Origin of the sequence: Rhodoplanes sp. (assembly GCF_013377085.1) — a bacterium.
Lineage (GTDB): Bacteria > Pseudomonadota > Alphaproteobacteria > Rhizobiales > Xanthobacteraceae > Rhodoplanes.
The window spans coordinates 340753-396896 of sequence record NZ_JACAAX010000001.1; the positions used below are offsets into that span (position 1 = coordinate 340753).

General features: G+C 69.4%; 52 protein-coding genes (2 of these 52 only partly in view). 29 read left to right on the forward strand and 23 right to left on the reverse strand.

The features are described 5' to 3' along the window. On the forward strand, positions 1–217 hold the 3' portion of the coding sequence (locus HXX10_RS01460) for an SUF system Fe-S cluster assembly protein (protein ID WP_296519558.1). The gene continues 191 nt to the left of window position 1, outside the view; 217 of the gene's 408 nt are visible here — the last part of the coding sequence; the start codon falls outside the window, past its left edge; its stop codon occupies positions 215–217. A gap of 62 nt (positions 218–279) precedes the next feature. After that, positions 280–663 carry an iron-sulfur cluster assembly accessory protein gene (locus HXX10_RS01465; RefSeq protein WP_296519559.1) on the forward strand — a complete coding sequence of 128 codons (384 nt, stop codon included), beginning with the start codon at positions 280–282 and terminating at the stop codon, positions 661–663. 236 nt (positions 664–899) lie between these two features. Here HXX10_RS01465 and HXX10_RS01470 read toward each other — a convergent pair whose 3' ends face one another. Both HXX10_RS01470 and HXX10_RS01475 read right to left on the reverse strand, forming a co-directional pair. Continuing rightward, a complete protein-coding gene (locus HXX10_RS01470; RefSeq protein WP_296519560.1) occupies positions 900–1967 on the reverse strand; it encodes a diguanylate cyclase in 1068 nt (355 codons plus the stop codon). Between the two features lie 254 nt (positions 1968–2221). Beyond that, on the reverse strand, positions 2222–3763 hold the full coding sequence (locus tag HXX10_RS01475; protein WP_296519561.1) for a DEAD/DEAH box helicase: 1542 nt from the start codon (positions 3761–3763) through the stop codon (positions 2222–2224). A 425-nt stretch (positions 3764–4188) separates the two neighbouring features. On the opposite strand from HXX10_RS01475, the gene HXX10_RS01480 reads away from it, so the two are divergent. Together HXX10_RS01480 and HXX10_RS01485 are read left to right on the forward strand one after the other, a co-directional pair. Further along, the gene (locus HXX10_RS01480; protein ID WP_296519562.1) at positions 4189–5355 is read left to right on the forward strand and encodes a 4-hydroxybenzoate 3-monooxygenase; all 1167 of its coding nucleotides are present in this window, start codon (positions 4189–4191) and stop codon (positions 5353–5355) included. Positions 5356–5710: 355 nt separating this feature from the next. After that, positions 5711–6598 carry a tetratricopeptide repeat protein gene (locus tag HXX10_RS01485; RefSeq protein ID WP_296519563.1) on the forward strand — a complete coding sequence of 296 codons (888 nt, stop codon included), beginning with the start codon at positions 5711–5713 and terminating at the stop codon, positions 6596–6598. A 246-nt stretch (positions 6599–6844) separates the two neighbouring features. Here HXX10_RS01485 and HXX10_RS01490 read toward each other — a convergent pair whose 3' ends face one another. After that, a complete protein-coding gene (locus tag HXX10_RS01490) occupies positions 6845–7789 on the reverse strand; it encodes a UDP-glucuronic acid decarboxylase family protein (protein WP_296519564.1) in 945 nt (314 codons plus the stop codon). 100 nt (positions 7790–7889) lie between these two features. After that, entirely contained in the window at positions 7890–9332 is a 1443-nt protein-coding gene (locus HXX10_RS01495) for a peptide MFS transporter (protein ID WP_296519565.1), read from the reverse strand. Between the two features lie 139 nt (positions 9333–9471). Between HXX10_RS01495 and HXX10_RS01500 the strand changes: the two genes are divergently transcribed. Continuing rightward, positions 9472–9984, forward strand: a complete 513-nt coding sequence (locus HXX10_RS01500; RefSeq protein ID WP_296519566.1) for an isoprenylcysteine carboxylmethyltransferase family protein — start codon at positions 9472–9474, stop codon at positions 9982–9984. Here the strand turns inward: HXX10_RS01500 and HXX10_RS01505 are convergent. From HXX10_RS01505 to flgF, 5 genes are all read right to left on the reverse strand, one after another. Beyond that, positions 9981–10943, reverse strand: coding sequence for an NAD-dependent epimerase/dehydratase family protein (locus tag HXX10_RS01505; RefSeq protein WP_296519567.1), 963 nt, complete (start codon positions 10941–10943; stop codon positions 9981–9983). The genes HXX10_RS01500 and HXX10_RS01505 overlap by 4 nt on opposite strands. A gap of 429 nt (positions 10944–11372) precedes the next feature. Next, positions 11373–12137 (reverse strand): flagellar basal body L-ring protein FlgH, encoded by a 765-nt coding sequence (flgH, locus tag HXX10_RS01510; protein WP_296519568.1) that lies wholly within the window; start codon positions 12135–12137, stop codon positions 11373–11375. A gap of 6 nt (positions 12138–12143) precedes the next feature. Then, entirely contained in the window at positions 12144–13211 is a 1068-nt protein-coding gene (flgA, locus tag HXX10_RS01515) for a flagellar basal body P-ring formation chaperone FlgA (protein WP_296519569.1), read from the reverse strand. Between the two features lie 11 nt (positions 13212–13222). Beyond that, positions 13223–14014: a flagellar basal-body rod protein FlgG gene (gene flgG, locus HXX10_RS01520; protein WP_296519570.1), complete on the reverse strand. Its 792-nt coding sequence runs from the start codon at positions 14012–14014 to the stop codon at positions 13223–13225. A gap of 22 nt (positions 14015–14036) precedes the next feature. After that, complete coding sequence (gene flgF, locus HXX10_RS01525; RefSeq protein ID WP_296519571.1) at positions 14037–14807, reverse strand: flagellar basal-body rod protein FlgF; 771 nt, start codon at positions 14805–14807, stop codon at positions 14037–14039. Between the two features lie 347 nt (positions 14808–15154). Here flgF and fliL point away from each other — a divergent pair, with 347 nt between their 5' ends. From fliL to HXX10_RS01545, 4 genes are read left to right on the forward strand one after another with little or no spacing between them, the layout of a single operon-like run. Next, the gene (gene fliL / locus HXX10_RS01530) at positions 15155–15673 is read left to right on the forward strand and encodes a flagellar basal body-associated protein FliL (RefSeq protein WP_296519572.1); all 519 of its coding nucleotides are present in this window, start codon (positions 15155–15157) and stop codon (positions 15671–15673) included. A gap of 18 nt (positions 15674–15691) precedes the next feature. Then, the gene (fliM, locus tag HXX10_RS01535; protein WP_296519573.1) at positions 15692–16891 is read left to right on the forward strand and encodes a flagellar motor switch protein FliM; all 1200 of its coding nucleotides are present in this window, start codon (positions 15692–15694) and stop codon (positions 16889–16891) included. After that, positions 16888–17391, forward strand: a complete 504-nt coding sequence (locus tag HXX10_RS01540; RefSeq protein WP_296519574.1) for a DUF6468 domain-containing protein — start codon at positions 16888–16890, stop codon at positions 17389–17391. The genes fliM and HXX10_RS01540 overlap by 4 nt, the downstream gene beginning before the upstream one ends. Next, positions 17388–18218, forward strand: a complete 831-nt coding sequence (locus tag HXX10_RS01545; RefSeq protein WP_296519575.1) for a flagellar protein FlbB — start codon at positions 17388–17390, stop codon at positions 18216–18218. Before HXX10_RS01540 ends, HXX10_RS01545 begins: the two co-directional genes overlap by 4 nt. Positions 18219–18328: 110 nt before the next feature. Here HXX10_RS01545 and HXX10_RS01550 read toward each other — a convergent pair whose 3' ends face one another. Beyond that, on the reverse strand, positions 18329–19309 hold the full coding sequence (locus HXX10_RS01550) for a LysR family transcriptional regulator (protein WP_296519576.1): 981 nt from the start codon (positions 19307–19309) through the stop codon (positions 18329–18331). A gap of 77 nt (positions 19310–19386) precedes the next feature. On the opposite strand from HXX10_RS01550, the gene HXX10_RS01555 reads away from it, so the two are divergent. Both HXX10_RS01555 and HXX10_RS01560 read left to right on the forward strand, forming a co-directional pair. Continuing rightward, the gene (locus HXX10_RS01555; protein ID WP_296519699.1) at positions 19387–20130 is read left to right on the forward strand and encodes a sulfite exporter TauE/SafE family protein; all 744 of its coding nucleotides are present in this window, start codon (positions 19387–19389) and stop codon (positions 20128–20130) included. 89 nt (positions 20131–20219) lie between these two features. Beyond that, on the forward strand, positions 20220–20585 hold the full coding sequence (locus HXX10_RS01560; protein ID WP_296519577.1) for a DUF805 domain-containing protein: 366 nt from the start codon (positions 20220–20222) through the stop codon (positions 20583–20585). 197 nt (positions 20586–20782) lie between these two features. On the opposite strand, the gene HXX10_RS01565 is transcribed toward HXX10_RS01560, so the two are convergent. Genes HXX10_RS01565 through HXX10_RS01585 form a run of 5 tightly spaced genes read right to left on the reverse strand, consistent with a single transcriptional unit; the run spans position 20783 to position 25895 of the window. After that, positions 20783–21574, reverse strand: a complete 792-nt coding sequence (locus HXX10_RS01565) for an ABC transporter ATP-binding protein (RefSeq protein ID WP_296519578.1) — start codon at positions 21572–21574, stop codon at positions 20783–20785. Beyond that, on the reverse strand, positions 21571–22353 hold the full coding sequence (locus tag HXX10_RS01570) for an ABC transporter permease (RefSeq protein WP_296519579.1): 783 nt from the start codon (positions 22351–22353) through the stop codon (positions 21571–21573). The genes HXX10_RS01565 and HXX10_RS01570 overlap by 4 nt, the downstream gene beginning before the upstream one ends. Positions 22354–22383: 30 nt before the next feature. Further along, the gene (locus tag HXX10_RS01575; protein WP_296519580.1) at positions 22384–23766 is read right to left on the reverse strand and encodes a dihydroorotase family protein; all 1383 of its coding nucleotides are present in this window, start codon (positions 23764–23766) and stop codon (positions 22384–22386) included. A 36-nt stretch (positions 23767–23802) separates the two neighbouring features. Next, positions 23803–24897 (reverse strand): GTP-binding protein, encoded by a 1095-nt coding sequence (locus tag HXX10_RS01580; protein ID WP_296519581.1) that lies wholly within the window; start codon positions 24895–24897, stop codon positions 23803–23805. An 11-nt stretch (positions 24898–24908) separates the two neighbouring features. Then, positions 24909–25895, reverse strand: coding sequence for an ABC transporter substrate-binding protein (locus HXX10_RS01585; RefSeq protein WP_296519582.1), 987 nt, complete (start codon positions 25893–25895; stop codon positions 24909–24911). A 115-nt stretch (positions 25896–26010) separates the two neighbouring features. On the opposite strand from HXX10_RS01585, the gene HXX10_RS01590 reads away from it, so the two are divergent. Further along, a complete protein-coding gene (locus tag HXX10_RS01590; protein WP_296519583.1) occupies positions 26011–26784 on the forward strand; it encodes an IclR family transcriptional regulator in 774 nt (257 codons plus the stop codon). 356 nt (positions 26785–27140) lie between these two features. On the opposite strand, the gene HXX10_RS01595 is transcribed toward HXX10_RS01590, so the two are convergent. After that, on the reverse strand, positions 27141–28739 hold the full coding sequence (locus HXX10_RS01595; RefSeq protein WP_296519584.1) for a UbiD family decarboxylase: 1599 nt from the start codon (positions 28737–28739) through the stop codon (positions 27141–27143). Positions 28740–28982: 243 nt separating this feature from the next. Between HXX10_RS01595 and HXX10_RS01600 the strand changes: the two genes are divergently transcribed. The 3 genes from HXX10_RS01600 (at position 28983) to HXX10_RS01610 (ending at position 32101) form a co-directional block, all read left to right on the forward strand. Continuing rightward, the gene (locus HXX10_RS01600) at positions 28983–29987 is read left to right on the forward strand and encodes a zinc-binding dehydrogenase (RefSeq protein WP_296519585.1); all 1005 of its coding nucleotides are present in this window, start codon (positions 28983–28985) and stop codon (positions 29985–29987) included. Further along, the gene (locus HXX10_RS01605) at positions 29984–30415 is read left to right on the forward strand and encodes a PaaI family thioesterase (RefSeq protein WP_296519586.1); all 432 of its coding nucleotides are present in this window, start codon (positions 29984–29986) and stop codon (positions 30413–30415) included. The genes HXX10_RS01600 and HXX10_RS01605 overlap by 4 nt, the downstream gene beginning before the upstream one ends. Positions 30416–30583: 168 nt before the next feature. Further along, positions 30584–32101 carry a class I adenylate-forming enzyme family protein gene (locus HXX10_RS01610; RefSeq protein WP_296519587.1) on the forward strand — a complete coding sequence of 506 codons (1518 nt, stop codon included), beginning with the start codon at positions 30584–30586 and terminating at the stop codon, positions 32099–32101. A 364-nt stretch (positions 32102–32465) separates the two neighbouring features. Here the strand turns inward: HXX10_RS01610 and HXX10_RS01615 are convergent, their stop codons facing one another. The 4 genes from HXX10_RS01615 to HXX10_RS01630 all read right to left on the reverse strand — a co-directional run bounded on the left by HXX10_RS01615 (position 32466) and on the right by HXX10_RS01630 (position 36263). Beyond that, positions 32466–33449 carry a tripartite tricarboxylate transporter substrate binding protein gene (locus HXX10_RS01615; protein ID WP_296519588.1) on the reverse strand — a complete coding sequence of 328 codons (984 nt, stop codon included), beginning with the start codon at positions 33447–33449 and terminating at the stop codon, positions 32466–32468. A 170-nt stretch (positions 33450–33619) separates the two neighbouring features. Beyond that, complete coding sequence (locus HXX10_RS01620) at positions 33620–34417, reverse strand: ABC transporter permease (protein ID WP_296519589.1); 798 nt, start codon at positions 34415–34417, stop codon at positions 33620–33622. Beyond that, a complete protein-coding gene (locus HXX10_RS01625; RefSeq protein WP_296519590.1) occupies positions 34414–35394 on the reverse strand; it encodes an ABC transporter substrate-binding protein in 981 nt (326 codons plus the stop codon). The genes HXX10_RS01620 and HXX10_RS01625 overlap by 4 nt, the downstream gene beginning before the upstream one ends. Positions 35395–35429: 35 nt before the next feature. Then, positions 35430–36263 (reverse strand): ABC transporter ATP-binding protein, encoded by an 834-nt coding sequence (locus HXX10_RS01630; RefSeq protein ID WP_296519591.1) that lies wholly within the window; start codon positions 36261–36263, stop codon positions 35430–35432. A gap of 220 nt (positions 36264–36483) precedes the next feature. Between HXX10_RS01630 and HXX10_RS01635 the strand changes: the two genes are divergently transcribed. Both HXX10_RS01635 and HXX10_RS01640 read left to right on the forward strand, forming a co-directional pair. After that, positions 36484–37398 carry a VOC family protein gene (locus tag HXX10_RS01635; protein WP_296519592.1) on the forward strand — a complete coding sequence of 305 codons (915 nt, stop codon included), beginning with the start codon at positions 36484–36486 and terminating at the stop codon, positions 37396–37398. A 226-nt stretch (positions 37399–37624) separates the two neighbouring features. Then, positions 37625–41605, forward strand: a complete 3981-nt coding sequence (locus HXX10_RS01640) for a tetratricopeptide repeat protein (RefSeq protein ID WP_296519593.1) — start codon at positions 37625–37627, stop codon at positions 41603–41605. Positions 41606–41803: 198 nt separating this feature from the next. Here HXX10_RS01640 and fliP read toward each other — a convergent pair whose 3' ends face one another. Both fliP and HXX10_RS01650 read right to left on the reverse strand, forming a co-directional pair. Further along, complete coding sequence (gene fliP, locus HXX10_RS01645; protein ID WP_296519701.1) at positions 41804–42514, reverse strand: flagellar type III secretion system pore protein FliP; 711 nt, start codon at positions 42512–42514, stop codon at positions 41804–41806. 62 nt (positions 42515–42576) lie between these two features. Beyond that, a complete protein-coding gene (locus HXX10_RS01650) occupies positions 42577–43761 on the reverse strand; it encodes a flagellar biosynthetic protein FliO (protein ID WP_296519595.1) in 1185 nt (394 codons plus the stop codon). A 269-nt stretch (positions 43762–44030) separates the two neighbouring features. Here HXX10_RS01650 and flgB point away from each other — a divergent pair, with 269 nt between their 5' ends. From flgB to HXX10_RS01695, 9 genes are all read left to right on the forward strand, one after another. After that, positions 44031–44417 carry a flagellar basal body rod protein FlgB gene (gene flgB / locus HXX10_RS01655; protein WP_296519596.1) on the forward strand — a complete coding sequence of 129 codons (387 nt, stop codon included), beginning with the start codon at positions 44031–44033 and terminating at the stop codon, positions 44415–44417. 16 nt (positions 44418–44433) lie between these two features. Continuing rightward, on the forward strand, positions 44434–44844 hold the full coding sequence (flgC, locus tag HXX10_RS01660; RefSeq protein ID WP_296519598.1) for a flagellar basal body rod protein FlgC: 411 nt from the start codon (positions 44434–44436) through the stop codon (positions 44842–44844). A gap of 17 nt (positions 44845–44861) precedes the next feature. Beyond that, positions 44862–45185 (forward strand): flagellar hook-basal body complex protein FliE, encoded by a 324-nt coding sequence (locus HXX10_RS01665; RefSeq protein WP_296519600.1) that lies wholly within the window; start codon positions 44862–44864, stop codon positions 45183–45185. Between the two features lie 66 nt (positions 45186–45251). Then, a complete protein-coding gene (fliQ, locus tag HXX10_RS01670; RefSeq protein ID WP_296519603.1) occupies positions 45252–45515 on the forward strand; it encodes a flagellar biosynthesis protein FliQ in 264 nt (87 codons plus the stop codon). 21 nt (positions 45516–45536) lie between these two features. After that, complete coding sequence (fliR, locus tag HXX10_RS01675) at positions 45537–46307, forward strand: flagellar biosynthetic protein FliR (RefSeq protein WP_296519604.1); 771 nt, start codon at positions 45537–45539, stop codon at positions 46305–46307. Between the two features lie 15 nt (positions 46308–46322). Further along, positions 46323–47390 carry a flagellar biosynthesis protein FlhB gene (flhB, locus tag HXX10_RS01680; RefSeq protein WP_296519606.1) on the forward strand — a complete coding sequence of 356 codons (1068 nt, stop codon included), beginning with the start codon at positions 46323–46325 and terminating at the stop codon, positions 47388–47390. A gap of 169 nt (positions 47391–47559) precedes the next feature. Further along, complete coding sequence (cckA, locus tag HXX10_RS01685; protein WP_296519608.1) at positions 47560–50121, forward strand: cell cycle histidine kinase CckA; 2562 nt, start codon at positions 47560–47562, stop codon at positions 50119–50121. 169 nt (positions 50122–50290) lie between these two features. Next, positions 50291–50545, forward strand: coding sequence for a hypothetical protein (locus tag HXX10_RS01690; protein ID WP_296519610.1), 255 nt, complete (start codon positions 50291–50293; stop codon positions 50543–50545). A gap of 76 nt (positions 50546–50621) precedes the next feature. Further along, a complete protein-coding gene (locus tag HXX10_RS01695; RefSeq protein ID WP_296519612.1) occupies positions 50622–51383 on the forward strand; it encodes a GntR family transcriptional regulator in 762 nt (253 codons plus the stop codon). Positions 51384–51542: 159 nt separating this feature from the next. Here the strand turns inward: HXX10_RS01695 and HXX10_RS01700 are convergent, their stop codons facing one another. Then, positions 51543–51977, reverse strand: coding sequence for a nuclear transport factor 2 family protein (locus tag HXX10_RS01700; protein ID WP_296519614.1), 435 nt, complete (start codon positions 51975–51977; stop codon positions 51543–51545). Between the two features lie 270 nt (positions 51978–52247). Here HXX10_RS01700 and HXX10_RS01705 point away from each other — a divergent pair, with 270 nt between their 5' ends. From HXX10_RS01705 to HXX10_RS01715, 3 genes are all read left to right on the forward strand, one after another. Next, positions 52248–53438 carry an ABC transporter substrate-binding protein gene (locus HXX10_RS01705; protein WP_296519616.1) on the forward strand — a complete coding sequence of 397 codons (1191 nt, stop codon included), beginning with the start codon at positions 52248–52250 and terminating at the stop codon, positions 53436–53438. A gap of 161 nt (positions 53439–53599) precedes the next feature. Then, positions 53600–54469, forward strand: coding sequence for a branched-chain amino acid ABC transporter permease (locus HXX10_RS01710; protein ID WP_296519702.1), 870 nt, complete (start codon positions 53600–53602; stop codon positions 54467–54469). Between the two features lie 98 nt (positions 54470–54567). Further along, on the forward strand, positions 54568–56144 hold the 5' portion of the coding sequence (locus tag HXX10_RS01715) for a branched-chain amino acid ABC transporter ATP-binding protein/permease (RefSeq protein ID WP_296519703.1). It continues 880 nt past the right edge of the window; only the first 1577 of its 2457 coding nucleotides appear in the window; its start codon is at positions 54568–54570; its stop codon lies beyond the right edge, outside the window.

Below are 56144 nucleotides of genomic sequence, written 5' to 3' on the forward strand. Positions count from 1 at the left end.
CTACAAGATCGAGATCGGCGACGACCGGGCGATCGCGGTCGACATGACGCTGACGACGCCCAACTGTCCGTCGGCCCAGGAGCTGCCGATCATGGTGGAGAACGCGGTGGCGAGCGTGTCCGGCGTCGGGCCGGTGTCGGTCGAGATCGTCTGGGAGCCGCCGTGGGATCCGAGCCGGATGTCCGACGAGGCGCGGGTCGTCCTGAACATTTGGTAGGCGCCGGCGCGCGCCGTCCGGCTCGCCGGACGAGCCGCGGTATCCGGCAGTGGAGGTGAGCGATGGCGAATGCGCGACCGAGGCCGCAGGTGATCCGCCTGACGGATGCCGCCGCGGCCCGCATCAAGGACATCATGGCGCGGGCCGACAGGCCGATCGCCGGGGTGCGGATCGGCGTCAAGAACGGCGGCTGCGCCGGCATGTCCTACACGATGGAATACGCCGCCGCGGTGGCGCCGACCGACGAGGTGGTCGAGGACAAGGGCGTGCGCCTCCTGGTCGATCCCAAGGCGGTGCTGTTCCTGCTCGGCACCGAGATGGACTTCAGGACCGCGAAGCTCTCCGCGGGCTTCGTGTTCAGCAATCCGAACGAGATTTCGGCCTGCGGCTGCGGCGAGTCGGTATCGATCAAGCCGGCGGCCGTCGACGAGGTCGCGGCCGGGTAGGGGCGGGCGGGTGCTTCTTCGTCCCTTGCGACGAGGAAGAACACGTTTCACGCGCCGTCATTCCGGGACGCGCGCCTTTGCGCGCGGGCCCGGAATCCATACTCCCGGTGCTGATTGTCATCGAGAGGCAGGGGTTAGGGTTCCGGGTTCGGGGCGTTGCGCCGCCCCGGAACGACCAGTGTCGTGCAGGGTCGTCGATCACGAGAGCCGTGCCGGGTCGACGGCGCGACAATCCTTCACGCGATCTGCATCTCCACCACGGGCGAGACCTCGGGATCGACCTCGCAGATCACGTGGTTGCGGCCGGCGTGCTTGGCGGCATAGAGGCAGGTGTCGGCGCGCTCGATGAAGCTCTGGATGGTGTCGCCCGAATGCAGGGTGGCGACGCCGCACGAGATGGTGACGCGGCCGAGCATCTCGCGGGTCGAGCGCTTCATCAGCTCCTTGCCCATCACGGCGCGGCGGATGTAGTCGGCGACCGTGATGGCGGCGCGCAGCGTGGTGTCGGGGAGGATCACGGCGAACTCCTCGCCGCCGTAGCGTGCCGCGAGGTCCTGGCCCTTGACGTTCTGCTTCACCGAGAGCGCGACGAGGCGCAGCACCTGATCGCCGGTGAGGTGGCCGTAGGTGTCGTTGAATCGCTTGAAGTGGTCGATGTCGGTGAGGATCATCGACAGCGGCTCGTTGCGCAGCTTGGCCTGCTCGACCATGCGGGCGAGCACGTCGTCGAAGCACTTGCGGTTGGCGAGCGTGGTGAGCGGATCCGTCAGGCTCTCGCTGCGCACCTCGTCGAGATTCTGCTGCAGCTTGGCGATCTCGTCCTTGGAGGCGGTGAGGCGGAGCTCCAGCTCCTTGTTGCTGGTCTCCATCGCCTTGACGGTGCGGATCAGCCCGCCGAGAATCTCGTGCACGGCGGCGTCGTCCTCGGCGTGGCCGAGCTGGTCGCTCGCGTCGGCGAGGCTCTCGGTGTGCCGGCTCGCCGAGCCGACGGCGGCATCGAGCACCGCCATGATCTGATCGATCTTGATGACCACCTCGCCGCCGATCGAGTCGATCCGCTCGCCGAGCCGGGCCGGGGCGAAGAACTGAGCGTGGAGGCGGTCGATGTCCTCGGTCGACAGGGTGCCGAGGCGCGACAGGCGGTCGTTGATGGCCGCGTTGAGGGACGGGTTGTAGCCGGTCGCGTAGTGGTACCAGATCTCGTAATTGCGCGGCACAGCCGACTGGCGGAGCGCCTTGATCTGGTCGAGCGCGACCTTGGCGAAGGGAACGGTTCGCTCGTAATCGTTCGGCATGTCGGTCATCCGCTCACTCCGTCAGCAAGGGAGAGCGACGGTCGGCCGAGCGTCGGCGCCTTCGACCCGTCGTGGAAAGTCTAGGTCGGGCGGCTAAATTTGACGTAAACGACTGGTGACAAAGCAATGCGACAATGCGCGGCCAGAGGCTGCGCAAAGTCGATTGTCGGACTCGAAAAATAACCGGTTCTGGTGCCTGACGGTAATTTCGATCTAGCCCGACATGCGACTGCCCGGGCGGTCCGCCCGGGCGCGCGTCGACCTCAGGCTTTCACCCGCACGGGCCGGAGCAGGAAGGCGGGCAGATAGGACTCGATGTCGTCCGGTGCCTCGTCGCGCGGCGTCCGGCGGCGCACCGCCTCGATCGGGGTCACGTTACCGGGTTTCGTGCGCGGCGCGCCGTGCGCCGGCTTCGCGGTCCGGTCGCGCTGGCCGTCGCGGCCTTGCCGCTCGCCGCCCTGACGCTCGCCGCCCTGACGCTCGCCGCCCTGACGCTCGCGACCGTGGTGCTCGCCCTCGGCGGCGGTGCGCTCGGAATGACGTTCACCGCCCTGGCGTTCGCCGCCCTGGCGTTCGCCACTGTGCCGGTCGCGGCCCTGTCCCTCGCGGCCGCGACGTGGCATGCGGGCACCCATGCGGACCGGCTCGCGCGGCCCATCGTCCTCGGCCGGATCGTCGGCGTGCGGCGCGCCCTGCCATTCGATGGTGCGGCCGATCAGCTTCTCGATCGCGACGACCGACTTCTGCTCGGCGCTGGTGACGATCGTGATGGCGGTGCCGCTGCGGCCCGCCCGGCCGGTGCGGCCGATGCGATGCACGTAATCGTCCGGGTGATGCGGAACGTCGAAGTTGAAGATGTGGCTGACGTCCGGAATGTCGAGGCCGCGGGCCGCGACGTCAGACGCCACCAGGATCGCAATCTCGCCCTTGCGGAACTGGTCGAGCGCGGCGGTGCGGGCCGATTGGTCCATGTCGCCGTGCAGGGCGATGGCGGAGAACTTGTGTCGCAGCAGCGAGCGGTGCAGCGTCGCCACGTCGCGTTTGCGGTTGCAGAACACGATCGCGTTCTTGAGGCCGTCGGCCTGGCGGATCAGCCGGCGCAGCACCTCACGCTTGTCGTGCGGCTCGCGTCCCGCCTTCACCAGGCTCTGGGTGATCGCATCGACCGTGGTGGCCGGACGCGACACCTCGACCTTCACCGGGTTGTGCAGGAACTGCTCGGTGATGCGCCGGATCTCCGCCGGCATCGTCGCCGTGAAGAAAAGCGTCTGGCGCGTGAAGGGCACGAGCTTGCAGATGCGCTCGATGTCCGGGATGAAGCCCATGTCGAGCATGCGATCGGCTTCGTCGATCACCAAGAGCTCGACGCCGGTGAGCAGCAGCCCACCGCGCTCGGTGTGATCGAGCAGGCGACCCGGCGTCGCGATCAGCACGTCGACGCCGCGGGTGAGCTTGGTATCCTGATTGCCGAACGAGACGCCGCCGATCAGCAGCGCGACGTTCAGCTTGTGATTCTTGCCGTACTTGATGAAGCTCTCTTCGACCTGGGCGGCGAGCTCGCGGGTCGGCTCGAGGATCAGGGTGCGCGGCATCCGGGCGCGCGCACGGCCCGTTTCGAGCTTGGTGAGCATCGGCAGCACGAAAGCCGCCGTCTTGCCGGTCCCCGTCTGGGCAATACCGAGGACGTCGCGGCGTGCGAGAACGTGCGGGATGGCCTGTTCCTGGATCGGCGTCGGAGCGGTGTAACCGGCAGAAGTAACCGCTGCGAGGACTTTTTCGGACAAGCCGAGTTGGTCAAAAGACATGGACCCTCAAAGATAAACGCCCCGAACTCCCAGCCGCGCCGGTGTGTCGTCGACGTCGGATATGCGGGATGGGCGGTCGAACATAGGGCGAACCGACTGGCGACAACATAGGCGGACGGGTTGCAAAGTCAATGCTTCGCGCCGCGATAAGTTAAGTAAACGCCGTAAATTCCTGTCGTTTCTTCGTCACAAGCCGCGCCGGCGGCGGGTTGCCGGCCGCCTCGGCGCGCCTCCGCCCCACCTTGCTGCCGGACCGTCCGGCGCGACCAGACGATCGCGCATCGGCGCGGCGGTCAGCCCGTGCTGCGGCCGTGCTGCGCCGCAGAATGTTCCAGACTTTCCCGGCCGACGGTCTTCTCTCGGGGCCCTCGGGCCGCCTACAGGGTGCTGCAGACAAACAAGAAACATTCCGGGAGGTTCTTCTCGTGCGCACTCAGGTCGGCATTGTCGGCGCGGGCCCTGCGGGCCTCATGCTCTCGCTGTTGCTGCAGCGGGAGGGCATTTCGTCCGTGGTGCTGGAGTCCCGCAGCCGCGCCTATGTCGAGCAGCGGGTGCGGGCGGGACTGCTGGAGCAGTGGGCCAGAGATCTGCTGATCGAGATCGGCGCCGGCGAGCGCCTCCAGCGCGAGGGCCTCGTGCATGACGGCATCCGATTGAGCTGCGGCGGCGCCCTGCATCATATCGACTTCCGCCGTCTGGTCGGCCGCATCGTGACGATCTACGATCAGAAGGAGGTCGTGAAGGATCTGATCGCGCTGCTGCTCGATCGCGGCGGGCAGATCCTGTTCGAGGCCGAGGCGACGGCGCTCGACGGGCTCGGCGGCTCATCATCTGTGATCGCCTTCCGGCACGGCGGCGAGACGCGCGCACTCGCTTGCGACGTGGTGGCGGGTTGCGACGGCTTCCACGGCATCTCGCGTCCGGCCATCCCGGACGGCGTTCTCACCGTCTACGAGCGCGGCTATCCGTTCGGCTGGCTCGGCATTCTGTCGGAATCGCCGCCGGCCTCGGACGAGCTGATCTATGCGTATCACGAGCGCGGCTTCGCGCTGTTCTCGATGCGCGCGCCGTCGCTGTCGCGTCTCTATCTGCAGTGCGACCCGGACGAGGATCCGGCGCGCTGGCCGGATGCGAGGATCTTCGACGAGCTGCGGGCGCGCCTCGGCGGGTCGTGCGCCCTCGCCGAGGGCAGGGTGCTGCAGAAAAGCGTCACGCCGATGCGCAGCGTGGTGGTCGAGCCGATGCAGCACGGTCGGCTGTTCCTGGCCGGCGACTCCGCCCACATCCAGCCGCCGACCGGCGCCAAGGGCATGAACCTCGCCTTCGCCGACGTCGTCTTTCTCTCCCGCGCGCTGGCGCTGCATTACCGCCACGGCCGTACCGATGCGCTCGACGCCTATTCGCGCACCTGCCTCGACCGGGTCTGGAAGGCGCAGCGCTTCTCCTGGTTCATGACCCAGCTCCTGCATCGCTTCCCGGACGAGACTGCGTTCGACCGCCGCCGCCAGCTCGCCGACATCGCGTATCTGGCCGGCTCGGTCGCCGCCTCGACGGCGCTCGCCGAGAACTATTCGGGCCTGCCGCTGGAGTGACGGCTGCGTGACGAAAACCGACTTGCGACGTCTCGCTCGGGTGGGGACTTTGCCGATGCGCTCGGTCGTTCCGGGGCGGCCCGCAGGGCCGAGCCCGGAACCCATGACCCCTGTCCGTCGAAGGCAATCGGCACCGGGGGTATGGATTCCGGGCCCGCGCGCTGACACGCGCGTCCCGGAATGACGGGCATGATCAGCCGTCCCACGCCGATCACGCCGCAGGCGCCCGCATGGTTGACGAAGCCTTGCGGCGCAGGCGCATGAGATCGATCTAATCAGACTCGATTTGGCACGGCGCCGCGAGGGCTTCCATTACCGATCTGGTATAGTCTGTTCGGGTGTGGAGTTCTCTGGCATGATCACCGTCCCCCGCATCCGGCGCATCGACATCGCGATCCTGCTCGGTCTGATCGGCATCGCTTTGTGGGCGCAGCCGGTGCGCTCCGAGTCGTTCTCCGAGAAGCTCACGCGCCAGCTCAACAGCAATGCGCAGCGCGAGACCTTGAAGGCGCTCGAGCGCGGACTCGTGGTCGATGAAGCGGCCATCAAGACCACGCTGCCGGAGGGCGCCGACCGACGCGTCGTGCTGAGGACACGCGCCGCCGTTTACGAGAAGGTGGCGGACTTCGAGCGGGCCGAAGCCGATTTCACCACGGCGCTCTCGTTGGCGCCGTCCGATCCGGCCCTCTATCTCGATCGCGGCTATTTCTATCTGCGCCGCCAGCGCTACGGCGACGCGATGACCGACTTCATGGCGGGCGCCCGCATGGAGCCCCGCAAGACCGCCTATCCGTATGCGATCGGGCGCGTCTATGCCGCGATGGGCGAGCACGAGCGCGCCATCGGAAGCTACACGGACGCGGTGCGGATCGATCCGCAGGACGCCCGCGCCCTGCTGGCCCGCGCCGAGGCGAAGATCAATCTGGAGCGCTTCGACGAGGCGAAGGTCGACTACAACCGGGCGCTCCGCTCGGCGCTGCGCGGGCCGACCGACCGCTTCTACGCCTATCTGGGCCGCGGCTATGCGGCGATGGTGCTGCAGGACTATGACGCCGCCGTCGCCGATTTCGACAGTGCGCTGGAGATCGACGACAAGGCCTTCAACGCCATCGTCTGGCGGGCCTATGCCAACGAGAGGCGTGGCCGCACCGATCTCGCCATCGTCGATTACGAACGTGCCGTAGCCTACGATCCGGCCGACCAGGCGATCCGCACCAACCTGCAGCGGCTGCGGTCGAAGTGATCAGAAATTGTCTCCGACGATCATATCGATTCCACGACTTGCCGCTTGCGGCGAGAGGTCGGAGTGCGAGCATGAGCGAGGATTTCGGGTGAGGGGGGTATCGGATCAATATCCCGTGGTCATTCCGGGGCGCGGGCTGCAAGCCCGCGAGCCCGGAATCCATAACCCCTGTCAGCGTTTATGGATTCCGGGCTCGCCGCTGCGCGGCGCCCCGGAATGACGAGCGGCGGATCATTCCGCCCCCGCTCACACTCCCAGGACCGTCTTGAAATACGCGATGGTCGGCTTCAGGCCGTCCTCGAGCGAGATGGTCGGGGCCCAGCCGAGTTTTTGTCCGGCCAGCGTGATGTCGGGGCAGCGCTGCTTGGGATCGTCGGAGGGCAGCGGCCGGAAGATCAGCTTCGAGCGGCTGCCGGTGAGCTTCATCACCAGCTCGGCCAGCTCCAGCATGGTGAACTCGCCCGGATTGCCGATGTTCACCGGCCCGACGAAATCGGCCGGCGTCTCCATCATCCGCAGCAAACCCTCGATCAGGTCGTCGACATAGCAGAACGAGCGCGTCTGCTGGCCGTCGCCGTAGATGGTGATCTCCTCGCCCTTGAGCGCCTGGACGATGAAGTTCGACACCACCCGGCCGTCGTTCGGATGCATGCGCGGCCCGTAGGTGTTGAAGATGCGCACCACCTTGATCTCGAGCCCGTGCTGGCGGTGGTAGTCGAACATCAGCGTCTCGGCGCAGCGCTTGCCCTCGTCGTAGCAGCTCCGGATGCCGATCGGATTGACCCGGCCCCAATAGTCCTCGCGCTGCGGATGGATCTCCGGGTCGCCGTAGACCTCGGAGGTCGAGGCCTGCAGCACGCGCGCCTTCACCCGCTTGGCCAGCCCCAGCATGTTGATGGCGCCGTGCACGCTGGTCTTGGTGGTCTGCACCGGATCGAACTGGTAGTGCACCGGGCTCGCCGGGCAGGCCAGGTTGAAGATGCGGTCGACCTCCACGTAGAGCGGAAACGTCACGTCGTGGCGCTGCAGCTCGAAGTTCGGCCGGCCGAGCAGATGCGCCACGTTGCGGCGTGTGCCGGTGTAGAAATTGTCGATGCACAGCACCTCGTGCCCCGCCGCGACCAGCCGGTCGCACAGATGCGAGCCGAGGAAGCCGGCGCCGCCCGTCACCAGAACCGAAATGTCGTCCATGGGCCGCCTTCTCCGGGGGCGTTGTCGGATTACCGGGAGTGCTTGTGGCAGGCGGGAGCCCGGACAACAAGGGGGCGCCGGTCTCGCCCGGCATGCGGCCTCAGGGCGTCGCCGCCGGCGGCCGGTCCTCCGGGCGCGGGGGGTCGAGACGCCGGTGCAGGGGTTTTCGGAACGCTGCGATCATGGCTGCGGCGGCCGCAGCGACGGCGGCGATCATCAGGAAGAAGGCCGCCTTGTCCATGCCGGACCACAGGCTGCCGAGCACGCCGGCCAAAAGATTGCCGGTGAAGCTCGTCCCCAGCCACACCCCCATCAGCAGCGAGACGTGGCGCGCCGGCGCCACCTTGGAGACCAGCGACAGGCCGATCGGCGACAGGTACAGCTCGCCGAGGGTGAGCACGACGAAGTAGCCGAGCAGCCACAACCAGCTCGCCTTGCCGACGCCCATCGCCGCCGCGGCCATGATCAGGTTGGCCAGCGCCACGCCGAGGCAGCCGAGCGCCATCTTGGTGAGCGTCGAGGGCTCGCGGCCGCGCCGGCTCTGCCACGCCCACAGCTCCACCACCAGCGGCGTGAAGGCGAAGATCAGGAACGGGTTGACGGCCTGGAACCAGGTGGTCGGGATCTCGGCCGAAAAGCCGAAGAGCGACACGGTGCGGTCGGTGTGGTCGTCCGCCCACAGCGCGATGGTGTTGCCCTCCTGCTCGTAGGTCGCCCAGAACAGCGTCACGGGCACGCAGAGCAGCAGCACGGCCAGGATGGCGCTGCGCTCCTCGCGGGCGAGCGCCGTGGTGTCGCGGCGCGCCGGGGCGCCGGCGAGGGCGTCGCGCGGCAGCGCCGGGCGGCCGGCGAGATAGGTTGCAAGGCCGATCAGCATGCCGACGCCAGCGGCGCCGAACCCCCAGTGCCAGCCGACCCGCTCGCCGAGCGAGCCGCAGACGAGGGGCGCCAGGAAGGCCCCGATATTGATGCCGACATAGAAGATCGAGTAGGCACGGTCGCGCCGCGCGTCGCCGTCCGCATAGAGGCCGCCGACCTGGGTGACGATGTTGGGCTTGAAGGCGCCGTTGCCGAGGATGAGGGTCGCGAGCGCCGGGAACAGCAGCGTCTCGAACGCCATCATGAAGTGGCCGATCGCCATCAGGACGGCGCCGAGCACGACGGTACGGCGCTGCCCGAGAAGGCGGTCGGCGAGCAGGCCACCGAACAGCGGCGTCAGATAGACGAGGCCCGTATAGAGCCCGTAGACATGCGACGCGAAGGGTTGGGCGCCGAGCGGGCCCGTCAGGGTCTCCAGCGCGCCGCGCAGGGCCGCATAGCCCAGCACGGCCTCGGCGCGCTCCGGGTCGGACAGGTGCTTGACCATGTAGAGGACCAGGAGCGCCCGCATCCCGTAATAGGAGAAGCGCTCCCACATCTCGGTCCCGAACAGCACCGCCAGCCCGCGAGGATGGCCGAACAGGTCGCCCCGCCCGGGCGAATCGGCCCCGGCCAGGGCGGCGGGGCCGGAGGGCGGCGACGGGGCGGCAGGCGGGGACTGCATGGGCTGGTTCCACGGAGCGGACCCGGCGCGATTTTCGCGCGGGCACGAAACCGCCAGTTTAGGGGGAGAGCGTGGTCCGGCGAAATGGGCACTGTCCGGCGCAGCGGTTGCGCCGGCGGATGCCCGGCAGCGAGGCAATATGGTGGAGGCAAATGACAGGGCCGGCGTGATCGCGCCGCCGCCCGTGATCGCGGCCGCGACGCTGGCGCTGGCCTTGCTCCTCGAGTGGCTGTGGCCGAGCGGGGTATCGGACTGGCTCGGCCTCGGCCTTCGCCTGGCGATCGCCGCCGTATTGGCGCTCGCCGGCGGCGCGCTGGCAGTCGCGGGCGAGCGCCGCTTCGCCGAGGCCGGCACCGATCCGCTGCCGTGGCGGCCCGCCTCCGCTCTGGTGACGGACGGCCTCTACCGCCACCTGCGCAACCCGATGTATGTCGGGCTCGGCCTGCTGATGCTCGCCGTCGCGGTCGGCTTCGCCTCGGTATGGCTGCTCGCGCTGCTGGTGCCGGCCAGCCTTCTCCTCCATCACGGCGTGGTGCTGCGCGAGGAACGTTACCTCGAGGCCAAGTTCGGCGACGACTACCGGCGCTTCAAGGCGCAAGTGCCGCGCTACGGTTGGCCGCCGCGGCGGGGCGGCTCGAGCACCCGCCCTTAAAGCTTGCGCCCGGCGGCGCTGACGGCAGCCGCCTCGGCGGCGCTCGCCCGCACGGTGGCGCGCAGGCCGCCGCGGGTCTCGACCGGCGGCCGCCAGCCGGTGGCGAGCAGCTTGCCGGGATCGACCACCAGCTCGCCGCCGATACGGTCCCACAGCACGCTGCGCTCGTTGGTGCGCAGCAGGATCTCGAACGGGGCGGGCGGCGCCGGGCTCCCCGGGGCCGGGCGGCCGGCCGCCTCGCGCAGGATCGTGATCATCTCGGCGAGCGTGATCGGATCGGGATCGGCGACCACATAGGTCTCGCCCAGCGTCGCCGGGTTGTCGAGGCAGAACACCAGCGCATCGACCAGATTGTCGAGGGCGAGCAGCGAGCGGCGGTTGGAGAAGGCGGCGGCCGGCAACGGCCAGGGCGATGCCGAGATCCGCATCAGCAGCGCCATGTTGCCCTTGACGTGCGGGCCGTAGACGAGCGCCGGCCGCAGGATCGTGAAGGGGATGCGGGTGGCGCGCAGCTCCGCCTCGGCGGCGAGCTTGGCCCGGTCATAGGCCGTCACCGGGTGCGGCTCGTCGGCTTCGCTGACGGCATGGGTCGCCGAGGCGCCGGCCTGGGCGCCGATCGACGAGACGAAGACGAAGCGCTGGATCGGTCGGCCCATGCAGGCACGGGCGAGCTCGCCGGTCGCGCCGCGGATCACCCGGTCGTAGCCGGCGTCCTCGACGCCGCTGCGATGGGCCATGCCGGCGAGGTGGACGACCTCGTCGACGCCGGCGAGCAGCGGGGCCCAGTCGACATGGTCGGCGAGGTCGGGCAGGGGCGCGGGCTCGATGCGGTCGCCGCCCCGGATGCTCGCCGGCGTGCGGGCTGCCGCCCGCACCAGCCGCCCGGTCGCCGCCAGCGCTGGGACCAGCGCGCGGCCGACAAAGCCTGTGGCTCCGGTGACGAGGACGCGTCGCGTCACGGCGGGTCTCGCCCCGGTGCGCCCGTCGAGGCCGGTGGCGCCGACATGTCCGCGGCCGCAAGCATCCCGGGCCGGACCGGACCGCCCGATCCTGCCAGTCGCCCCGTACCCGCCACCTGAGCACCCATGACGATCCTACCGGCGCGACTGGCCGTTCGACACATCGGCGCGCGCGGTTGCTTTGCTTCGGCCGGCGAGACTCTCGCGCCGCGATGTTGCGAGTTAATCACAACGCGCAGCAGGCCGGTAGCAGATCCGGTTGATTTGCCCGTCCTGTTTGCAGTCCCGCGAGGCCCACCGAGGGAGGACGCGGCCCCCGGCGGGGAGAGGCCGGAGGCCGCGTCAGACGCCGTTCCGGGCGGGAACGGCGGGGAGCTCGGCTGCCGTGGGAGCGGCAGGGTGGAGAGGGCGAGGCGGGCCGGAGAACGGCTAGAACGGCAGGATCACGTCGAGGAGCTGCTGGCCGTAGCGCGGCTGCTGCACGTCGGTGATCTGGCCGCGGCCGCCATAGGCGATGCGGGTCTCGGCGATCTTGGTCGAATCGATGGTGTTGTCGCTCTGGATGTCCTCCGGGCGGACGATGCCGGCCACGATCAGCTCGCGAATCTCGAAGTTGACGCGGATCTCCTGGCGCCCCTCGACGACCAGATTGCCGTTGGGGAGCACCTGGGTGACCACCGCGGCGACCGTGGTGGACAGCTCCTCCTTGCGGTCGATGGTGCCCTTGCCGTCGCTCGATCCCGACGAATCGGCGGTCAGGATGCGGCCCGGCAGCGGGGCCACGGCGGTGTTGAAGGTCTTGGTGCCGATGAAGTCGGTGACGCCGGAGTTCTCGGCATTGGTGCGGCTGCGGCTGGTCTCGTTCTCGTATTTCGCCTTGTCGGTGATCTTCACCGTGACGGTCAGGATGTCGCCGACCTGGTGGGCGCGCTGGTCCTTGAAGAAGGCGCGCGATCCGTTCCGCCACAGCGAGTTGGGGTTGTAGACGGCCGGCTGCGGCGCCGGCATCGGCATCTGCACCGGCTTGTAGCCCGGCTGGGCCGTCGGGTTCTCGATCGCGCGCAGCGCCGGCTGCTCGCCCACATTGGCGAGCCGGTCGATCGCCGAGCATCCGCCCGCCAGCGCTGCGGCGAGCAGGGCCGCGGCCGTCGCAGCGTGGCGCGGAAGGCCGGGTTTCGTCTTGATCTTACGCATATGTCCTCACTCGCCGGGCTTCGGCGCGACAGGCGCCGGGTCGGACGTCTCCAGGGATGCGGCGGCGACCAAGCGCGACGTCGTCGTGACCAAAGTGATCTGGCCGGCGCCGGTCACGACGCCTTGCACGGTCCGCTTGGATTGCAGGTTGACGGCCGTCACCATGTCGCCCTCGGCACCGGCCTCGAGCGCCTTGCCGCGGGTGGTGAGCAGCAGGCCGGGCGCCTCGTAGATCAGCGTCACGGTCTCGTCGCGGCGGATCAGGTCGGGCTTCATCAGGTCGTTGCGGCGGACCGGCTGCCCGGCGCGCAGGGCCTGCCTGGCCGCGAAGCCGGCGACCCGCTCGCTGGCCGGGGCGGCGTCGGTCGGCAGCTCGGCCTTGGGCCGCCGCTCGATCATCACGTCGGTGCCCTTGATGACGTCGCCGCGCTGCATCGAGCGTGTCGTGACCACCGCCTCCACCATCTCGACCAACGTGCCCGTGAACCGCAGCGGCACGCGTCGCGCCGCCAGGCTGCCCGGCACCTCGAAGGTGATGTCGAAGCGGGTGCTGCGGGGATCGTAGCTCGACCGCGCGATCACCAGGTCGCCGCTCGCCGTCGCCTCCACGGCGAAGGAGCGGATGTCGCGTTCGACCATGAGCGTCAGGTTGGCGGCATCGCCCAGGCCGTACTGGCCCGCAAAGGCCTGCACGATACGCGACTGGATCTCCGCCGCCGTCACGATCCGGCCGGCCCGGGTCACCTCGACGGCGGCGATGTCGCCGACATCGACCCGGAACAGCCGGTAGGGCCGCAGGGCTTCCATCACCTGCGCGGTCGAGACGTTTCCCGTGGTTCCGACGTCCGGAGCCCGGAACACCGGGATGGTGGCGAGCGATCCGGCATGCTCGACGAGGTCGCCGATCCGCACCAGCGGGTCGCTGATCACGACGCTGCGCTTGAGCACCGGGATGGCGACCGCCTGAGTCGTGCCGTTCTCGGCGGCGGTCCCGGTCGACGGGACGAGCGGGCCGGCGAGTGCGGCGGCGAGGCCCGTGAGAGCGGCGGCGGCGACGAGGCTGCGGCGTGTCATGGTCAGTCTCCTCACGAGCGCAGCATGTTGGTGCTGGTCTGCAGCATCGTGTCGGTCGCCGAGATCACCTTGGCGTTCATCTCGTAGGCGCGCTGTGCGGCGATCAGATCGGAGATCTCGGTCACGGCCTCGACATTGGCCTGCTCGAGATTCTGCTGAAGCAAGTCGCCGAGGCCGTCCACCGTGGCGGTGCCGTCGGTGGGCGTGCCGGAGGCGGTCGTCTCGACGAACAGGTTGTCGCCGACCGGCTGCAGGCCGGCCTTGTTGATGAACCGCGTCAGAGTGATCTGGCCGAGCACCTGCGCCGTGGTGGTTCCCGGGATCGTCACCGAGACCTGGCCCTGCGAGTTGATGGTGATCGAGGTCGCGTTGGTCGGGATGGTGAGGCCGGGCTGCACCAGGTAGCCCTGTGCCGTGACGATGCGGCCCTGGTTGTCCTTCTCGAACGAGCCGTCGCGCGTATAGGCGTAGGTGCCGTCCGGGAGCTGGATCTTGAAGAAGCCTTCGCCCCGGATGGCGACGTCGAGATCGCGCCCGGTCGACAGCGGCGTGCCCTGGGTCATGATCCGGGGCGTGCCGACCGTCTTGACGCCGGAGCCGATATCGACGCCGACGGGCAGGATGTTGCCCTGGTCGGACGTCTGGGTGCCGACGCGCCGCACGTGCTCGTAGAGAAGATCCTGGAACTCTGCGCGCTGCCGCTTGTAGCCGGTGGTGCGCATGTTCGCGATATTGTTGGAGATGACCTGGACGTTCAGCTCCTGGGCCATCATGCCGGTGGCGGCAGTGTGAAGGGCTCGCATGGCGTGGTCTCCTCAGGGCCGCTCAGGTCGGGACGTCGGCGAGACGTTCGATCGCCGATTTGCGCATGTCGTTGTGTTGCTGAAGCAGGTTGGCGACGTTGGTGTAGGTCCGCGTGATCTCCATCAACCGGGTGATCTCCATCACGCTGTTGACGTTCGACTTCTCGATCGCGCCCTGCACCAGCTTGACCGGGAAGCCGGCCGGCTGGGCGCCGCCCGCCGGGGCGGCGAAGTTGTTGGCGCCGTCCTTCTGGAGCTGCTGGAGGTTGGCGAAGGTGACCAGCCGGAAGCGGCCGCGCTGCGAGCTGATCTTGTTGTCGGCGCCTTCGAGGACGCTGACCCGGCCGTCCGGCGTGATCGAGATGTTGCGGTCGAGCGGCTGGAAGACGATCGGGCCGGCCTCGCCCATCACCGGCGAGCCGTCCATGGTGACGAGCTGGCCGCGGGTATTGATCTGCAGGGCGCCGGCGCGCGTGTAGCGCTCGCCGTTCGGGGTCTGCACCACCAGGAAGGCGTTGCGGCCGTCGATGGCGACGTCGAGGGGATTGCCGGTCTGCTGGATCGAGCCCTGGGCGAGGTCGTGCCAGGCCATGCCGTCCTGGACGAACCGGATGGGGCGGTCGCCGCTGCCGAACCGGTTCTCACGTGCGGTCGGCGACAGATACTCCTGGAACAGCCCACGGTCGGCCTTGAAGCCGCTGGTGTTGCTGTTGGCGATGTTGTTGGCGACCACGTCGAGGTCGCGCTGCAACGCCATCTGGGCCGACAGCCCGACGAGAGCTGCGTTCGCCATCGATCTCTCTCCCCTCGACCGGCGCGATGCTCTCCCAAGCGGCGCTCCGGCATCCGTCGCGGCGGCTCTCCCAAACCGACGCTCCGGCCTTCCCGAAGCAGCCGTCGTGCCAACGCGAAAAACCTCGGAAATTCAGTGATTTCGTTGGTTAAGGCTGGGTTGCCGGCCGGCAAGATGCGCCCGCAGGGACGTCCACCCGGCAAATTGTGCCGTGCCGAAGAGGCCTCGGAAAGTTTCCGTTAACCATTTGGCCCCTAGTGTGATCTCGCGGCCGGAACCGCGCCCCCGTGACCGATTCCCGCGCGAGGCGGTCACGTCGCGAGCGCGAGGCGGTCAGGGGCAGTGCGATGGCGGACAAGGGCAAGAAATCCGAGGAGGCCGATGCGACGGCCCCCGAAGACGGCGAGAAGCCTGCGAAGGGCAAGCTCCCGATCAAGCTGATCGCGATGGCGGCCGGCGGGCTGCTGGTGCTCGGCGGCGGCGGCTTCGGCGCCTACAAGTTCCTGGCCGGGGGCGGCGATCACGGCGATCACGCGCCCGCGGCGCCGGTCGTCAAGCCCGCCGTGTTCTTCGACGTGCCCGACGTGCTGGTGAACCTGTCGAGCGCCAACAACGAGCGCACCCAGTATCTCAAGGTGAAGGTGGTGCTCGAGCTCTCCGACGCGAAGCTCAAGGAGCAGCTCACGCCGCTGATGCCGCGCCTGCTCGACATGTTCCAGACCTATCTGCGCGAGCTGCGGCCGACCGATCTCGACGGCTCGGCCGGCCTCTACCGGCTCAAGGAGGAGCTGACCCGCCGGGTCAACGCCTCGATCGCGCCCAACCGCGTCAACGCGGTCCTGTTCAAGGAAATCGTCGTCCAGTGACGAGCCGGGGCCCGCGCCATGCCACCTGATGTGACCGTCGACCAAGACGCCCTGGCCGCACAATGGGGCCTCGCGCTCGAGAACGAGACGCCGGGCGAGGGGAACCAGAGCAAGGAAGGTGAGGTCGACGAGCAGTTGGCCGCCCAATGGTCGGCCATCATCGACGAGACCAACGAGGGCGGCTCCGGCAAGGCGAGTGCCGAGCGTACGCTCGGCCAGGAGGAGATCGACGCGCTGCTCGGCTTCAGCGTCGCCGACCTGACGCTGACCGACAACTCCGGCATTCGGGCGATCATCGACTCGGCGATGGTCTCCTACGAGCGCCTGCCGATGCTGGAGATCGTCTTCGACCGGTTGGTCCGGCTGATGACGACGTCCTTGCGCAACTTCACCTCCGACAACGTCGAGGTGTCGCTCGACCAGATCACCTCGGTTCGCTTCGGCGACTATCTCAACTCGATCCCGCTGCCGGCCATCCTGGCCGTGTTCAAGGCGGAGGAGTGGGAGAACTTCGGGCTCTTCACGGTGTCGTCGGGCCTGATCTACTCGATGATCGACGTGCTGCTCGGCGGCCGTCGCGGCCAGACCTCCGTCCGGGTCGAGGGGCGGCCCTACACGACCATCGAGACCGACCTCGTCAAGCGCATGATCGAGGTGGTCCTGGCCGACGCCGAGCTCGCCTTCAAGCCGCTGTCGCCGGTCAAGTTCAACATCGACCGCTTCGAGACCAATCCGCGCTTCGCGGCGATCTCGCGGCCCGCCAACGCCGCCATCCTGGTGCGCCTGCGCATCGACATGGAGGACCGCGGCGGCACCGTCGAGCTGCTGCTGCCCTATGCGACCATCGAGCCGATCCGGGACGTCCTGCTGCAGATGTTCATGGGCGACAAGCTCGGTCGCGATCCGATCTGGGAAGGCCATCTGGCGACCGAGATCGGCCAGGCCGAGATCTCCGTCGACGCCGTGCTGTACGAGGCGTTCATCCCGCTGCGCAAGCTGATGGAGCTCGACGTCGGCGACACGCTGCCGCTCGACCTCAAGCCGGAGGCGCTGGTCTCGATCCGCTGCGGCAACGTCACCTTGACGGAGGCCCGCATGGGCCGGGTCGGCGACCGCGTCGCCGTGCGGGTCGCCAAGCCGCTGCGGCGGCCGAAAACCACCTTCGCCATGTTCGAGTCGGCCGGGGAATCCTCGAAACGCTTGGAGGCGTCGACGTGACACACTGGATCGGATTCGCCATCGAGGGTCTGGTCGCGGTCCTGCTGCTGCTGACCATCGTCTACTGCGTCGTGCTCAACTCCAAGCTGCGCCGACTCAAGGCCGACGAGCATGCGCTCAAGGCCACCATCGGCGAGCTGATCACGGCGACCGAGATCGCCGAGCGGGCGATCGCCGGCCTCAAGGTGACGGTGCGCGACGTCGACCAGAACATCGGCGAGCGGCTGCGCACCGCCGAGCGCTTCGCCGCCGACATCTCCCAGCAGATCGAGGCCGGAACCACGGTGCTCGACCGGCTCGCTCAGATCGTCGCCGCCTCGCGGCCTGCGCCAACACCCGCGCCCGTGCCCACACCCACACCCGCGCCGGCGCCGGCGCCCATCGTCGTCGCCGAGACGTCCGATCTGGCGGTCGCCTCGCCCGACACCAGGGCCGTGCTCGCCGCCGCCCAGGCCTTCGCGCAGCGGACGCGTGCGCGCTCCAGAGGTCTCGCCGCATGAGCCTGATCCGCGAGCTGCGACTGATCCCGGTCGTGCTGTTCGCGGCCGTCTGCCTGCTCGCCTTGAAGGTGCTGGGATTCGTGGTCGACGGCGGCATTCCGACCGGCGGGTTCGAGGCGCCGGTGGGGCCGCGCGTCCCGGTCGGCATCGTCGACCGCACCGGAACCCTGCGCTCCGATCCGGCGGCGGGCGGCCGCGGCTCGTGGGCGAAGCAGATGTTCAACTTCCCCGACATCACCGGCTCGGTGCCCGAGGTGACCGGGTCTTCGGCTCCCCCCAAGCCGAAGGAGGAAGCGAAAAAGCCCGGCCCGGCCAATCCCGAGCCCAGCCCCGGCGGCACCCTTGTGCCGATCCAGCCGGCCACCATCCCGCCGGGCGAGCGCGCCTTGCTGGAACGGCTGCAGGAGCGCCGCCAGGAGCTGGAGGCGCGGGCCCGCGAGCTCGAGGTGCGCGAGAGCCTGCTGCGCTCCGCCGAGAAGCAGCTCGAGATGCGCATGCAGGAGCTGAAGGACACCGAGGAGCGCATCAAGGCGGCGACCCAGCAGAAGGAGGAGGTGGAGACGCAGCGCCTCAAGGGCCTCGTCACCATGTACGAGAACATGCGGGCCAAGGACGCCGCCAAGATCTTCGACCGGCTGGAGATGCGGGTGCTGCTCGACGTCTCGACCCAGATGAATCCGCGCCGGCTGTCCGACGTCCTCGCTCTGATGACGCCGGAGGCGGCCGAGAAGCTCACGGTCGAGCTCGCCAATCGCGCCACCGCCTCGGTGCGCACGCCGCTGCCCAGCGAGCTCCCCAAGATCGAAGGCCGCACCAAGACGCAGTAGCGTCGAGTGATGCCGTATCCGGCTGATCACTCGGTGGTCATTCCGGGACGGCGCGGAGCGCCGGACCCGCAATCCATGCGCCCTGTGCTGATTGCTCATCGAGACAGGGGCTATGGATTCCGGGCTCGCTGCTTCGCAGCGCCCCGGAATGACGCGCTGTCGGCATTCGCCCGCAAATGCGCGACCAGCGCGCGTGCCGGTGGGGCGAGGCCGTCTAGCCGGCGCATGCCGATCATCAGGCGGCGCTCGCTCCAGCGATCCGCGAGGGCGACCGGTACGATCGCCATGCTGCGGCGGCAGCGCGCTGCGGCGGCGGCCGGCACCACGGCGACGCCGATGCCGGCCTCGACCATCCGGCACACTGCGTCGAAGCCCTGCACGGCGACGCGCAGTGCCAGCGGCCGGCCGGCGCGGGCCGCGTGGCCGGCGAGATGGCGCTGCAGCGCGCTGTCGCCGGCGAGCCCGACGAACGGCTCGGCCGCGGCCTCGACGAAGCCGATGCGTCTTTTGCGCGCCAGCCGGTGCCGGCGCGGCACCACCAGCACCAGCCGGTCGACCGCGAAGGGAAAGCGTTCCAGCGCCCCGAGATCGACGCTGTCGGCCGCGATGCCGATGTCGGCGCGCCCCGCCATCACGTCGCGGACGATGTCGTCGCTCGGCCGCTCCTCGACGTCGAGGTCGATGGCCGGATGGGCCGCGAGCCAGCCCGCCAGCACGGCCGGCAGGAACTCCGCCAGCGCCACCGTGTTGCTGACCAGGCGGACACGCCCCTTGAGGCCGCGCGCATGGGCGTCGAGTTCCCCGCGCAATGCCGCGACGTCGGCGAGCACGCGGCGGGCATGATGCAGCAAGGCCTCGCCGGCGGCGGTCGGCCGCACGCCGCGTCGGCCGCGCTCCAGGAGCGCGACGCCGAGCGTCGCCTCCAGCGCACGCACCCGCGCGCTCGCCGAGGCGAGCGCCAGATGGACCTCGTCGGCGCCCCTGGTGATGCTGCCGCGCTCGGCGACGGCAATGAACAGGCGCAGGTCGGTGAGGTCGAGCGACAATTTTTGGCTCCGGTCCTGCAGGCCCTGCGGTGAAAGGCGTGGCATCAGCCTTCGGCCGGACCGAAGGCTCGCTCGGCGCCTTCCACATTGTCGCGCCGGCGCGTCTCGATCAAGCTCGGGCCATGGATCATCTCGGGACTCTCGCGATCGGCGCCGCCACCTTCCTGCTCGCCGGCCTGGTGAAGGGCACCATCGGGCTCGGCCTGCCGACCGTCGCCATGGGGCTGCTCGGCCTCGCCGTGTCGCCGGCGATCGCCGCCGCCGTGCTGGTGGTGCCGTCGTTCGTCACCAATGCCTGGCAGATGCTGTCGGGGCCCGCGCTGGCGCCGTTGCTGCGCCGGCTGTGGCCGATGCTGCTCGGCGTCGTCTTCGGCACGCTCGCCGGCTCGCGGCTGTTCGGCCTGGCCGGACCGGGCGCAGCGGCGCTGCTCGGGGCGGCGCTCGCGGCCTACGGCGTCGTCGGGCTCGCCAAGGTCCGGCTGCCGAGGCCGACGGCTGCGCGCGAAACCTGGCTCGGGCCGCTGGTCGGCGTCCTGACCGGCCTGGTGACGGCGGCGACCGGCGTCTTCGTGCTGCCGGCCGTGCCGTATCTGCAGGCGCTCGGGCTCGACAAGGACGACCTCGTGCAGGCGCTCGGCCTGTCCTTCACGGTGTCGACCGTGGCGCTCGGCGCCGGCCTCCTGCAGGCGCAGATCCTCGACTTCGCCCTCGCCGGCGCGTCGCTCGCCGCGCTGCTGCCCGCCGCGGCCGGCATGGGGCTCGGCCAGCTTCTTCGCGCGCGGGTGAGCGAGGCGACGTTCCGCACCGTGTTCTTCGCCGGCCTGCTGGTGCTCGGCGGCTACGCGCTGCTGCGCGGGCTCGCCTGAAAAGCCGGCTGGGCGGCGGGTAGAAAACGATTGCCGAGAACACGCGTGCCGTGCTTTTTCTCGGGCTTGATCAACGAACGGAGCAGCCCATGAATTTCGGCGAAGCAATCGCGTCCGGGTTTCGCAACTATGTCGGTTTTCAAGGCCGCGCCCCGCGGTCGGAGTACTGGTTCTGGGTTCTGTTCGTGATCCTGGTCAGCATCGCGACCGGGATCATCGATGCCGTCCTGTTCGGCACCGGAGGCGTCTCTCCGACCAATGCGCTCGCCTCGCTGGCGCTGTTCCTGCCCGGCCTTGCGGTCGGCATCCGCCGCCTGCACGACATCGACCGCACCGGCTGGTGGATGCTGCTGGTGATCACCGTCATCGGCGCGCTGGTGCTGCTGGTTTTCGCCTGTCAGCGCGGCACGCCGGGCCCGAACCGCTTCGGCCCCGATCCGCTGGAGCGGATGTGATCGTATCTCCGCCCTCACCCTGAACCGCGGAACGGCGTTTGCGAAAGTTCCTCGGTCGTTCCGGGGCGGCGCGAAGCGCCGAGCCCGGAACCCATAACCCCTGTATTAATAAGCAATCGGCACCGGGGGTATGGATTCCGGGCTCGCGGGCTTTCAGCCCGCGCCCCGGAATGACGGAGGTGACCTCGTGATCGCCGCTACCCCTGCTTCAGCCCGGCGCGGACCTCTTCCTCGATCAGCGTCCAGATGCGGTCGACCAGAGCGACGAACTCCGGGCTGCGCTTCAGGTGCAGGCTGCGGGGGCGGGGCAGGGGGACCGGGATCTCCTCGCGGATCGTGCCGGGCCGGGCCGAGAACACGATCACGCGGTCGGACAAGAAGACGGCCTCGTCGATCTGGTGGGTGATCAGCAGCACGGTCTTGCGGGTCTCCTGCCAGATCGACAGGAGCTCGGTCTGCATGATCTCGCGGGTCTGCGCGTCGAGCGCCGCGAAAGGCTCGTCGAGCAGCAGGATCTTCGGATCGACGGCGAGCGCGCGGGCGACGTTGACGCGCTGGCGCATGCCGCCCGAAAGCTGGTGCGGGTAGTGCTGCTCGAAGCCCTGCAGGCCGGCGATATCGATGAATCGCTGTGCCGTCCGGTGGGCGTCGGCCTTGGCCACGCCGGCCAGCGTCAGCCCGTAGGCGACGTTCTCCACCACGGTCTTCCACGGCAGCAGCGAATCCTGCTGGAACACCATGGCGCGGTCGGGCCCCGGCCGGTCGACCTCGCGGCCGTCGACCAGGACGCGGCCGCCAGTAGGCGCGATCAGGCCGTCGACGATGCGCAGCAGCGTCGACTTGCCGCTGCCGCTCGCCCCGACGATCGAGACGAACTCGCCCTCGGCGACCGTCATGTCGATGCCGCGCAGCGCCTCGACCGAGGGCTTGTCGCGCCTGGTGAAGACCTTTCCGATTCCCTCGACCCGCAGGCGGATGGCGTTGCTCATTCCTGCCTCCAGGGCGCGAGGTGCCGCTCCAGCGCGGCGAACAGCACGCTGCCGGCCAGCCCCATGGCGCCCAACACGATGACGTAGCCGAGCACCCGGGCGGTATCGAAGGTTTGGCTCGCCGACAGGATGGCGAAGCCGAAGCCGGCGAACGAGCCGAAGAACTCGGCGACCACGATGCCGACCAGCGCGCGCGCCCACGCCACCCTGATGCCGCTGACGATGAAGGGCAGCGCGTAGGGGAACGTCACGGTCGAGAAGATCTGCAGCGGCGTCGCGTTGAACGAGCGGGCCGCCTCGACGAGCTGCTTGTCGGTCGCCCGCAGGCCCGCCTCGGTGGTCACCACCACGGGAAACACCGCGACCATGATGACCAGCACGAATTTCGACGCGAAGCCGAGGCCGAGCCAGGCGATGAACAGCGGCGCCAGCGCGATGATGGGCACCGAGTTCAGCGCGCTGAGCACCGGTCCGCCGGTGAGCGAGAGCATGCGGCTCGACGCCAGCGCCAGCCCGACCGCGACCCCGATCGCCACCGACACCATGAAGGAGGTGACCACCGCCGTGACGGTGGCGACAGCGTTGGTCCACATCGCACCCTGCTCGACCTCGCCGGCGAGCGCGACGGCGACCTCGGCAGGCGGCACCAGCAGCAGGCGGTTGGTGACCAGCATGGACACCACCTGCCAGATCAGCAGCACCAGCACGGTCGACAGCGCCACCCGGGCGAAGCCGGCCGCCCTTGTGTCCTGCTCGAGGAATTCGTACAGCCGTCGCACTGTGCCCCCCGCCCCCGGTCCCCCGGTCGCCTACTGGTAGCGGGCGCGGGCCTGCTTGCCCCAGCCCTTCTGGCCGACCACCTTGCCGTCGACATAGACGGTGCGGCCGCGCACCAGGGTGCGCACCGGCTTCGCCTTGAAGCGGCGGCCCGCATAGGGCGACCAGCCGGTCAGGCTGAGCACGTCGGCGTCCTTGATCTCGTATTCCTTGTCGAGATCGACCAGCACCAGATCGGCGTCGTAGCCCGGCATCACGTCGCCCTTGCGCTCCAGCCCGAACAGCTTCGCCGGCTTCGTCGACATCGCCTCGACGGCGCGCTCGATCGGGAACTTGCCCTCCAGCGCGGCGGTGAGGAACATGCTGACATAGAACTGCGTCGACGGCGTGCCGGTGTGCGCCTTCCAGCCGTCGATCCAGCCGATCTCCTTCTCCTCGCGGGTGTGCGGGGCGTGGTCGGTGGCGACGATGTCGATGGTGCCGTCGGTAAGGCCTTCCCACAGGCTCGGCACGTTCTTCTCCGGCACCCAGTAGGACAGCGCGTAGGAGCCGAGCCGCTGGATCGCGCCCCAGTCGCAGCCGAGGAACAACGCCCACGGATTGATCTCGCAGGTGACCTTCTGGCCGGCCGCCTTGGCGCGGCGGATCAGGTCGACGCTGCCGGCCGTCTGGGTGTGCAGCACGTGAAGGTGGCAGCCGGCGGCCTTCTGCAGGCGCAGGAGCGTGGCGATGGCGGTCTCCCAGATGACGCCGTCATGCGCCGCATAGGCCTTGGCGTAGGCGAGCGCGTCGCGCTCCTGGCGCTCCCAAAAATCCTTCTCGATGACGTCCATCAGGGCCTGGTCGTGCGGATGAACCATCAAGGGAATATTGACCTCGGCGCAGTGCTGCATGATCTCCAGGATCTTGCCGTGGTCGTGCACGCCGATGCCCGGCATGTGCGGGTACGAGCGGCCGGTGTCGACCACCATGAAGATCTTGAACGCCGCGATGCCCTCCTCGGCCATGCGCGGCATTTCCTCGGCGATGGTCGGGGCGGGGTTGAAGTTCCAGTCGACGACGGCGTCGCGCTCGTAGATGGCGAACTGCTTCTTCAGGAGGTCGAGGCTGTTGGGCGGCGGGGTGACGTTCGGCATGGCGACCGAGGTGGTGACGCCGCCGGCCGCGCATTGCATCGTCGAGGTGTAGATCGTGTCCTTGTACTCGAAGCCGGGCTCGCTGCCTTCGCGGTGATGCGAGTGCATGTCGATCACGCCCGGGATGACGGCGAGGCCTGAGGCGTCGATGGTCTCGGCGGCGGCGGGCTCCTGGCCCGGCTCGTAGAGGCCGGCGATCTGGCCGTCCTTGATGCCGATGGAGGTGCGGCCCTTGTTCTTCGCCGTGATCAGCAGGCCGTTCTTGATGACGCAGTCCATGGAGAGCTCCCGGGTTCGGGTCAGTTCGGTGGGATTTTAGGGGAGGGGCGTGTGGGCGGGACGGCGCTGGCGCACCGTGTCGAGCACCTCGGCCACGAATGCGCGCCCGAGGCCGCGGGTGATGAAGACGATCTGGGACTTGCGGTCGGCGGTGGGCCATGCGGGGAGCACGGCGGGGGGATGGAACAGGTGCTGCACGGCCTGCAGCACCACCGGGCGGGCCTCGCCGGCGATGTCGAGGATGCCCTTGACGCGCAGAAGGTCGGCGCCGTGCGCCATCACCAAGGCGTCGAGCCAGGCGGCGACATGCTGCCAGTCGAGCGGCTCCGTGTAGGTGAGACAGAACGAGCCGATCTCGGCGTCGTGCCGGTTGATGTCGTGGTGGTGATGACGGCCGTGGGCGCCGTGGTGATGCCCGTGCTCGTCGTGCTCGTCGTCCTCGTCCGCATAGGCCTCGGCATTGAGCCAGGCGAGCGCGTCGGCGCTCTTGGTCGCCGGATCGTAGATGTCGGCCGCCGTGAGCTCGGAGGGCATCGGCATGCGGTCGGGGCGCGACACGTGCAGGCGGGCGCCGGGATTGAGCGCGTTCACGCGCGCCGCGAGCCGCGCGGTCGCATCGCCGTCCGCGGCCAGGTCCGTCTTGGTGACGACGATCTCGTCGGCGACGGCCGCCTGCTTGAGCGCCTCCTGGTGGGCCGACAGGGTGGCGAGGCCGTTGACGGCATCGACCGTGGTGACCACCTGGGTCAGCCTGTAGCGGGTGGCGACCGGCACGGTCATCAGGGCCTGGATGACGGGCGCGGGGTCGGCGAGCCCGGTGGTCTCGATCACCACCCGGTCGAAGGCCCGCACCGTGCCGGCGCTGCGCTTCTCGGTCAGCTCGCGCAGCGTGTCGACGAGATCGCCGCGCACCGTGCAGCACAGGCAGCCGGTCGACAGCTCGATGGTGTTGTCGCTGCTCGCCGCGATCAGCGCATGGTCGATGCCGACATCGCCGAACTCGTTGACGATCACGGCGGCGCCGGCCAGATCCGTGGTGCGCAGCCAGGCGTTCAACAGCGTCGTCTTGCCGCTGCCGAGGAAGCCGGTCAGCAGCATGACGGGCAGCCGCTCGTCTTTCGGGTCCGGCATCGGGTCGGGGCTCACGGGGCGGCGAGAAAGCTCGGGTCGTAGTAGCGCGACAGGTCGAACGGCTTGGAGGAGGCCGGGTTGGCGCCGATCGCCTGGTCGATCTTGATGATGTTCTCGAGCCCGGCGGCCGTGACCTCGAGGTTCTTCCCGATCGCCTGCTGCTGCTGGATCATGAACGCGTAGGAGTCGGCGCAGGTGTCGCGGTCGGTCTTGGTGTAGGCGGCCAGGATATCGATCGCCTTGTCCTTGTTGGCCGGGTCGTAAATCCACACGGCGGCCTTTTGCAGCGCCTTGGTGAGGCCGACGGCGGCGGCGCGGTTCTTCTCGGCCCACGGCTTGTTGAGCACCAGCGGCGTCTGGACGTAGGGGTCCGTGTAGACGTCGAGCACCTTCATGCCCTGGCGGATCGCCAGCGTGTCGAACGGCGCGATCAGCAGGGCGCCCTGCACCTGCCCGTTGCCCAGCGCGACGACGCGGTCGCGCGAGTTGGTCAGCGCCACCATCTTGACGCCGCGCGGATCGACGCCGAGCCGCTGGAGCTGGTAGCGCAGCAGGTTGGCGGTGCCGCCCTCGACGGCGCCGGCCGTGACCGTGGTGCCGTCGAGCTGCTTCGGCGTGGTGATGCCGGTGCCGCCGACCAGCCGCAGGATGGTTTTGCCCAGGATGGCGCCGCTGATCACCACCGGGGCGCCCTGGTCGACCGCCCGGATCACCACGTCGCCGAGCGACATGCCGGCCTCGACGCTGCCCGACGACACCGCCTGCAGCAGCGCCGGGCTCGATCCCGCAACCAACTCCTTCACGACGACGTTGCGTTCAGCGTAAAATCCCAGATCGCGGGCGACGGCGTGCAGCCAGAGCAGGGCGCTCGGCGCCAGCACGGCGACCCGCACCTCGGTCGGCGCCTGGGTCGTTTGCTGGGCGTGGGCCGGCAGCGGCGCCAGAATGGCGGCGAGGACGAGGGCGAGGCAGCTCAGGGTGCGGGACGCGATTCGCATGGCCGAGATCTCCTCAGAGGCGGCGTTGCCGGGCCGAAGCCCGGGTGAGCGCGGTTGTCACTATATGACAAATTGTAGTATAGTCAAAAGACGCAAAACCGAGCACCCAGCTTAAATGTCGTCCATGAACGGTCCAGCGCGAATTCTCGCCGTCCTGCAGCTCTTCGAGACGGAGGGCCCGGTGCTGACGGTCGACGGGATCGCCCGCGGCCTGTCGCTCTCGACCTCCACGGCTTATCGCAGCGTTCGTGCGCTGGTGAAAGCCGGCTTTCTCGATCCGGTGGCGGGGGCGGGCTATGCGCTCGGTCCGGCCTTCATCCGTTACGACCGGCTGTTGCGGCAGAGCGACCGGCTGAGCCTGATCGCCGATCCGGTGATGCGCGAGGTGCTCGAGTCGGTCGGCGAGCGCGGCACCATCCTGCTGTGCCGGCGCTTCCGCGAATGCGTCATGTGCGTCCACGAGGTGCGCGGGCGCGAGCCCTTCGCCGAGACCACCTACGAGCGCGGCGTCGCCATGCCGATGTTCGTCGGCGCGACCTCCAAGGCGATCCTCGCCTATCTGCCCGACCGGCTCCTCAAGGCCGCCTATCTGGCCAACGAGCAGGCGATCCGTGCCTCGGGGCTCGCGACCTGGCCGGATTTCAAGGCGAACATGCGGGAGATCCGGCGGCTCGGCTACGCGCTGACCGATTCCGAGGTGGCGCAAGGGCGGATCGGGCTCGCCGCGCCGATCTTCCGCAACGGCCAGGTGATCGCCGGCATCAGCCTGGTGGTCACCTCCTCGGTGATGAGCCGCGTCAAGGTCGACGCCTTCGTGCCGGACCTGCGCCGTGCCGCCGAGATCATCAGCCAGCGCGTGTCCCGCGACGCCATCGCGACGCCGCGGTGAGGGAGGTTGTCGCCGCGCAGCTCTTCGTCGCGCGGAAGATGCCCCGATCTCCGCTCATTCCCGCGCAAGCGGGAATCCAGGCCTTCGGCGGGGCTCCTGGGTCCCCGCTTTCGCGCTACGGGATGCACACATCGCTTGCCATGCATGAGAGCGTCATGCGCGGGCTCGACCCGCGCATCCATCGATTTTCGCAAAAATGCTTTGTTCGCAGGATGATGGATCGCCGGGTCAAGCCCGGCGATGACGACGGTGGGGAAGGCGCTCTTTTTGCCGTACCACCAGATGGTCTCGACAAAACGAGATCTGTGCATGCCCTAGCGCTTTCGCGGGGACGAGCGGATTCAGCGGCCTTGGCGCTACCGTCCCCCCGGCGGCTTGGCCGCGAAGGCGGAGCCGCGCACGCAACAGCGGCCGGTCTTGTCCTGCCACAGCCGCTCGGTCGCGTGCAGATGGCCGATCGCGCGGGCGACGGTCTGGAAGTCGTAGCTGGCGAACGCCTCGGCGATGTCGGTGTAATACATCGGCTCGACGGCGATCTTCTCCAGGATCCTCTCGGCGAGCGCGGCCACCGCCGCGTCGCTGCCGCTCTCGCCGGCCGGATCGGCCTTGCCGGCGACGTAGTCCGCCACCTTGGCCGTGTCGGCATAGGCGTAGGTGATGCGCTCGTAGGCCTCGCGCTGGGCGTATTCCGGGATCGTCGCGTCGATGCCCATCTTGGCGCCGGTCGGCACCACACCCGGCGCCGTCGGGTAGAGGCTCGGATCGAGCGGCTTCGCCCGCGCATTGGAGACGATCATCACGTCGCGGTCGGCCTGCACCCTGGTGGCGATCGCCCACTCGACCTCGGCCGGGTCGTTGACGTCGATGTCGTCGTCGACCACCACGACGTGCTTGAGGTCCATCACCGAGAGGGCGGCCAATAGCGCGGTCTTGCCTTCGCCGGGCTGCTTCTTGATCGACACGACGGCGTGCCAGAAGGCACAGCCGCCGAGCGTGACATTGATGTCCTTGACCACCACGCCGGCGGTCCTGAGCGCCTGACGGATCGCCGCATAGCGGGTCGGCGCCGCCAGCCAAGTGTTCTCCCACGGCATATGCAGGGCGTAGTAGACCGCGTCGCGCCGCATCGCGACCGCCTTGATGCGGACCAGCGGGTTCCAGTGCAGCCCGCCCATCAGCCGGGTGAACTCGCCGAAGCGGCCCTCTGGATTGGTCCAGCCGGTGGGCAGGATCTCGGCCTCCAGCACGATCTCGGCGTCGGCGATATAGGGCACGTCGATGGTCTCGCAGGGGGCGAGCTGCACCGGCGAGCCGCGCAGGCCGCCGGCGATCGCCATCTCGTCGACCCCGAGGGGCGCGCGAAAACCCGAGCCGGTGATCTCGAACGGGTGGGTGCCGATGCTGATCGAGATCGGGCAGGGGCGGCCCGCCTTGTAGGCTCGGTCGGCGAACAGCCGCATGTTGTTCGGCGTGACGATGTCGATGCCGGTGAGATTTTTCTCTTTGACGATGAAGCGGTAGATGCCGCTGTTGAAGCCGAGTTCCGGGTCGTGCGCGATCACCACGCCGGCCGTGATCATCGGGCCGCCGTCGTAGATCGACGACATCGGGATCGGCAGCCGGAACAGGTCGACCTCGTCGCCTGTCATCACCACCTCGCGGGTCGGCGAGCCGGCGACCCGCACGGGCGGAATCGGCTTGTCGGTGGCGGCCTTCAGCCGGTCCTCGATGTCCCGATAGGTGGCGGCGCGAAGCGACATCATGGCGCGCTCGCGGGTGCGGATGATGCCCGAGACCACCGGCGTGCGGTATCCGATCACGTCGTGGAAGAACAGCGCCTTGTCCGACTGGTCGACCAGCGTGGCGATGTGCCGGATGTCCACCGGCTGGCGCAGGTCGACCATCTCGCCGGCCTCGCGCAGCCGGTCGAGGAACTCTCGGAACGTCTCTTGCATACGGGGCTCCGGGATATTTCGGGGGGCGGACGCAACCTGGTGTCGACGACCGCGCGCCGCGATCGTACAACCGCACGATCGGGCGACGGCGCACCCTCCGAAGCCAGATCCGTGCCGCTTCGCCATGCGCGCGGCACGACTTTGCATATCAGGCTGCCTGGGTTAATCAAGGGCGCGGAACGCCCGTACGGGGACGAAAGCCCGTACGAGGACGAAGAGGAGACGAAGGCTTTGAGCGGGACGATGCGAGCACTGGTGCTGCGCCAGCACGGCACTCTCGACGACCTCGACTATGTGACGGACCATCCGCGGCCGACCGTCACGGAGGGGCACGTCGTCATTCGCGTGCGCGCCTCCTCGTTCAATTACCACGATGTGTTCACGGTGCGCGGCATGCCGGGCATCAAGGTGCCGTTCCCGGTGGTGATCGGCCTCGACATGGCCGGCGAGATCGCCGAGGTCGGGCCCGGCGTCGGCGGCTGGACCGTCGGCGACCGCGTGCTGGTCAATCCGGTCAACAAGAAGAAGGGCCTGATGGGCGAGATGCTCGACGGCGGCATGGCGGAATATTGCCTCGTGTCGGCCGATCAGCTCATCGCCATGCCGGCCGACGTGACCTTCGAGCAGGCGGCGGCGCTGCCGGTCGCCTACGGCACGGCGCACCGCATGCTGATCACCCACGACACCGTCAAGGCAGGCGACAGGGTGATCGTGCTCGGCGCCTCCGGCGGCGTCGGCACCGGCTGCGTGATTTTGGCAAAAATGCTGGGCGCCGAGGTGATCGCCTGCGCGTCGAGCGACAGCAAGCTGAAGCGCCTGACCGAGATGGGCGCCGACCAGGTGATCGACTACACCAAGACGGACTTCTCGAAGTGGGCGGTGGAGCGCTACGGCAAGCCGCAGCGCCGCACCTATGACGGCGGCGTCGACGTGGTGATCAACTTCACGGGCGGCGACACCTGGGCGCCGTCGCTCAAATGCGTCAAGCGCGGCGGCAAGATCCTGGTCTGCGGCGCGACCGCGGGCCACGATCCCAAGGAGGACCTGCGCTACATCTGGAGCTTCGAATTGAAGATCATCGGCTCCAACAGCTTCTACGACGACAACCTGAAAGGCCTCATGGATCTGATCGCGGAGAAAAAGCTCGCGCCGGTGATCGACACGGTGCTGCCGCTCGACCAGGCCCGCGAAGGCCTGCGGCTGATCCAGGACCGCGAGGTGATCGGCAAGGTGGTGATCACGCCATGAGCCACGACCTCACCGCCGAAGACGTCGACGCGATGATCACCAAGGGGCCGTTCCACCAATGGCTCGGCCTGAAGGTGACGGCGCTCACCGACGACGGGATCGAGATCCGCGCCACCTGGCGCGAGGAGTGGAAGGTGCACCCGGAGCGCCCCTACACGCATGGCGGCATCCTGGCGACGCTGCTCGACCTCGCCGCCGACTGGGCGCTGGTGAAGAGGACCGGGCGCGGCGTGCCGACCATCGACCTGCGGGTCGACTATCACGCCGCGGCGATGCCGGGCGACCTGGTCGTGCGCGGACGCATCGTCAAGGCCGGCAGCCAGTTCTCCACCGCCGAGGCGCAGATCTTCGACCTCGAGGGCAAGCTTTTGGCGTCCGGCCGGGCGACCTACTTCACGGGCGCCGTGGCGGCGAAGCCGAAGGGATGATGCCGTGGCGACTACATAGGCCTCGGTCATTCCGGGGCGCCGCGCAGCGGCGAGCCCGGAATCCATACACACGGACCGGGGTTATGGGTTCCGGGCTCGCGGCCTGCGGCCGCGCCCCGGAACGACGGAGTGAAAGCGGTTCGACCTCGTGTTGGCGACAGGTTGCGTATGGCTCATGATCCGAAAAATCTCGGCGATCTGATCCGCCGCGACCAGGATCTCGGAAAGATCGCCGTGATCGATCTCGGCGGCGAGGAGACGCCGCGCGAAATCTCCTATGCGGCGCTGGACGCAGCGGCGAACGGCGTCGCCCGGGCGCTGCTCGCCCGCGGTTTCGCCCGCGGCGAGCGCGTCGCCATTCTGTCGGCGAACCGGTCCGAATATCTCGCCGCCTATTACGGGATCATGCGGGCGGGCCTCGTCGCCGTGCCGGTGAACTTCAAGTTCCCGCGCGCCACCATCGCGTTCATTCTGAAGGATAGCGGCGCCAGGCTGGTGTTCTGCGATTCGGCGCGGCGCGACGACTGTCCGCCGGATCTGCCGGTCGTCTGCTTCGGCCGGCATGGCGCCGAGAGTTTCGAGGGCTTTCTCGATCCCGGCCCGTTCGCGGCCGTGGTGCCGCACGACGCCGAGCCCGCCATGTTCCTCTACACGTCGGGCTCGACCGGCGTGCCCAAGGGCGTGGTGCTGTCGCACCAGAGCCATCTGTGGGTCGTCAAGGCGCGGTCGAAAGGGCTGGACCTCTCCGGCCATCGCTTTCTGATCGCAGCGCCGCTCTACCACATGAACGCGCTGGCTTTGGCCAAGCTCGCCTGCGCGGCGCACGCCACCATGGTGCTGCTGCCGCAGTTCACGGCCGCCGCCTATATCGAGGCGATCGGCCGCTTCAAGGCGACCTGGCTCACCGCCGTGCCGCCCATGATGGCCATGATGCTGCGCGAGCACGAGCTTTTGGCACGCACGGATCTGTCCAGCGTGAAGCTCATCCGCATGGGCTCGGCGCCGGTCAGCGCCAGCCTGATGGAGGGCATCCGCAAGCTGCTGCCGCACGCCGTGATCACCAATGCCTACGGCACGACCGAGGGCGGCCCGGTGGTGTTCGGGCCGCATCCGGACGGCCTGAAGCAGCCCGACACCTCGGTCGGCTATCCGCATCCCGAGGTCGCGGTGCGCCTCGTCGACGGCGACGATCGCGACGCCGCCGAAGGCGCGCTGGAGATGAGGTCGCCGGCCATCATGAACGGCTATCACAACCGTCCCGACCTGCCGCCGCCGATCACGCCCGACGGCTTCTACAGGACCGGCGACGTGTTTCGGCGCGACCACGACGGCTTCTACACCTTCGTCGGGCGCACCGACGACATGTTCGTCTCCGGCGGCGAGAACATCTTTCCGGGCGACGTCGAAAGAATGCTGGAGCGCCATCCCGACGTGGCGCAGGCCGCCGTGGTGCCAGTCGACGACGAGATCAAGGGGCAGAAGCCGGTCGCCTTCGTCATTCCGCGCGCCGGCCGGCATCCCGACGCCGAGGAGATCAAGCGCTTCGCGCTCGCCAACGCGCCGGCCTATCAGCACCCGCGCTTCGTCTGGTTCGTCGACAAGCTGCCGCTCGCCTCGACCAACAAGATCGACCGCGGCGCCCTGCACAGCGATGCCGAGGCGCGGCTGGCGAAGAGCCGGGGCTGAGTGGAGGGAGTTCCGCCGGAGTCACACACTCCGCTCATTCCCGCGCAAGCGGGAATCCAGAGGCCGCGCACCCCGGGGCTCTGGGTCCCCGCTTTCGCGCTACGGGATGCACACATCGCTTGCCATGCATGAGAGCGTCATGCGCGGGCTCGACCCGCGCATCCATCGATTTTCGCAAAAATGCTTTGTTCGCAGGATGATGGATCGCCGGGTCAAGCCCGGCGATGACGACGGTGGGGAAGGCGCTCTTTTTGCCGTACCACCAGATGGTCTCGACAAAACGAGATCTGTGCATCCCGTAGCGCTTTCGCGGGGACGAGCGGAGTAAAACGGGACGACCGCGCGCCCCGAACGACCAGGAGCTCTACTGCGTCCGCAGCCCCGACGACATCACGATCGGGGTCCAGCGCTTGTGCTCGGCGGTGATGAACTCCGCCGTCTCGCGGCGGCCGACGCCGAGCACCGGCTCGAAGCCGGCCTGCACCAGCTTTCCGCGGAACTCGGGCTCGTCGAGGGCCTTGCGGGTCACCTCGGCGAGCTGGTCGAGGATCGGCTCGGGCGTGCCTGCCGGCGCGAACAGGCCGAGCGCCAGCTTGGCGATCAGCTCCGGATAGCCGGCCTCGGCCGTGGTCGGCAGCTCCGGCGCGATGGCGAGGCGTTGCTCGGTCGCCACCGCCAGGATGCGCACCTTGCCGGCGCGGTGCAGCTCCAGCATCTGGTCGGTGATGTTGGAGGCGAACATCGGCACCTGGCCGGAGATCAGATCGGCATAGCCGCCCGCCGCGCCCTTGTAGGGGATGTGGACGATGTCGGGCGTGCCGGCGAGCGACTTGAACAGCTCACCCGCGAGATTCGCCATGGTGCCGACGCCGGCCGAGCCGTAGGACAGCTTGTTGGGGTTCGCCTTGGCCCAGGCGGCGAGCTCTTTCAGGTTCTGGGCCGGCACCGACGGGTGCACGATGATGGCCGCGACCGAGATCGCCATGGTGGCGATCGGCGCAAAGTCCTTCGCCTCGTAATTCGTCTTGCTGTTGAGCGCCGGGTTGAGCACGAGGTCGCTGGTCGAGCCGAGCAGCAGCGTGTAGCCGTCCGGCGCGCTGCGCGCCGCCATGGCGGTGCCGATGATGCCGCCGCCGCCGCCCTGGTTCTCGATCACGATGCTGCCGAGCGAGCCCTTCACCCATTCGGCCCATTGCCGCGCGACGATGTCGAGCACGCCACCGGCGCTGCGCGGCACGATCAGGCGGATCGCGCGATCGGGCCACGGGCCTTGCGCGAAGGCAGGCGCCGCCAGGGCGGCCCCGGCGAGCGAGCCCAAGGCGAGCTTCAGCACGTCACGTCGTAGCATCGTCGTCTCCCGTCGCGGCACGGCCGGGGGCCGCCGCGCTGCACGAACACGGACCCGCTCTGCGGGTCGTATGGACTCGGGCTCTCCCTCGGGTCTTTGCGCGGCGGGTCGAAGCCGCCCGTCGCCGCCCTTGTCACGTCACGCCGCGGCGCTGCGCCGCGGCGAAAAAATCACGTCCGCACGTCGCGGCGCCAGCGGAACAGATGCCGCTCCAGCGGCGCCAAGAGGCCGATCTCGATCACCACCATCATGGCGATCTGGGCGATCGTCCAGGCGAACACCTGGTCGGTCTGGATCAGGTCGGAGGCCTGGCGCAGCCGGTAGCCGACGCCGCTCGAGGCGCCGAGCGTCTCGGCGACCAGGCTGACGCGCCAGCCGAACCCGAAGGCGAGCCGTGCGCCCGAGAAGAAATAGGGCAGGATCGACGGCACGTAGATCTTCAGCAGCGTCTTCAGCCGCGAGAAGCGCAGCGTCTGCGCCAGCTCGACGAAGTCGGCGTTCACGGCCTGGGTGCCCTGCCAGACATTGGTGATGATCAGCGGCAGGGCGGTCATCAGCACGACGAAGATCGGGGTGAGCGGCGACAGGCCGAACCAGATGATGGCGAAGATCGCCCAGATGGCCGACGACACCGTGTTCATCACCGGCAGCACCGGTTCGAAGAAGGTGCCGAGCGCCCGGTTGGAGCCGAGCAGGATGCCGCCCGGCACGCCGATCAGCACGGCGAGCGCGAAGCCGGCGAGCACGCGCCACAGCGTGGTGAACAGGTTGGTGAACAGGTCGCCGTTCTGGGCGAGCATGATCAGCCGATTCATCACCCGGGCCGGGCTCGGCAGCACGTAGACGGGCGTCGCCAGCGAGGCCGCCCACCACACCGCGATCAGCAGGATCAGCAGCGCGGTGCGGCGGAACGCGATGGTCGCGCTCCCGGTCCCCGTCTTGATAGGCTTGTCGGTCGGTGCTCTCACTTCTTTGCCTGCTCGTAATAGGTCGGCACGAACAGCGAGTCCGGGACCGCCGTCTCGATGGTGCCGGCGGCGCGAAACACTTCGGCCATCGTCTTCAGCGTGGCGATGTCGGCGGGCTCGAGCGAGGCGACGTAGAACTGGTCCCACAGCCGGGCATAGGCGGTGGCGTCCTTGGCGTCGAGATTGGCGCTGCTGCGCAGGATGTCGGAGGCCTTCTCGGTCTCCTTGCTGCCGAATTTGGTCGCCGCCATGATGGCCTTGACGTATTTCACCACGGCCTGCGGGCTCTGTCGGGCGAAGGCCTTGTGGACGATGGCGACACCCAGGATCGGCGGCGCCTTGGTGCCGGTCATCGTCTGCCACTGCTCGACGACATTGCCGAGCGACTTCAGCTTGGTGTCGGTCACCGAGGCGAGCGTGACGGCGCGCAGCGCGGCGACGTCGATGTCGCCCTGGGCGAGGAACTGCAAGAGCCGCCCCTCGTTGCCGGGCACCGCCGTGTAGTCGGTGCGCTTGAGGCCCTGGTTCTTCTCCAGCAGCGCCGTCGTGATGGCGTACATGGCGCTGCCGGCCGGCGACATGCCGACCTTCTTGCCCTTGAGGTCGGACAGCGACGTGATCGGCGATCCCTCCTTGGTGACGAAGGTCGCCTCGGCGATCTGGGTCACCAGCACCACCTCGAGCGGGGCGCCTTCGCCGCCGAGCGTGAAGGCGCCGGTCGCCGGCGCCCCGAAGGCGACGTCGATCGAGTTGGTCATCAGCGCCTTGGTGGGGCCGTTGACATCGCTGAACTTGATGTATTCGGGCACGAGGCCCTGGGCCTCGAGGAACTTGCCGACCTCGAGCACGGCGCCGAAGCCGACGCTGAAGCCCGAGGTCCAGTAGCCGACCTTGATCTTTTCCTGGGCGTTCGCCGCCGCTGGCGCGAGCGTGGCGGCCGCGAGGGCGAGCAGGACGGCGAGCTTGCGGACGAACATGCGAATCTCCGAAGTCGGGGGCGGAACGGTCAGGGTCAGATCACCCAGTCGGCCGACATCCCTGCGATCGCGGCACGCAGCTCCGCGACGAGAGCTTGGGCGTCCGGGGTGCCGAGGCGGGGATGCGGCAGGGTGACGTCGATCTCGGTGTGGACGCGGCCGGGCCGCGGCGACAGCATCACGATGTGGTCGGCCAGGATTACGGCCTCCTCGACGTCGTGGGTGACGAACACGATGGACATGCCGCGCTCGCGGTGGATGCGCAGCAGCTCGTTGTGCATGCTCGTGCGGGTCTGCGCGTCGAGGCGCGAGAACGGCTCGTCCATCAGCAGGATGTCGGGCTCGGTGACGAGGCTGCGGGCGAGCGCCACGCGGCTGCGCATGCCGCCCGAGAGCTGGTGCGGATAGGCGCTGCCGAAATCGCCGAGGCCGACGACGGCGAGCTGGGCCTGGGCGCGCTCGCGCCGCTCCTGCCGCGACACCGATCCGGCCTCCAGCGCCAGTGCCACATTGCCGAGCGCCTGGCGCCACGGCAGCAGGCGATCGTCCTGGAACATGTAGCCGAGCCGCGACCAGTCGACCGCGCCGGTGGTCTCGTGGCCGAGCACCAGCACCTTGCCCTGGTCGGGGGCGAGCAGGCCCGCCGCCATGTTGAGCAGCGTCGACTTGCCGGAGCCCGACGGGCCGAGGATCGACACCACGCTGCCGGCCGGCACGTCGAAGGAGACGTCGCGCAGCACCTCCAGCGACGAGCCGTCGTCGCGAAAGAAATGCTTCGAGACGTGGCGGAACGCCAGCGCCTGACGATGATCCGGGGCGGCGTGGCGCGCGAGCGGCGCCGCAGCGTCGATGGTGGGGGCGGGGGTCAAACGAGGTCCATTCTCGACCAGTTGCGGGCCGTTCAACAGAGCAAAATCTGTGCCGTTTGCAAGGGCCACGACGGGCGAAGTCCGTGTGTCGTCCCTGCCGCCGGCCCGGGGAGAGTCGACGGCGGCGACGCCTCGTATATAAGGCGGAGCGGTCGCGGCAGGCACCAACCGTCGCGCGAAGTTGTAAAAAACGACAGTGGGACTGGGGGTTTGGGGGTTCATGGAAGAAAGCGCGCGTCAGCTTCCCGTGGGGGAGCAGATTTTTCTCGACCATGTCGGTCATTTTGCCGCGGACCGTGATGCCGCGATTGCCGCGCTCGCCCGCGCCGGCTTTGCACCGACGCCGCCCTCCGTGCAGGTCAACCCGACGCCGGACGGCAGCCTGGCACCGGCCGGCACCGGCAACGTCACGGCGATGTTCTCGCGCGGCTACATGGAGGTTCTGTTCAAGACCGCCGACACGCCGCTCGGCCGCCAGCTCGACAGTGCGCTCGCCCGCCACGTCGGCGTGCATCTGATCGCCTTCTCGGTCGCCGACGCGGCCAAGCACTATGGGCGGCTTGCCGCGAGCGGCATGCCGATGCAGCCGCTGGTGTCGATGCAGCGTCCGGTCGAGACCGCCGATGGTCCCGGCATCGCCGCCTTCACGGTGGCGCGGCTGTCGCCCGGCGTGATGCCGGAAGGCCGCATCCAGATGCTGACGCATCGCACCGAGCGCACGGTGTGGCAGCCGCGTTGGCTCGCGCATCCGAACGGCGTCACGGCGCTGCTCGACGTCCTGGTCGCGGTCGGCGATGTCGGCGAGGCGGCGGCGCGCTTCTCCCGCTTTCTCGATCGTCCGGTGACGCAGGAGCGCGCCGGTCCGGCCATCAAGCTCGATCGCGGCCGCGTGCAGCTCGCGACGTCCGGCGCGTTCCACGATCTGGTCGGTTGCGCCATTCCGCCCGGGCTGCCCTTCATCGGCGCCTATGGGCTCGCGGTCGCCTCGCTCGACGCGCTGAAGGCGCGGCTCGCCGGGGCCGGACTGGCGTTCACGGCGCGCAATGGCTCCGTCGTGGCCCCGTTCCCGGAGGGGCTGGGGCAGGGCGCCTGGGTGTTCGTCGAGGACGCCTCGCGGCTGCCCTGGCGGCGGTGAATGCCGTCCCGGGCCGCGCGATCGGCGCCGCGCCGCCTCGCGCGGCCGATCCGCAGCAGACGGCGTTCGGAACCAGCCACATAGCGTTAAGCGCGCGTTAAACGCCGCGGGCTAGGCTCGTGTCTGATCCCGAGTGCTGTCGTAGCGCGTTCGCGCGGGACCCGTCATGCCGCCCTTGTCAGTTGCGTTTCGCGCAGTGTTTGGTCCGTCTGGGCCGGCGCGTCTCGTGCCGGTCGGGCGGGCGTGCGCGCGGTTCGCCGGCGTTCTCCTCGCTGCCGCCCTGGTGGTCGCTCCTGCGTCGCCGCGACCCGCCGTCGCCGCACCCCAAGCCGTCAAGGCCGAGCTGTCCGTCAACACCAGCGAGGGCTACGCCCGCATCGTCTTCCACTTCGCCGAGGACGTGGAGAGCGATGTGCGGATGGCGAACGGCATCGTGATCGTCGGCTTCCGCACGCCCGTCCAAGTCGCCGTCGATCGTCTCTCCACCACGGCGGCCGGCTATGTCGCCGCCGCGCGGCGCGACCCGGACGGCAAGGGCATCCGCATCGCACTGTCCCGACCCGTGAAGCTCAACACCCTGACGGCCGGCGAGCGCCTTTATGTCGATCTTTTGCCGGACACCTGGACCGGGGCACCGCCCGGCCTGCCGCAGGAGGTGGTGGAGGATCTGGCCCGGCGCGCCCGCGAGGCCGAGAAGAAGGTGCGCCAGCAGCAGCAGCTCGTGCGCCAGAAGCAGATGGCGCTCACGCGGGTGCGCGTCTCGCACCAGCCGACCTTCTCGCGCTACGTCTTCGACCTGCCCGACCTGATCCCGGTCGCCACCTCGCGCGAGAAGGAGGCGCTGACCCTCACCTTCGAGGCGCCGCTGAAATTCGATCTCGCCGACGCCAAGGGCTCGCCGCCGCCCATGCTGGCGGGGGTCGACTCCGAGATCCGCGACCAGACGACCACGGTCCGGTTCGGCTTCATCGGCAATGTCGACGTTCGTACGTTTCGCGAGGACGCGAGCTTCGTGGTCGATGTCGGCGCCGTGGAGGCCGCCAAGCGCCGCAGCGAGAGCGATCCGGCCGGTCGCGCCGCCGAGCTGGCGGCGCTGCTCGCCGGCGGCGGCCGCGATCCGAAGCGCTCCGCCGGGATCGAGCCGCCCCAGGCGGTGCCGCCCCAGACCGTGCCGGCGCAGGAGCCCGCCCGTCCGCCGCTGCCGCCCTCGGCCCTGACCCCACCGGCCACCGTCGGCCCGCCACCCGCCGCCCCGCCGGCGCCGGCGCCTGCCCCAGCGGCTGCCGCTGCTCCGCCCAAACCTGCACCGGCGCGGGTCGCTGCTGCACCCGCTGCCGCTCCTGCACCGTCGCCTGCTGCCCCTGGGCCGGCGCCCGTGATAGCCGCGCCCGCGACCGTGCCGGCCTCGACACCGGCGCCGGCGCCTGCTGTGGCCCCTGCATCTGCGGCCGCTCCAGCACCGGCGCCTGCGCCTGCTGCGGCCCCTGCACCCGCGGCTGCTCCTGCACCGGCACCCGTGACAGCAGCGCCCGCGACCGTGCCGGCCCCGGCTCCGGCCGTCGCCTCACCGGTCGCCGACCCGTCCGATGTTCCCGCCGCACCCGCACCGGTTGCCGCGAAGACCGAGCCGGCGCCGGTCCGCACCGAGCCGCCGCGTGCCGAGCCGGCCCCCCCGGCGGTCACGCCGACCGCGCCGGCCGACCGCACCGGGGCGGTCGCCGTCCAGGTCAGTCGCCAGGCCGACAATCTGATCCTCAGCTTCCCGTTCCCGGTGACGACCCCGGTCGCGGTGTTCAACCGCGCCGACACGCTGTGGGTCGTGCTCGACACCGGCGCCAAGATCGATATCGCAGCGCTGCTGCGCGACCGCAGCGGCACCGTCCAGAGCGCGTCGCTGGTGCCGCTGCGCGACGGCCAGGCGCTGCGCCTCAAGCTGGAGCGGCCGCGGCTCGCGACCGTGCGGATCGACGGCGCGACGGTCACGGTCGTGATCGGCGATCAGGTCATGGAGGCGCCGCGGCCGCTGGCCCTGGTCCGCAATCCGGCGAGCCAGAGCCGCACCACGGCGGCGATCCCGTTCGACGATCCGCGCGCCGTCCATCGGCTGCCCGATCCGGAGGCCGGCGACACGCTGGTCGTGGTGACGGGTCTCGGGCCGCCGCGCGGCTTCCTGCAGGGGCAGGAGTATGTCGAGTTCAGCACGCTGCCGTCGTCGCATGGCGTGGTGCTGGCGCCGATCGCCGACGACCTGACGGTCGAGCTCGGGGCCGACCGCATCACGCTCGGCCGGCCCGGCGGCCTGTCGGTGTCGGCGAGCGACATGGTGGGGCGCCGCTCCGGCCTGTTCCGTCCGGCCGTGTTCGATCCGCAGCTCTGGGGTTTCGACCGCGAGGCGAACTTCGAGGACCGGCGCCGCGCCCTGACGAGCGCCGCCGCCGAGGCGCTGGAGACGCGGCGCACCGGCGCCCGCATGGATCTGGCCCGCTTCTATCTCGCCCGCGAGATGTATCCCGAGGCCAAGGGCGTGCTCGAGGTCGCGCTCGGCGACGAGAAGCCCGGCGCCGACGATCCCGCCGGCATGCTGATGCGCTCCCTCGCCAACGTCATGCTGGGCCGCATTCCCGAGGCCCTGAAGGATCTTTCGCATCCGATCGTGGCGAGCCATCCGGACGCCCAGATCTGGCGCGGCCTCGCCATGGCCAAGCAGGGCAACTGGGCGGATGCCGCCGACAAGTTCCGCAATGTCGAATCGACCATCTCGACCCTGCCGATCCAGCTCCAGCGCCTGATCCTCAAGGAGGCCGTGCAGGCCTCGCTCGAGGTGAAGAACTTCGCGGCGGCCGCCAACACGCTGCACGCCTTCGAGACGCTCGGGGTCGACCGGGACATGGAGGCGGACATCGCCGTGCTGTCCGGCAAGGTGGCGGAAGGCCTCGGGCGCAGCGGCGACGCGCTCGCCGACTACCGGCTCGCCGTGACGGGCGCGGTCGGGCCGGCCGCCGCGCAGGCGCGGCTGCGCGAATCCGTGCTGCGCTACCATCTCGGCGACCTCAAGCGCTCCGAGGTGATCGCCGAGCTCGAGGAGCTCACCACGATCTGGCGCGGCGACGACACCGAGATCGAGGCGCTGCAGCTCCTCGCGCGGCTCTACACCCAGGAGTCGCGCTATCGCGACGCCTTCCACGTCATGCGCACCGCCTTGATGGCGCACCCGAACTCCGACCATACGCGGCGCATCCAGGACGAGGCGGCCGCGACCTTCGACACGCTGTTCCTGGCCGGCAAGGGCGACGCCATGCCGGCCGTCGACGCGCTCGGCCTCTTTTACGATTTCCGCGAGCTCACCCCGATCGGCCGCCGCGGCGACGAGATGATCCGAAGGCTCGCCGACCGGCTGGTCTCGGTCGACCTGCTCGACCAGGCGGCCGAGCTGCTGCAGCACCAGGTCGACCACCGCCTGCAAGGGGCGGCGCGGGCCCAGGTCGCGACGAGGCTCGCCATCGTCTATCTGATGAACCGCAAGCCGGACCGCGCCCTCAACACGCTGCGCGTCACCCAGAGCACCAACCTGGCGACCGAGTTGCGCAACCAGCGGCTGCTGATCGAGGGGCGGGCGCTGTCGGACATCGGCCGGCCCGACCTCGCCCTCGAGGTGGTCGGCAATCTCGACGGGCGCGAGGCGGTGCGGCTGCGCAGCGATATCCTGTGGTCGGCCAAGCGTTGGCAGGCGGCGGCCGAGCAGATCGAGGTGATGTATGGCGACCGCTGGCGCGACTGGCAGCCGCTGAGCGAGCCGGAGCGCAGCGACCTGCTGCGCGCCGCGATCGGCTACGCGCTCTCCGAGGACACGATCGGGCTCGGCCGCTTCCGCGAGAAGTACGTCGCCAAGATGGCCGATGGACCGGATCGCCGCGCCTTCGAGGTGGCGACCGCGCCGCGCGCGTCCAACGCCACCGAGTTCGCCGCGGTCGCCCGCATGGTCGGCTCGAACGACACGCTGGACAGCTTCCTGCGCGACATGCGGGCCCGCTTTCCGGAGACCGGCTCGTTCAACCACGACGTCCCGCTGGCGCCGACGGCCGCCCCGGCCGCTCCGGGCACCCCGGCCGCCCCGGGCACGCCCGGCAACCAGACGCGGGCGCCGCTGCCCGATCCCGATCCGACCGCGGCGATCCGCTCCCGCAAGGCCGTCGCGGTGCGCCGGTAGACTGTCCGAGAAGCCAAGCCGCAAGAGAGCGGCCTTGTACAGGTCCGGTTCAGGAGTCAGTCATTCCGGGGCGCACCGAAGGTGCGAACCCGGAATCCAGCCACGGATTCCGAGATTGCGTCTGGATTCCGGGTCCGCGCGCGAGCGCGCGTCCCGGAATGACCAGCGAAGGAACCGCCGGCTCGTTCGCCCGCCGCCCTAGCTGCCGTAGCTCTGCACCAGGCTGCCGGCGACCAGATTCCAGCCGTCCACCAGGACGAAGAAGATCAGCTTGAACGGCAGCGAGATGACGGCCGGAGGCAGCATCATCATGCCCATCGACATCAGCACCGAGGCGACCACGAGGTCGATGATCAGGAACGGCAAGAACAACAGGAAGCCGATCTCGAAGGCCCGCTTCAGCTCGGAGATCATGAAGGCGGGCACCAGGATGCGCAGCGACAGCTCCTCGGGGGTGGCCGGCGGCGGCTCGCGCGCCATGTCGACGAACAGCTTGAGATCCTTGTCGCGCACGTTCTTCAGCATGAAGGCGCGGAACGGCTCGCTGGAGCGCTCGAAGGCCTGCTCGGGCGTGATCTCGTTGTTGACCAGCGGCCGCAGGCCGACATCGTAGGCGCGCTCGAAGGCCGGCCCCATCACGAAGGCGGTGAGGAACAGCGCGAGCGAGATGATCACGGTGTTGGGTGGCGCCGTGGCGGTGCCGAGCGCGGTCCGCAGCAGCGACAGCACCACCACGATGCGGGTGAACGACGTCACCATCACCAGGATGGAGGGGGCGAGCGACAGCACCGTGATCAGCGCGATGATCTGGATCACGCGCTCGGTGAGGCCGCCGCCCTGGCCGCCGCCGAGATCGATGCTGATGTTCTGGGCGGCCGCCGGCCACAAGGCCGCCGACCCCGCCACCATCGCCAGCGTTACTGCGGCCGCCACCGTCGCGAGACGAACGCGGCGGCCGAGCGAGGGTCGCGTCACGGCTTTCCGGGCGCGCGGCCGAGCAGATTCGCCATTTCCTCTTCGAGGCTCTCGTAGGGGGTCTTGCCGGGCTTGTCGGGCGTCTCGCCGGCCGGCCCAGGGGCCGGTGCGCCCGCATGGGGCTCGTCGGCGGCGTGGAACGGCGCGGCCGGGGCGCTCGCCTGGCCGTTGTCGGACGGCGCCACCGGCGGGGCCGGCGGCTCGGCTGCGGGCGGACGCGCCGCCGGGGGGCGGGAGAGCAGCGAGCTGCGCGGCTCCAGCGGGTTTCGCGGCGGCAGCCGCGGCCGCTGGGCCGGCGCGGGCGGAGCGGGAGCCGGTTCGGCAGCCGCGGCCGGCTCGGCGGCTCCCGGCCGCCGCAGAGCGGCCTCGAGCTGCTCGGCCATGGCGGCGAGCTGGCGGTCGCCCGCATTGGCGTCCTCGGTCGGGGCAGGGGGCGGTGCGGGCGGCGCCCGCCGCGGCTCCATCGGCCGGCGGAGGTCGGGCGCCGGCCGGCGCGGCTCGGACAGGCGGGAATCGCCCAGGCGGGGCTCCGGCCCGCGCGGCTCGGACAGGCGCGGCTCGGAGACGCGCGGCTCGGCCATGCGGGCCTCGGGCATGCGGGCCTCCGGCATGCGGGGCTCCGACATTCGCGGCTCGGCCATCCGCGGCTCGACGATCGGGGGCGGGGCGCTGCGGGCGAGCTCGGCGGCCAGCCCGGCGAGCCGGTCGGCGGTCTGCGGCCGCGGCACCGGCTCGACCTGCGGCTGCAGCGGCAGGTCCTCGGCCAGCGGCGGCATCAGGGCGCTGCCGCGGGCGTTACGGAAGGAGGGCTCGGGCGTCGTCTGCCACAGCCCGTTCTCGGGCAGTGGCCGACCGGCCTGGTCGAGCCGGGGCACCGGCACGTCGCGCATCGGCGCCGCCGGCTGGCCGCGCACGATATTGGCCTCGACGACCACGTCGGTCGGGCCGCCCAGCATGATCAGGTGCTCGACATTGTCACGCCGCACCAGCACCAGCCGGCGCCGGCTGTCCACGGCGGTCGCCTCGATCACCCCGAGCCGGGCCTGCCGGCCGCGCGCCGAGGCGGAGCCGAGCCCGCCGGACGAAAATCGCCGCACCAGCCAGGCGACGCCGCCGATCAGCGCCAGGACGATCACGAAGGCGATGAAGAACTTCGCGGGAAGCGGCATATCGCCGACCATGGGCATTCATCCTTTCTCAGCTCCTGCCGCGTGAGCCGAGTCGATTCGTTCAATGGTTAACGGGTCCGGCAAAAACTGCCGTACGGCCCCACCCGGTTCCTTAACACGAAAGCCAAGGCGAGCCCACAACATACGCTGTTTTAGCGGTTTTCCGGAAGCGGCAAAACCGTGGCCGGGGGATGGCGCCGCGACGGTTAACGCGCCGTTAACCATGAACCCGGCAATCTTTGCCGGGCGGCACCTTCGTGTCGCTCCGAAGGCGGTGGCCGATGGCGATCTCCAATATCCCGATCTTCTCGATGCTGCGGACCCGGATGCAATGGCACCAGGAGCGCCAGCGCGTGCTCGCCGAGAACGTGTCCAACGCCGATACGCCGCAGTTCCGGCCGCGCGACCTCGCGCCGCCCTCCTTCGATCGCACCAAGACCGCGCAGACCGTGACGCTCGCAACGACGGACCCGGGCCATCTGGCCGGGCTCGGCGGCGGCGAGCAGTTCCGGAACCGCAACGAGCACTTCGCGGTCCGTCCGGCCGGCAACGCCGTCCATCTCGAGGACGAGATGCTGAAGGTCGCAACCAACCAGATGGACTACCAGGCGGCCACGCAGCTCTATTCGCGCAGTCTCGCGATGATCAAGACGGCGATCGGGAAGTAAGGCGTGAGGTGACCCCATGGATTTCGTGAAATCGCTCTCGATCGCCGCCTCGGGCCTGCGCGCCCAGGCCGGGCGCATGCGGGTGCTGTCCGAGAACATCGCCAATGCCGACTCGACGGCGCCGGCGCCGGGCCAGGACCCCTATCGCCGCCGGGTGCCGACCTTCCGCTCCGAGCTCGACCGCACGCTCGACGCGCGGACCGTCGCCATGGGGCCGGTGCGCACCGACACCAGCGACTTCCGCGTCAAGAACGAGCCCGGCCATCCGATGGCCGACGCCGCCGGCAATGTGCGCTACCCGAACGTCAATTCGCTGATCGAGATGACCGACATGCGCGAGGCCCAGCGTTCCTACGAGGCCAATGTCAACGTGATCGGCGCGACCCGCCGGATGATCCAGCGCACGCTGGACATCCTGCGCGCCTGAACAGGAAGAGGACCGCCATGGCGATTCCGGGGATTGCGGCCAATGCCTATGCCACCACGGCGCGCCTCGGCACGCCGGGGGCCGGCCTGAGCAAGACCATCGGCGACGGCGCCGATGTGAAGAGCACGAGCTTCGGCGCGATGCTGCGCGACGTCGTCACCGACGTCGCTGCGACGGGCCGCAAGTCGGACGCCCAGTCGCAGGCCATGGTGGCCGGCAAGGCCAACATCGTCGACGTGGTCACGGCCGTCGCCGAGACCGAGACGGCGATCGCCAGCCTCGTCTCGGTCCGCGACAAGGTGATCCAGGCCTACGAAGAGATCATGCGGATGACGATCTGACCGCCCGCCGTCGCGGGCGATCGGGGGCGGCGCGGGCGGTTGGCCGCAACAGGGGACCAGGACGACATGACCGGGCCGGAAGTCCTCGACGTCTCGCGCGACGCCATCATGACGCTCGTCCTGGTGTCGAGCCCCTTGATGCTGGTCGGCCTGGTGGTCGGCGTCATCGTGTCGCTGTTCCAGGCATTGACCCAGATCCAGGAATCGACGCTGGTCTTCGTGCCGAAGATCCTCGCGATCTTCGCCGCCATGATCCTGGCGCTGCCCTTCATGGCCGATCTTCTCAACGGTCACATGATCCGGCTGGCCGCGAGGATCTCGGGCGGCTGAGGCGGCCCGGGGAGGGAGGTCATGCGCATCGATCTCTCCTTCCTGCCGCCGCTCGCGGTCGCCTTCATGCTGATGTTCGCCCGCACCGGCACCATGATCATGCTGCTGCCCGGCTTCGGCGAGCGCAGCGTGCCGGTGCGCCTGCGCCTCACCGCCGCGCTCCTGCTCGCCGCCCTGGTGATGCCGATCTACCGCAACGCCTACCAGATCGACCTGAAGAGCTTCGGACCGGTGTTCGGCATGCTGATGACCGAGCTCCTGATCGGCTTCCTGCTCGGCATGACGGCGCGGCTCTCCATCTCGGCCCTGCAGGTGACCGGCTCGATCGTCGCCCAGCAGCTCGGCTTCGGCTTCGTCACCACGGTCGACCCCACCCAGGGGCAGCAGGGCGTCATCGTCTCGAACTTCCTCACGCTGCTCGGCATCGTGCTGATCTTCGCCACCGACATGCACCATCTCGCCATCGCGGCGCTGGCCGACAGCTACACGCTGTTCCGGCCCGGCGAGATTCCGGCGACCGGCGACATGGCGGCGCTGGCGACGCGGCTGATCGGCGGCGCCTTCTCGATCGGCGTGCAGATCTCGGCGCCGTTCCTGGTGTTCGGCCTCCTGTTCAATGTCGGGCTCGGCGTGCTGTCGCGGCTGATGCCGCAGATGCAGGTGTTCTTCGTGGCGATGCCGCTGTCGATCTTCGCCGGCCTGCTGATCTTCGTGTTCGTCATCGGCGCCATGATGGCGACCTTCCTGGGCTACTTCGAGAGCGTGATGCACCTCATCGCGCCGCATGGCTGAGCCGGAACCTCAGCCATGGCCGAAGACCAGGAACAATCAGACAAAACAGAGGACCCGACACAACGACATCTCGACCAGGCGGTCGAGCACGGCGACGTCGTCAAGAGCCAGGAGGTCTCGACCTGGTTCGTGATCGGCGCCGGCACGCTGGCCCTGTCGGTGTTCGGCTCCTCGTCCAGCGCCTCGATCACGACCATCATGCGTGGGCTGCTCGCCAATTCCTGGGCCTATCGGGCCGACGGCTCCGCCCTCACCCGCCTCACCGCATCGATCTGCGCCGAGATCCTGGCCGCCGTCGGGGTGCCGTTCCTGCTGCTCTTGATCGCCGCCATCGCCGGCAACGTCATCCAGCACCGGCTGGTGTGGTCGACCGAAAGCCTGTCGCCCAAGTTCTCGAAGGTCTCGCCGATGGCGGGCTTCAAGCGGCTGTTCTCCAAGCAGGCGCTGGCCAACTTCATCAAGGGCCTCCTCAAGCTGACGCTGGTCGGTACCGTGCTGGCGATGCAGCTCTGGCCGGAGCGGGACCGGCTCGAGGCGCTGGTCTCGACCGACCCGGCCGCCATTCTGCCGCTGTCGTTGGCCCTCACGCTGAACCTGCTCGGCACCGTGGTGGCGATCCTGTTCGTCATCGCCGCGGCCGACTACCTCTTCCAGTACCGCCAGTGGTACGAGCGCCAGAAGATGACGCTGAAGGAGATCAAGGACGAGTTCAAGGAGACCGAGGGCGATCCCAAGATCAAAGCGCGCATCCGCCAGTTGCGGGTCGGCCGCATGCGCAAGCGCATGATGGCGGCGGTGCCGGGAGCCACCGTGGTGATCACCAACCCGACCCACTACGCCATCGCGCTGAAATACGAGCGCGGCATGAACGCGCCGCTCTGCCTCGCCAAGGGCACGGACCGGATCGCCCTGAAGATCCGCGAGGTCGCCACCGAGGCCGGCGTGCCGGTGGTCGAGAATCCGCCGCTCGCCCGCACCCTCTACGCCACCGTCGAGATCGACCAGGAGATCCCGCCGGAGCACTACAAGGCCGTCGCCGAGGTGGTCGGCTACGTCATGCGGCTGAAGAAGGCATGGCAATGAGCGCGAGCCTATCGTGCTGGCGGACCGTTGGTTTTCCCGCCCGCCGCGGGCCGTTTGCGGATCTCCCGGGTGACCCGGGGGGCCGTTGCGGCGCGGGCCGCGCCCTTGTTCCTGGCAAGGGACTCGGGCACAGATTGATTCGCGCGGTCTGGCGACGGAGCGGAAGCCGATGACGACGCACGACCTCGGCAGGGGAGGCGGCTTGGACGTGTTCCCGGGTGGCGAGCGGCGAGGAAGCATCCGGTTCGTGCTGGCCATTGCGCTCGCGCTGATCGCGGCTGCGTCCGGCCTTCTGTTCCTCGGCCGCGCCGAAGCTGAGCCCTATGTGCTGGGCCTGCTCGCCGTGCTCGGCATGATCGGCGTGTTCTCGCTGCTGGCCACCGCGACCGGCATCCTGCGCGTCTCCGGCGGCTCCGAGGCGAGCCCGATGTACCGGCGCGTCCTCGACGACGCCTTCGACGGCATCGTGGTGACGGATCCGAACGGGCGGGTGGTCTATGCCAACCCGGCCTACTGCCATCTGGTCGACGCCACCGACATCTCCGACGTGCGGCCGGTCGAGCGGGTGTTCATCGGCGATCCCGACGTCTCCGAGGCCGTCTACCGGCTCCTCAAGGCGGCCCGCGAGGGGCGACGCCTGCAGGAGGAGGTCCGGGTCAACGGCTTCGCCGGCGAGCCGGCCCGCTGGCTGCAGCTCCGCGTTCGGCCGCTCGGCCGCACCGGCGCGGATGCGCGCTTCACCGTGTGGACGGTCGCCGACGTGTCGCGCGAGCGCGAGCGCCAGGAGAACGTCTTCCAGGAGCTGCAGCACGCCATCGACTATCTCGATCACGCGCCGGCCGGCTTCTTCTCCATCGACGGCACCGGGGCGGTCGGCTACGTCAATGCGACGCTCGCCGAATGGCTCGACTACGACCTCGCCGAGGTCGGCTCCGGCGGCCTGCAGATCACCGACATCGTGCCGGCCAACGGCGCCGCGCTGCTGACCGCGACCTCGGCGCAGCCGGGCGAGGTCAAGACCGACGTGCTCGACCTCGACCTGAAAACCCGCAGCGGCAAGACCGTGCCGGTGCGGCTCTATCACAAGGTCGCGTTCGGGGCCGACGGGGCGCCCGGCGCCTCGCGCACCCTGGTGCTCAACCGCGCCCGCAACGAGGGCATCATCGATCCGCAGCGCGCCGCCGAGGTGCGCTTCATGCGGTTCTTCATCAACACCCCGATGGCGATCGCGACGGTCGACAGGGCCGGGCGGATCGCCCGCAACAACGGCCTCCTGGCCGGCATGTTCCAGGGCGTGGTGGCGGGCGACTCGCGGCCCGAGGGCCGCTCGATCCTCGCCATCGTGGCCGAGCGCGACCGGCCGACGCTCGAAGCCGCGATCGCCAAGGCGGCGCGCGGGCAGGGCGACCTCCCGCCGGTCGACGCCGCCCTCGCCGGCGAGGGCGACCGCTGGGCGCGCTTCTACGTCACCGCCGTCGAGGAGGAGGGCGACCAGGAGGCCGCCATCGTCTACGCGCTGGAGACCACCGAGCAGCGCGCCCTGCAGAAGCAGGTCGACCAGGCGCAGAAGATGGACTCGGTCGGCAAGCTCGCCGGCGGCATCGCGCACGACTTCAACAACGTGCTCTCCGCCGTGATGATGGCGACCGACTTCCTGCTCAACGCCCACAAGCCGACCGACCCGTCCTTCCAGGACATCATGCAGATCAAGCAGAACGCCAACCGGGCCGCCGCCCTCGTGCGCCAGCTCCTGGCCTTCTCGCGCCGCCAGACGCTGCGGCCGCAGGTGCTCGATCTGGCCGAGGCGCTGTCCGACATCTCCATGCTGCTGCGCCGGCTGATCGGCGAGAAGGTGGCGCTCGACGTCAAGCACGGCCGCGACCTGTGGCCCGTCAAGGCCGACCTGTCGCAGTTCGAGCAGGTGATCGTGAACCTCGCCGTCAACGCCCGCGACGCCATGCCGGACGGCGGCCGCCTGACGCTGCGCACCGCCAATGTCTCCGAGGAGGAGAGCCGGGTCACCTCCTACAAGGGCATGCCGCCGGGCGAGTACGTGCTGATCGAGGTGTCGGACTCCGGCTCCGGCATTCCGCCCGAGATCATCGACCGCATCTTCGAGCCGTTCTTCTCCACCAAGGAGGTCGGCAAGGGCACGGGTCTCGGCCTCTCCACCGTGTACGGCATCATCAAGCAGACCGGCGGCTACGTGTTCGTCGACTCCGAGATCGGCCGCGGCACCACGTTCCGCATCTTCCTGCCGCGCCATGTACCGACGCTGGAGGAGACCGAGGCGGCCGCCGCGTCGCTGGCGCCCGCCCAGACCGGTGCGGGCGACGCCGCCCGCGCCGCCTCGGCCGACCACACCGGGCAGGGCACCATCCTGCTGGTCGAGGACGAGGAAGGCCTGCGCGGCCTCAATGCCCGCGGGCTGTCGTCGCGCGGCTACACGGTGTGCGAGGCCGGCAACGGCCAGGAGGCGCTGGAGCTGATCGACGCCGGCCAGAAGGTGGATCTCGTCGTCTCCGACGTGGTGATGCCGGAGATGGACGGGCCGACGCTGCTCAAGGAGCTGCGCAAGCGCTACCCGGATCTCAAGATCATCTTCGTGTCCGGCTATGCCGAGGAGGCCTTCGCCAAGAACCTCCCCGAGGGCGGCCAGTTCGCCTTCCTGGCCAAGCCGTTCACGCTCAAGCAGCTCGTCGCCGCCGTGAAGGAGACCATGGGGGCGTGAGCGTGGTACGGCCTGTCGTTTGGACCGTCACCCCGATCTCCGCTCATTCGAGCGCAAGCGGGAATCCAGGGGCCGCAAAGACTGGATCCCGGCTTTCGCGGGGACGAGCGGCACGAGATGATTTCGTAGCCCGCGTCGAGCGCAGCGACATGCGGGGGCACTGTCCTGGATGTCGCTGGCGCTCCATCCGGGCTACGACGTCCCGAGGAATGCGCCTGCCATCATGACCCAGATGCAGCCCCATGACGACGACGAGGACGAGAGCAGCCGCCGCACCACCAATCTCGTGCTCATCGTGTTCTTCCTGGTCGTGATCGGGGTCGGCTACTGGCTCGTCGACGCCATGGTCCAGCAGCGCAAGGCCGACGACTGTGCCGCGCAGGGGCGCCGCAACTGCGCCACCGTCATCGTCCCGCCGCGGTGATGGCGCGCGCCTGGACTCCGGCTGTGGCCCGGTTGGCACGTCCTGTGCTCCGGTGACGGCGGGAGAGCAGGCACGGATGGCCAAGGACAGCGACAAGCGCGGCGGCAAGCGGGCGGGCGACCGGGCGGAGGCGATCTACCGGGCGCTGCGCCACGCCATCATCGAGCAGGCGCTGGAGCCCGGCGCCAAGCTGCCCGAGGACGCCATCGGCGAGCGCTTCGGGGCGAGCCGCACCATCGTGCGCCATGCGCTCGGCCGGCTCGCCGCCGAGGGGCTGGTCGAGCTGCGCCACAACCGCGGCGCCGCGGTGGCGACCCCCGAATGGGACCAGGCCGGCGACCTGTTCGACGTCCGCCTGGGGCTCGAGCGGCTGGTGGTGACCCGCCTCGCCGGCCGCCTGACCGCAGCTCAGATCGCGATCCTCGAGGCGCATGTGGACGAGGAGGAGCGGGCGCGCGGCCACAACGAGCCGCTGTCGATCCGGCTCGCCACCGAGTTCCACCTGGTGCTGGCCGAGATGACCGGCAGCGCGATCCTCACCCGCTATGTCGGCGAGGTGGCGTCGCGCTGCGGCCTGACGCTCGCCCTCTACGCGCGGCCGCATTCGTCCGAGTGCGCCGTCAGCGAGCACCGCGCCGTCATCGCGGCGCTGGCCGAGGGCGACGCCGCCGCCGCCATCGCCGTGATGGACCAGCATCTCGGCGCCGTGATGAACCGCGCCCTGATCGTGCCGCGCCCCAGCAAGGAGCGCGACCTCAAGGCGATCCTGGCCCCCTATGCGGACGACGCCGGCACGGCCGCCGCGAAGAGGACGGCCCGGGGCGGGCGGAAGCGGTGAGGGTTTTCCAGAAGTTCAGCGGTGGTCATTCCGGGACGCGCGCGTGAGCGCGCGGGCCCGGAATCCATACGCCCAGTGCTGATTATATTCGAAAGACAGGGGTTATGGGTTCCGGGCTCGGCGCTTCGCGCCGCCCCGGAACGACGAACGTGTCTGCCGTCACGCCACGATGCCGTGCTTGGTCAGCAGCCGCTCGGCCGAGTCGTTCCACACGTCCATCTCGACGATCTTGCCGCCCTTGACGACGAAGCGGTCGACATAGCGGTTGCCGTCGAACGGCGTGCCGTCCGGCCATTCGCCGTAGAGATGGCCGAGATTGTAGACGATGGTTTCTCCGACGCCCGGCACCACGTCGCTGCGCAGCATCCGCTTCTTCACCCATTTGTAGCGGCCGGCATTGAAGGCGGCGCTTTCGCGCGGATGGCCGAATTTTCGCCCGCCCGTGAACGTGATCACCAGGTCGTCGGCGATGTAGCGCGCCGCCGTCACCGGGTCGGGCACCATCGAGGCCGTGAGGAACGCCTCGACGATCGCGGCGGCGGCCTGCGTCTCGGACGAGGCGTCGATCGCGGCGGCGGTTTTCGCAGGGGACATGGCGGGCTCCTCGGCAGGCCGGTTCAGCGGTGTGTCGCGACAGCCCGATGCATTTTCCCGGCCAGCCGCGTCGCCCGGCAATCGTATGCAAATTCGATACCGATTGTATACACATCTGCATGCGATTTGGGCGGCCCGACCCTGCGCGTGCCCACGGCTTGGGCGTTTCCGGTCACTTTCGCCGGGCGTTGTCGTGGATTCCCAGAGGCCGGGCGCTGGCATGTCCCTTGCGTTGACCGGGGCAGTCCACCCACCCCGCGAGGTACGCTCATGGCCCGAAATCTGTCCGCCCGCCCGACCCGGCGGCTCGCCCTCGCCGGCGCCACCGCGCTGCTCGCCGGCGCACTCGCCTGGCCGGCGCAGGCGCAGGAGACCGTCAAGCTCGGCCTGGTCGCCGCCATGTCGGGCCAGTCGGCGAAGTCCGGCGAGGCGATCGTGCGCGGCCTCGCGCTCGCCATCGACGAGATGAACGCCAAGGGCGGCCTGTTGGGCAAGAAGGTCGAGCTCGTCGTGCGCGACGACGAGAGCAATCCGGCCAAGGGCGTGGTGGCGGCCCGCGAGCTGGTGCAGCGCGAAAAGGTGGCGGCGTTCTTCGGCGGCCTCGACACGCCGGTGTCGATCGCCATCGTGCCGTTCGCCAACCAGTCCAAGGTGCCGTTCGTGGGCGTGTGGGCGGCCGGCACGCCGATCACCAAGAACGGCGCCGCCGACAACTACGTGTTCCGGGTCTCCGCCGTCGACGAGTTGGTCGACGTCGCGCTGGTCGACTACGCCGTGAAGAAATACGGCGCCAAGAAGCCCGGCATGATCCTGATCAACAATCCGTGGGGCGAGTCGAACGAGAAGGGGCTCAAGGACGCGCTCGCCGCCAAGGGCATCCCGTTCGCCGGGGTGGAGAAGTTCGAGACCAACGACGTCGATGTGGTGCCGCAGCTCACCCGCCTGAAGCAGGCCGGCGCCGACGTGCTGTTCCTGGTCGCCAATGTGGCGCCGTCCGCCCAGGTGGTGAAGTCGCTCGACCGCATGGGCTGGCCGGTGCCGATCGTGTCGCATTGGGGCCCGGCGGGCGGTCGCTTCGGCGAGCTGGCCGGGGCCAGTGCCGACAAGGTGCATTTCATCCAGACCTTCAGCTTCTCGGGCAATCCGAGCCCGAAGGCGGCGGCCGCGCTCGCCGCGCTGAAGGCCAAGTATCCGGAGATCAAGTCGCTCGCCGACGTGACGCCGGCGGTCGGCATCGCCAACGCCTACGACGCCGCGCATCTGGTCGGCCTCGCCATCGCCAAGGCCGGCTCCACGGACGGCACCAAAGTTCGTGACGCCCTCTACGCGATCGACTCCTATGACGGCCTGATCAAGACCTACAAGACGCCGTTCTCGAAGGAGAACCACGACGCGCTGGCGTCCTCCGACTACATCTTCACCTACTTCAAGGGCGACGAGATCCTGCCGCTGGGGAATTGAGCACGGCCCTTGTTTCACCTCTCCCCATCGGGGAGAGGTGGCGCAGATTTCCGCTCGTCCCCGCGAAAGCGGGGACCCAGGGGCGACACGGCAAGGACTCTGGATTCCCGCTTTCGCGGGAATGAGCGGAGATCGAGGCGAGCCCGCGGAGACAACTCATGCTGCTGATCTCGTCGATCATCTCCGGCCTCGGGCTCGGCAGCATGTACGGGCTGATTGCGCTCGGCTTTCATGTCACCTGGGTCGTCTCCAGCACGGTGAATTTTGCGCAGGGCTCGGCCATGATGCTGGGTGCCGTGCTGGGGTACACGTTCGCGGTCAAGTACGGCTGGCCGCTGCTGCCGGCCGTCGCCATGGCGCTGGCGCTGTGCGCGCTGTTCGGCCTCGTCATCGAGCGCATGCTGGTGCGCCCCTTCGTCGACCGCGGCTCCGGCGCCTGGCTGATGGCGACGGTGGCGGGCGGCATCGTGCTCGACAACGCCGTGCTGTTCACCTTCGGCAAGGAGCCGCGCAGCTTCCCGTCGGTGCTGGCGACCAAGCCGATCGAGATTTTCGGCGCCGGCGTCTATCCGCTGCAGCTCGTCATTCCGGTGGTCGGCCTCGGCATCGCCGTGCTGCTGCACGTCGCGTTGCGAAAAACCCGGCGCGGCAAGGCGCTGCTCGCCGTCGTGCAGAATCCAGACGCCGCCCGCCTGATGGGCATCGACGTGCGCCGCACCGTCGCGGCCGCCTTCATGCTCTCCACCGCGCTCGCCGGCCTCGCCGGCCTTTTGATCGCGCCGCTGTTCAGCGTCAGCTCCGAGATGGGCACGTTGTTCGGGATAAAAGCCTTCGCGGTGGCGATTCTGGGCGGCATCGGCTCGGCCTGGGGCGTCATGCTGGCGGGCCTGATCTACGGCCTCACCGAGGCGCTGGTGACGGCCTATTTGGGCTCGACCTACACCCAGATCGTCGTCTTCTCGGTGGTGATCCTCGCGCTCGCCTTGATGCCCAACGGCCTCTTGGGCCATGCCGCCGTGAGCAAGGTGTGATGGCCTTCGCCTTTCCCAAGCTCCCGCGACTGCCTCGGCTGCCGGCCTTGCCTCAGCTCCCGCCGCTGCCCGAGCCGTGGCGTGCCCGCCTGACGCCGCTGGCGATCCTCGCGCTCACGCTCGGTGCGCTCGCCTTCGCGCTGCTCGCCGAGGGCTATGCGCCCTTCGTGCTGGCGCTGGTGGCGCTCACCGTGGTGGTGTGCGTCGGGCTGAACATCCTGCTCGGGCTCACCGGCCAAGTGTCGCTCGGGCATGTCGGCTTCTACGCCATCGGCGCCTATGCGGTGGCGATCCTGACGCTCGCCGGGGTGAATTTCTGGATCGCGCTGCCGCTGGCAGGGATCATAGCGGCCGTGGTCGGCTTTCTTTTGTCGCTGCCGGCACTGCGGGTCGCAGGTCCGACGCTGGCGATGCTCACCATCGCGTTCGCCTTCATCGTCCAGCACGGCACCATCGAGTGGCGGGCGCTGACCGGCGGCGCCAACGGCCTGATGGGGCTGATGCCGCCGGCGATCGGCAACCTCGTCTTCACCGAGCGCGAGATGGCGGCGCTCGCCGTGCTGCTGGCCGGCGCGTCGCTCTATCTGTTCCACCGCATCGCCCGCAGCGCCTGGGGCAAGGGCATGGTGGCGGTGCGCGACGCCGAGATCGCGGCCCGCTCGGTCGGGCTTGATCCGGTCATCGTCAAGGCCGCCGCCTTCATGCTGTCGGCCGGCTTCGCTGGCCTCGCCGGCGGCATTTTCGCGCCGCTGATGATGTTCGTCGCGCCCGACTCCTTCCCGTTCTCGCAGTCGATCCTGTTCCTGCTCGCCGTCATCGTCGGCGGCGCCGGCTTCGTCTTCGGCCCGGTGATCGGCGCCACCGTGAGCGTCGTGCTGCCGGAGCTGTTGTCCGGCCTCGCCGAGTACCGGCTGCTGTTCTTCGGCGCGCTGCTGCTCGGCGTGCTGTGGCTGGCCCCGTCCGGCGTCATCGGCACGGTGGAACGCTTCTGGCGCCGCACCGACCCGCGCACCGCCGACGGCGAAGGCTTCGATCTCGCCGCGCTGCTGACGCCGGCCGAGCCCAGAACCCTGCGGGTCGAGGGGCTGACGCTCGCCTTCGGCGGCATCAGGGCGGCGACCGGCGTCGCCGTCACGGCCGAGCCCGGCCGCGTCACCTCGATCATCGGGCCGAACGGCGCCGGCAAGACGACCGTGCTCAACATGATCGGCGGCTTCTACCGCCCCGATTCCGGCTCGATCCGGCTCGGCGAGCGCGAGCTCGCCGGTGTGGCGAGCCACAAGCTGGCGCGCGCCGGCATCGCCCGCACCTATCAGACGACGCGGCTGTTCGGCTCGCTCTTGGTCGTCGACAACCTTCTCGTCGCGCTGCGGCGCGGCCAGCTCGGCGGCCTTCTGGGACGCTTCGCCAGCGACGAGGACGCCCGCGCCGCCGAGGCCTTGCTGGCCTTCGTCGGCTATCGCGGCGCGCTGGCGACGCCGGCCGCCGATCTTCCGCATGTCGACCGGCGTCTGGTCGAGATCGCCCGGGCGCTCGCCATGCGGCCGCGCGTGCTGCTGCTCGACGAGCCGGCCGCCGGGCTGATGCGGGCCGACAAGGACGCGCTCTCCGGCCTGCTGCGCCGCATCGCCGATCTCGGCATCGCCGTGATCCTGGTCGAGCACGACATGCAGCT

Excerpts from the sequence above, each read along its gene's own strand:
- fliM (WP_296519573.1), top strand. The coding sequence starts at position 15,692 with ATGCCACCTGATGTGACCGTCGACCAAGACGCCCTGGCCGCACAATGG.
- flgA (WP_296519569.1), bottom strand. The coding sequence starts at position 13,211 with ATGACACGCCGCAGCCTCGTCGCCGCCGCCGCTCTCACGGGCCTCGCC.
- HXX10_RS01590 (WP_296519583.1), top strand. The coding sequence starts at position 26,011 with ATGTCGTCCATGAACGGTCCAGCGCGAATTCTCGCCGTCCTGCAGCTC.
- HXX10_RS01705 (WP_296519616.1), top strand. The coding sequence starts at position 52,248 with ATGGCCCGAAATCTGTCCGCCCGCCCGACCCGGCGGCTCGCCCTCGCC.
- HXX10_RS01650 (WP_296519595.1), bottom strand. The coding sequence starts at position 43,761 with ATGGTCGGCGATATGCCGCTTCCCGCGAAGTTCTTCATCGCCTTCGTG.
- HXX10_RS01690 (WP_296519610.1), top strand. The coding sequence starts at position 50,291 with ATGTCGCTGGCGCTCCATCCGGGCTACGACGTCCCGAGGAATGCGCCT.
- flgB (WP_296519596.1), top strand. The coding sequence starts at position 44,031 with ATGGCGATCTCCAATATCCCGATCTTCTCGATGCTGCGGACCCGGATG.
- HXX10_RS01560 (WP_296519577.1), top strand. The coding sequence starts at position 20,220 with ATGAATTTCGGCGAAGCAATCGCGTCCGGGTTTCGCAACTATGTCGGT.
- HXX10_RS01465 (WP_296519559.1), top strand. The coding sequence starts at position 280 with ATGGCGAATGCGCGACCGAGGCCGCAGGTGATCCGCCTGACGGATGCC.
- HXX10_RS01615 (WP_296519588.1), bottom strand. The coding sequence starts at position 33,449 with ATGCTACGACGTGACGTGCTGAAGCTCGCCTTGGGCTCGCTCGCCGGG.
- HXX10_RS01500 (WP_296519566.1), top strand. The coding sequence starts at position 9,472 with ATGGTGGAGGCAAATGACAGGGCCGGCGTGATCGCGCCGCCGCCCGTG.
- HXX10_RS01625 (WP_296519590.1), bottom strand. The coding sequence starts at position 35,394 with ATGTTCGTCCGCAAGCTCGCCGTCCTGCTCGCCCTCGCGGCCGCCACG.
- HXX10_RS01490 (WP_296519564.1), bottom strand. The coding sequence starts at position 7,789 with ATGGACGACATTTCGGTTCTGGTGACGGGCGGCGCCGGCTTCCTCGGC.
- HXX10_RS01575 (WP_296519580.1), bottom strand. The coding sequence starts at position 23,766 with ATGGACTGCGTCATCAAGAACGGCCTGCTGATCACGGCGAAGAACAAG.
- flgH (WP_296519568.1), bottom strand. The coding sequence starts at position 12,137 with ATGCGTAAGATCAAGACGAAACCCGGCCTTCCGCGCCACGCTGCGACG.
- HXX10_RS01695 (WP_296519612.1), top strand. The coding sequence starts at position 50,622 with ATGGCCAAGGACAGCGACAAGCGCGGCGGCAAGCGGGCGGGCGACCGG.
- HXX10_RS01470 (WP_296519560.1), bottom strand. The coding sequence starts at position 1,967 with ATGACCGACATGCCGAACGATTACGAGCGAACCGTTCCCTTCGCCAAG.
- HXX10_RS01610 (WP_296519587.1), top strand. The coding sequence starts at position 30,584 with ATGGCTCATGATCCGAAAAATCTCGGCGATCTGATCCGCCGCGACCAG.
- flgG (WP_296519570.1), bottom strand. The coding sequence starts at position 14,014 with ATGCGAGCCCTTCACACTGCCGCCACCGGCATGATGGCCCAGGAGCTG.
- HXX10_RS01555 (WP_296519699.1), top strand. The coding sequence starts at position 19,387 with ATGGATCATCTCGGGACTCTCGCGATCGGCGCCGCCACCTTCCTGCTC.
- flgF (WP_296519571.1), bottom strand. The coding sequence starts at position 14,807 with ATGGCGAACGCAGCTCTCGTCGGGCTGTCGGCCCAGATGGCGTTGCAG.
- HXX10_RS01475 (WP_296519561.1), bottom strand. The coding sequence starts at position 3,763 with ATGTCTTTTGACCAACTCGGCTTGTCCGAAAAAGTCCTCGCAGCGGTT.
- HXX10_RS01550 (WP_296519576.1), bottom strand. The coding sequence starts at position 19,309 with ATGCCACGCCTTTCACCGCAGGGCCTGCAGGACCGGAGCCAAAAATTG.
- fliR (WP_296519604.1), top strand. The coding sequence starts at position 45,537 with ATGCGCATCGATCTCTCCTTCCTGCCGCCGCTCGCGGTCGCCTTCATG.
- cckA (WP_296519608.1), top strand. The coding sequence starts at position 47,560 with ATGACGACGCACGACCTCGGCAGGGGAGGCGGCTTGGACGTGTTCCCG.
- HXX10_RS01545 (WP_296519575.1), top strand. The coding sequence starts at position 17,388 with ATGAGCCTGATCCGCGAGCTGCGACTGATCCCGGTCGTGCTGTTCGCG.
- HXX10_RS01700 (WP_296519614.1), bottom strand. The coding sequence starts at position 51,977 with ATGTCCCCTGCGAAAACCGCCGCCGCGATCGACGCCTCGTCCGAGACG.
- fliQ (WP_296519603.1), top strand. The coding sequence starts at position 45,252 with ATGACCGGGCCGGAAGTCCTCGACGTCTCGCGCGACGCCATCATGACG.
- fliP (WP_296519701.1), bottom strand. The coding sequence starts at position 42,514 with ATGGTGGCGGGGTCGGCGGCCTTGTGGCCGGCGGCCGCCCAGAACATC.
- HXX10_RS01665 (WP_296519600.1), top strand. The coding sequence starts at position 44,862 with ATGGCGATTCCGGGGATTGCGGCCAATGCCTATGCCACCACGGCGCGC.
- flgC (WP_296519598.1), top strand. The coding sequence starts at position 44,434 with ATGGATTTCGTGAAATCGCTCTCGATCGCCGCCTCGGGCCTGCGCGCC.
- HXX10_RS01580 (WP_296519581.1), bottom strand. The coding sequence starts at position 24,897 with ATGCCGGACCCGAAAGACGAGCGGCTGCCCGTCATGCTGCTGACCGGC.
- HXX10_RS01605 (WP_296519586.1), top strand. The coding sequence starts at position 29,984 with ATGAGCCACGACCTCACCGCCGAAGACGTCGACGCGATGATCACCAAG.
- flhB (WP_296519606.1), top strand. The coding sequence starts at position 46,323 with ATGGCCGAAGACCAGGAACAATCAGACAAAACAGAGGACCCGACACAA.
- HXX10_RS01600 (WP_296519585.1), top strand. The coding sequence starts at position 28,983 with ATGCGAGCACTGGTGCTGCGCCAGCACGGCACTCTCGACGACCTCGAC.
- fliL (WP_296519572.1), top strand. The coding sequence starts at position 15,155 with ATGGCGGACAAGGGCAAGAAATCCGAGGAGGCCGATGCGACGGCCCCC.
- HXX10_RS01565 (WP_296519578.1), bottom strand. The coding sequence starts at position 21,574 with ATGAGCAACGCCATCCGCCTGCGGGTCGAGGGAATCGGAAAGGTCTTC.
- HXX10_RS01595 (WP_296519584.1), bottom strand. The coding sequence starts at position 28,739 with ATGCAAGAGACGTTCCGAGAGTTCCTCGACCGGCTGCGCGAGGCCGGC.
- HXX10_RS01495 (WP_296519565.1), bottom strand. The coding sequence starts at position 9,332 with ATGCAGTCCCCGCCTGCCGCCCCGTCGCCGCCCTCCGGCCCCGCCGCC.
- HXX10_RS01585 (WP_296519582.1), bottom strand. The coding sequence starts at position 25,895 with ATGCGAATCGCGTCCCGCACCCTGAGCTGCCTCGCCCTCGTCCTCGCC.
- HXX10_RS01485 (WP_296519563.1), top strand. The coding sequence starts at position 5,711 with ATGATCACCGTCCCCCGCATCCGGCGCATCGACATCGCGATCCTGCTC.
- HXX10_RS01635 (WP_296519592.1), top strand. The coding sequence starts at position 36,484 with ATGGAAGAAAGCGCGCGTCAGCTTCCCGTGGGGGAGCAGATTTTTCTC.